At 33.3% G+C, this 47,474-nt stretch carries 31 protein-coding genes and 3 tRNA genes; 20 read left to right on the top strand and 14 right to left on the bottom strand.

The features are described 5' to 3' along the window. The first annotated feature begins 55 nt into the window (after positions 1 to 55). The gene (locus tag E5167_RS14855) at positions 56 to 5,344 is read left to right on the top strand and encodes a T9SS type A sorting domain-containing protein (RefSeq protein WP_211242160.1); all 5,289 of its coding nucleotides are present in this window, start codon (positions 56 to 58) and stop codon (positions 5,342 to 5,344) included. A 163-nt stretch (positions 5,345 to 5,507) separates the two neighbouring features. Here E5167_RS14855 and E5167_RS14850 read toward each other — a convergent pair whose 3' ends face one another. The 3 genes from E5167_RS14850 to E5167_RS14840 all read right to left on the bottom strand — a co-directional run bounded on the left by E5167_RS14850 (position 5,508) and on the right by E5167_RS14840 (position 8,833). Then, positions 5,508 to 5,840 (bottom strand): TraR/DksA family transcriptional regulator, encoded by a 333-nt coding sequence (locus E5167_RS14850; RefSeq protein ID WP_136844952.1) that lies wholly within the window; start codon positions 5,838 to 5,840, stop codon positions 5,508 to 5,510. Further along, a complete protein-coding gene (locus E5167_RS14845) occupies positions 5,833 to 6,204 on the bottom strand; it encodes a hypothetical protein (protein WP_136844951.1) in 372 nt (123 codons plus the stop codon). Before E5167_RS14845 ends, E5167_RS14850 begins: the two co-directional genes overlap by 8 nt. A gap of 79 nt (positions 6,205 to 6,283) precedes the next feature. Continuing rightward, positions 6,284 to 8,833 (bottom strand): ATP-dependent Clp protease ATP-binding subunit, encoded by a 2,550-nt coding sequence (locus E5167_RS14840; protein WP_136844954.1) that lies wholly within the window; start codon positions 8,831 to 8,833, stop codon positions 6,284 to 6,286. Between the two features lie 261 nt (positions 8,834 to 9,094). Here E5167_RS14840 and gyrA point away from each other — a divergent pair, with 261 nt between their 5' ends. Then, entirely contained in the window at positions 9,095 to 11,629 is a 2,535-nt protein-coding gene (gyrA, locus tag E5167_RS14835; RefSeq protein WP_136844950.1) for a DNA gyrase subunit A, read from the top strand. Positions 11,630 to 11,646: 17 nt separating this feature from the next. Further along, entirely contained in the window at positions 11,647 to 12,924 is a 1,278-nt protein-coding gene (locus E5167_RS14830; protein WP_136844949.1) for a tetratricopeptide repeat protein, read from the top strand. A 53-nt stretch (positions 12,925 to 12,977) separates the two neighbouring features. On the opposite strand, the gene E5167_RS14825 is transcribed toward E5167_RS14830, so the two are convergent. Together E5167_RS14825 and E5167_RS14820 are read right to left on the bottom strand one after the other, a co-directional pair. Continuing rightward, positions 12,978 to 13,727: a C40 family peptidase gene (locus tag E5167_RS14825; protein WP_136844948.1), complete on the bottom strand. Its 750-nt coding sequence runs from the start codon at positions 13,725 to 13,727 to the stop codon at positions 12,978 to 12,980. A 7-nt stretch (positions 13,728 to 13,734) separates the two neighbouring features. After that, on the bottom strand, positions 13,735 to 14,913 hold the full coding sequence (locus tag E5167_RS14820) for an acetyl-CoA C-acyltransferase (RefSeq protein ID WP_136844947.1): 1,179 nt from the start codon (positions 14,911 to 14,913) through the stop codon (positions 13,735 to 13,737). A 128-nt stretch (positions 14,914 to 15,041) separates the two neighbouring features. On the opposite strand from E5167_RS14820, the gene E5167_RS14815 reads away from it, so the two are divergent. The 4 genes from E5167_RS14815 to E5167_RS14800 all read left to right on the top strand — a co-directional run bounded on the left by E5167_RS14815 (position 15,042) and on the right by E5167_RS14800 (position 17,463). After that, positions 15,042 to 17,090 carry an HD family phosphohydrolase gene (locus tag E5167_RS14815; protein ID WP_136844946.1) on the top strand — a complete coding sequence of 683 codons (2,049 nt, stop codon included), beginning with the start codon at positions 15,042 to 15,044 and terminating at the stop codon, positions 17,088 to 17,090. A 106-nt stretch (positions 17,091 to 17,196) separates the two neighbouring features. Continuing rightward, positions 17,197 to 17,280: transfer RNA gene (locus tag E5167_RS14810), tRNA-Ser, on the top strand. A gap of 19 nt (positions 17,281 to 17,299) precedes the next feature. Further along, positions 17,300 to 17,374: transfer RNA gene (locus E5167_RS14805), tRNA-Pro, on the top strand. Between the two features lie 15 nt (positions 17,375 to 17,389). Then, positions 17,390 to 17,463: transfer RNA gene (locus E5167_RS14800), tRNA-Arg, on the top strand. 40 nt (positions 17,464 to 17,503) lie between these two features. Here E5167_RS14800 and E5167_RS14795 read toward each other — a convergent pair. From E5167_RS14795 to tsaD, 7 genes are all read right to left on the bottom strand, one after another. Next, complete coding sequence (locus E5167_RS14795; protein ID WP_136844945.1) at positions 17,504 to 18,160, bottom strand: HAD family hydrolase; 657 nt, start codon at positions 18,158 to 18,160, stop codon at positions 17,504 to 17,506. A 243-nt stretch (positions 18,161 to 18,403) separates the two neighbouring features. Beyond that, complete coding sequence (locus E5167_RS14790) at positions 18,404 to 19,585, bottom strand: THUMP-like domain-containing protein (RefSeq protein WP_136844944.1); 1,182 nt, start codon at positions 19,583 to 19,585, stop codon at positions 18,404 to 18,406. A gap of 7 nt (positions 19,586 to 19,592) precedes the next feature. Next, a complete protein-coding gene (locus E5167_RS14785; RefSeq protein ID WP_136844943.1) occupies positions 19,593 to 20,681 on the bottom strand; it encodes an AI-2E family transporter in 1,089 nt (362 codons plus the stop codon). Between the two features lie 21 nt (positions 20,682 to 20,702). After that, entirely contained in the window at positions 20,703 to 21,203 is a 501-nt protein-coding gene (locus tag E5167_RS14780; RefSeq protein ID WP_136844942.1) for a TrmH family RNA methyltransferase, read from the bottom strand. A 2-nt stretch (positions 21,204 to 21,205) separates the two neighbouring features. Next, complete coding sequence (locus tag E5167_RS14775) at positions 21,206 to 21,847, bottom strand: DUF4159 domain-containing protein (RefSeq protein ID WP_136844941.1); 642 nt, start codon at positions 21,845 to 21,847, stop codon at positions 21,206 to 21,208. A gap of 2 nt (positions 21,848 to 21,849) precedes the next feature. Further along, entirely contained in the window at positions 21,850 to 22,554 is a 705-nt protein-coding gene (locus E5167_RS14770; RefSeq protein ID WP_136844940.1) for a 16S rRNA (uracil(1498)-N(3))-methyltransferase, read from the bottom strand. Positions 22,555 to 22,819: 265 nt separating this feature from the next. After that, complete coding sequence (gene tsaD, locus E5167_RS14765; RefSeq protein ID WP_136844939.1) at positions 22,820 to 23,842, bottom strand: tRNA (adenosine(37)-N6)-threonylcarbamoyltransferase complex transferase subunit TsaD; 1,023 nt, start codon at positions 23,840 to 23,842, stop codon at positions 22,820 to 22,822. A gap of 240 nt (positions 23,843 to 24,082) precedes the next feature. Between tsaD and E5167_RS14760 the strand changes: the two genes are divergently transcribed. The 5 genes from E5167_RS14760 to E5167_RS14740 all read left to right on the top strand — a co-directional run bounded on the left by E5167_RS14760 (position 24,083) and on the right by E5167_RS14740 (position 33,799). Next, a complete protein-coding gene (locus E5167_RS14760; RefSeq protein ID WP_136844938.1) occupies positions 24,083 to 28,492 on the top strand; it encodes a translocation/assembly module TamB domain-containing protein in 4,410 nt (1,469 codons plus the stop codon). A gap of 99 nt (positions 28,493 to 28,591) precedes the next feature. Further along, the gene (gene pfkA / locus E5167_RS14755) at positions 28,592 to 29,578 is read left to right on the top strand and encodes a 6-phosphofructokinase (protein WP_136844937.1); all 987 of its coding nucleotides are present in this window, start codon (positions 28,592 to 28,594) and stop codon (positions 29,576 to 29,578) included. Between the two features lie 15 nt (positions 29,579 to 29,593). Continuing rightward, positions 29,594 to 30,595 (top strand): type I glyceraldehyde-3-phosphate dehydrogenase, encoded by a 1,002-nt coding sequence (gene gap, locus E5167_RS14750; RefSeq protein WP_136844936.1) that lies wholly within the window; start codon positions 29,594 to 29,596, stop codon positions 30,593 to 30,595. A 68-nt stretch (positions 30,596 to 30,663) separates the two neighbouring features. Next, entirely contained in the window at positions 30,664 to 31,530 is an 867-nt protein-coding gene (locus E5167_RS14745) for an N-acetylglucosamine kinase (protein WP_136844935.1), read from the top strand. Between the two features lie 151 nt (positions 31,531 to 31,681). Then, a complete protein-coding gene (locus E5167_RS14740) occupies positions 31,682 to 33,799 on the top strand; it encodes a M28 family peptidase (protein WP_136844934.1) in 2,118 nt (705 codons plus the stop codon). Positions 33,800 to 33,896: 97 nt separating this feature from the next. Here E5167_RS14740 and E5167_RS14735 read toward each other — a convergent pair whose 3' ends face one another. Beyond that, positions 33,897 to 34,277, bottom strand: a complete 381-nt coding sequence (locus tag E5167_RS14735; protein ID WP_136844933.1) for a RidA family protein — start codon at positions 34,275 to 34,277, stop codon at positions 33,897 to 33,899. Between the two features lie 31 nt (positions 34,278 to 34,308). After that, complete coding sequence (locus tag E5167_RS14730; RefSeq protein ID WP_136844932.1) at positions 34,309 to 37,059, bottom strand: putative LPS assembly protein LptD; 2,751 nt, start codon at positions 37,057 to 37,059, stop codon at positions 34,309 to 34,311. A gap of 88 nt (positions 37,060 to 37,147) precedes the next feature. On the opposite strand from E5167_RS14730, the gene E5167_RS14725 reads away from it, so the two are divergent. The 8 genes from E5167_RS14725 to bshA all read left to right on the top strand — a co-directional run bounded on the left by E5167_RS14725 (position 37,148) and on the right by bshA (position 47,311). Next, positions 37,148 to 38,239: an N-acetylmuramoyl-L-alanine amidase family protein gene (locus tag E5167_RS14725; protein WP_136844931.1), complete on the top strand. Its 1,092-nt coding sequence runs from the start codon at positions 37,148 to 37,150 to the stop codon at positions 38,237 to 38,239. Between the two features lie 51 nt (positions 38,240 to 38,290). Further along, entirely contained in the window at positions 38,291 to 39,223 is a 933-nt protein-coding gene (locus E5167_RS14720) for an MlaD family protein (protein ID WP_136844930.1), read from the top strand. Between the two features lie 26 nt (positions 39,224 to 39,249). Then, positions 39,250 to 40,557 (top strand): (Fe-S)-binding protein, encoded by a 1,308-nt coding sequence (locus tag E5167_RS14715; RefSeq protein WP_136844929.1) that lies wholly within the window; start codon positions 39,250 to 39,252, stop codon positions 40,555 to 40,557. Between the two features lie 41 nt (positions 40,558 to 40,598). Then, positions 40,599 to 41,378: a (Fe-S)-binding protein gene (locus tag E5167_RS14710; RefSeq protein WP_136844928.1), complete on the top strand. Its 780-nt coding sequence runs from the start codon at positions 40,599 to 40,601 to the stop codon at positions 41,376 to 41,378. A 6-nt stretch (positions 41,379 to 41,384) separates the two neighbouring features. Beyond that, positions 41,385 to 41,870 (top strand): ABC transporter ATPase, encoded by a 486-nt coding sequence (locus E5167_RS14705; RefSeq protein WP_136844927.1) that lies wholly within the window; start codon positions 41,385 to 41,387, stop codon positions 41,868 to 41,870. 28 nt (positions 41,871 to 41,898) lie between these two features. Next, positions 41,899 to 43,131: a phosphoserine phosphatase SerB gene (gene serB, locus E5167_RS14700; protein WP_136844926.1), complete on the top strand. Its 1,233-nt coding sequence runs from the start codon at positions 41,899 to 41,901 to the stop codon at positions 43,129 to 43,131. 126 nt (positions 43,132 to 43,257) lie between these two features. Continuing rightward, complete coding sequence (locus E5167_RS14695) at positions 43,258 to 46,170, top strand: glycoside hydrolase family 3 N-terminal domain-containing protein (protein WP_136844925.1); 2,913 nt, start codon at positions 43,258 to 43,260, stop codon at positions 46,168 to 46,170. Between the two features lie 4 nt (positions 46,171 to 46,174). Next, positions 46,175 to 47,311, top strand: coding sequence for an N-acetyl-alpha-D-glucosaminyl L-malate synthase BshA (gene bshA, locus E5167_RS14690; protein WP_136844924.1), 1,137 nt, complete (start codon positions 46,175 to 46,177; stop codon positions 47,309 to 47,311). The last annotated feature ends 163 nt before the right edge of the window (positions 47,312 to 47,474 follow it).

Raw genomic sequence — 47,474 nt, 5'->3', positions numbered from 1 at the left:
ATTTGTGGTAACATATACATTTACAGATAACTGTGGTCGTACCATCAACGAAAGTATGACAGTAACTATTTTTGATGATGAAAATCCAAAAATATTAACAGCAGCTAAATATAAAGAAGTAGAGTGTGATGGTGAAGGAAACTTAGAAGATTACATGAACTGGTTGGCTAACAATGGTGGTGCAAAAGCGTCTGATAGTTGTACAGCTACTGAAGATTTAGTGTGGACAAACGATGCAGAAAGTAAGCCAATGAGTGATGGTTGTGGAGAAACAGGAGAGAAGACTGTAGTATTTACAGTAACGGACGCTTGTGGAAATAATTCCAAAACATACGCTACATTTAGAATAGTAGATACTGTAGATCCAGAAACAACTCCAGCTTATAACAAAACTGTAGTATGTGATGGATCAGGAAACTTAGAGCAATTCCAAGATTGGTTAGCTGATAATGGAGGAGCAACTGCAAAGGACGAATGTTCAGGAGTAACTTGGAGCAATAGCTTCCCAGCAGATCCAAAAGCTAAAGATTTTGATATTTCACAATATTTAGAAGGTGGATGTAGTACTTATACAGGACACATCAATGTAGTATTCACAGTAACAGATGCTTGTGGAAACGATGTTGATTTACCAGCTACATTTACAATTGAAGATAGTATCGCACCAGAAATGACACCAGCATCAGATATGATTGTTGAGTGCGACGGCTCTATTGTAGATTACTGGAAAGAACTAGAAAATGATTCAGAAGATGCTAACGGTATTCCGCAAGGAACTAATGCTTATGATTTGCAAATGTGGTTAAACAATCATGGAGGAGCAACAGCAACTGATGGATGTTCAAATGTTAAATGGACTAAAGATATAAACGTGTATGGAGATTCATGTGATACTGAATATAGAGTAATTTTTACAGCAACAGATGAGTGCGGAAATAAAACCTCAACAACAGCATCATTCCATGTGCAAGATACGTTAAGCCCAATGATTGGTCAAGAAGCCATGGATTTGGAATTAGAATGTGGTTATAATGATACAACTTGTGATAGAGATATAAACCCTCATTCACCATTTGAGCATTGGTTACATACTAACGGTGGAGCTCAAGCAATGGACTTATGTGATAAGTCTTTAACTTGGACAAACGATTACGATGGAAAAGGATTAAGTGATGAGTGTGGAAACACAGGAAGAGTAACTGTAACATTTACAGTAACAGATAATTGTGGTTTAAGTTCTTCAACGTCTGCTGAGTTCAGAATCGTTGATACTACTGCACCAAATATGCGTATCCCTTCAGATTACTACACAACTTACGATGAGAAGTGCGAGTACGATATTTCTCCTTATGGAGATGCAGGTATGGCACAAGCTTGGGATGCATGTGGAGAAGTAGATGTCACATATACAGATGAAACAGATAAAGGATCTTGTGTAACTATAGTAACAAGAACTTGGAAAGCTACAGATGACTGTGGAAACGTAACTACAGATGTACAAAAAATTACAATTGAAGATACTATGGCTCCAGTTTATACAGGAAATGTGGGACAATTCAACTTAAGTAATGTAGATGCATGTGAGCCACCGGCTGCACCATCATTAGACGATATCGCAGCACAATTTAGTGATAACTGTGGATCGGCAATCGCTACATTAGTAGATACTATTACAATAAGTGATTCTACTTGTGACTGGGCAGTACAGTTCGTATATGAAATCAAAGATAAGTGTGATAACATTTACGATGGAACTGTGAAGGTAACGTATTGGGGATCTGATCAAACTATGCCAAACTTAATTGCAGGAGAAGAATTACCAAAAGGTGATAGCGGAATCAATGCTTGTTTAGCAGATGCTTTAGAAGCTAACCCAGCAATGGACGACGATTCAGTATTAAAGTTATTTGAAGATAACTGTTCAGATAAGTTAACAGCTAAGTCTGAATTACATATCACAGAAGATGGCTGTAAGTGGGCATTTCATTATACATACACAGTAACGGACGAGTGTGGAAACGATTACAGTTTCGATCAGCACTTTAGTGGAGAAGATAATACAGCGCCAGTATTAGTTGGAACAATTCCAAGTGACATGAGCAATTTAGATGCTTGTAAAGATACTTATGAGGGACCATCTGAGGCTGAGATTAAAGAATTATTCCATGATTCATGTGGTATTAATGTTGTTAAGAATATTCACAGATCTGGAACAGATTGTAATTGGTTAAATTCATTTGAGTACACAGTAACGGATGAGTGTGGAAACGCTTACCCAACATTTAAAGTAATATATACAGGTAGAGATCAATCGGCTCCTGAAGTAAATGAACCATATAAACTTTACACAGTTAATATGAGTGATTATCCAGGTGTTACTTGTCCTGATGATGTTGAGTTAGGTCTAACTGAAGGGCAAACACTTACTCAAGACGAAACATTTAACATTTTTGGTATTACAGATATTAATTTATCCTTAGCTGATGCAACAGATAATTGCACACCTGCTGGAGATATTAAGTTTAATATTACATCTGTAGTCAAAGGAGGAGATGCTTGTAGAGTTGTATTTACAATTGCATATACTGTTGAAGATAATTGTGGTAATACAACTCAAGAATATAATAAGTTCTTTAGATTAGTTGACGATGTTGCACCAGTAATTGATGAAGCTCCTGAAGATATTACAGTGCAATGTATTGAAGATGTACCAGCAATGATTAGCTTAAATTGGGTTGACAATTGCCAAGGTGGTGGAACGGTTGAGGGTGAAGACGGAAAATTAGTAGGTGATACATGCGGTGGTACTATTACTAGAACATGGAATATTAAAGATGCTTGTGGTAATGAAGCGGTTACTAGAACTCAAATAATTACTATTAAGGATACGACAAATCCTGTTATAGAAATAGCTGCTGCAGATAAGACTGTAGAATGTGTAACTGCTGAGGATGTTGAAGCTCAAGTATGGATCAATGAACTTCATTATGATAATACTGGAGGAGATGTAAATGAGTTTGTTGAAGTGGTTGCTAATTTTGATGCCTCTGGCTACGAGTTAGTACTTTATAATGGTAGTAATGGTACATCATATGCAACAAAGTCGTTGAGTTATCAAAGTACAAATTCTGGATTTAACTTCTATACTGCAGACCATTCAGGAATCCAAAATGGTGCTCCGGATGGAATTGCATTAGTAAATGGATCAGATGTTATTGAATTTATCAGTTATGAAGGTAGTTTTACAGCTCTAGATGGACCTGCTAACGGAATGAATTCTACTGATATAGGAGTTTCAGAAGGTAGCGGAACTTCAAGTGATGGTTCATTGCAGTTAATAGGTGCTGGTAATAAGAGAGCAGATTTTGCATGGGCAGACCCAATGACAAATACTAAGGGATCAGTTAATAATGAACAAACGCTTACACAAGCTGGAAGCAACCCTAATTTAGAAGCATTAAATGCCTGGTTAGCATCAAATGGAGGTGCAACAGCTAGTGATAATTGTACAGCAGCAAATGACTTAGTATGGACTAATAATTTTACGGGATTATCTGAAAGCTGTGGAAATTCAGGGTCTGCAGTAGTAACGTTTACAGCACAAGATGAGTGTGGAAACAAAATAACTACTACAGCAACATTTACAATCAAGGATACTACTAAACCAACAGCAAGTAATCCATCAGATATCAATGTAGAGTGTTCAGATGATGTACCAAATCCAGATGCAACAGTAGTTACGGATGAGGAAGATAACTGTAGTACACCAACCGTAACGTGGGTTAAGGACGAGAGTGATAATGGTAGTTGTCCAGAGATTATTACCAGAACTTATAAAGTAGAAGATGCTTGTGGAAATAGTATAGAGGTAACACAGAAGATTATTATTAAGGATGTTACTAATCCAGTATTAGCTTCTGCACCAAAAGATATTATAGTATCATGTTTAGCAGACGTACCAGCAATGACCAGTTTAGACTGGACAGATAACTGTGATGCAGGCGGAAGTGTACAAGGAGAAGACAGTGCTTTAGAAGGTGATGCATGTAATGGTACAATCACCAGAACATGGAATGTTACCGATGCTTGTGGTAATGCAGCAGAAACAAGAACACAGATTATTACGATTAAGGATGCTACTAAACCAACAGCAAGTAATCCATCAGATATCAATGTAGAGTGTTCAGATGATGTACCAAATCCAGATGCAACAGTAGTTACGGATGCCGATGATAACTGTAGTACACCAACCGTAACATGGGTGAAGGACGAGAGTGATAATGGTAGTTGTTCAGAGATTATTACCAGAATTTATAAGGTAGAAGATGCTTGTGGAAATAGTATAGAGGTAACACAGAAGATTATTATTAATGATGAGACAAAACCAGTGATAGTTAACTGTCCAGACGATGTTGATTTTGGCGAAGTAACCGAAACACCAATATTTGCTGTTGAGGCTGATATTACGGCGACTGATAATTGTGATCCTGATCCAGTAGTAACTTATGTGGATACTGACGATAGTACCTATGTACCAGGAGCACCTGGTAGTAATGATCCAGGATCAGTGTATAAATTCACATGTCAAAATGGACCTACTAGTTATCATTTTACAACGTTTGTGTGGGATGGTACAACTACTGTAGTTGGAAGCTCTGGGCCTCAAGCTAATTACACACCAGTAGTTACAGGGCAAGGTACTTATACATTAACTTTTGAGGAAGGTGTAGATAACCCTGATTCGAACCCTGTGGAGTCATTAAATGATTGGGTATTACGATTGAATGGACAATTAATTGCCTTTAAGAATTCTCAAAATAATAATGAATTCCCAGATTGTGATGCCAACTGGAATGAAACTAATTACATGCAAAATAATTTAAATTGTAAAATTCTAAGAGTAGATTGTATAGGTGATGTACCAGAACCAGGAGTTACTAATTATATGAAGATTAGAACGTTTACAGCTACAGACGATTGTGGCAACGAAAGTGACTTGTGTAGTGTAGTTTATACTTGGAGTATAGTAGATAGCTCCTCGGCGTCATCTGCAAACGATTACGATTCAGGGGTTGATACAACAGTAGACTTCAGAGCGTACCCAGTACCATTTAATGGAGAAGTAACCATTGCTTACAACTTCGATTTTGATACTAATGTAAAAGTAGAAGTGTATGATACAAAAGGTATGCTAGTATTAAGCAAAGATGATGCTTCATACATGAGAGGTACTGATGCTACAATGCCATTGAGCATTAACGGTTCAGACCAGATGTATTATATTAAAGTAATTACAAGTCAAGGAACAATGACCAAAAAGGTTGTTGCGACATCAGGAAATTAATGTCTTGAATAGATAAGTAATTATCATATAAACCAAAAAGGAGTCATTTTCATGACTCCTTTTTTTTATGCGTCATTACGAAGGAGATACGACTGAAGTAACCTGCTTAATCATTAGGTTGTATCATGAGATTGCTTCCTTATGTTCGCAATGACAGTTTATACTAACTTGCACAATGCACACAATAATGCGTATGTGGCATTAATAAAATTCTACCTAAAGGAATTGAGTTTTTGCATTTATAGCATAAACCAAAATCTACATCACTTATATTAGATAATGCAATCTGTAGATTTTTAAGTTTTTGTTCTGCTTTTTTTAAAGCAGCTTCATTAACACTTTTATTGTTTATGGCATCCATTCGAGATACTCTTCCTATAGCATTTTCGGGAGCTATGGGTTTTGTGAGTTCTTTGTAATGCAATATTGCAGCTTTAGTTTTTAATATTTCTGCTGCTATTTTTTCTTCAATATGTTTTAATTCCTCACTATTCATCAGCTGTTAAAGATTTTGCCCATTTTATCGCATCATCTAAACTTGAAAATATTTCAAAAGGTTTATCTAAAAATAGCTTTTCAATTTGTGCGTTACCTTTTGCTAGTGGAACTTCAGCAACCACAGCCATACCAATCAAGTTTTTTATTTTAGATGTTTGTAAGTAAATAGAAGGATCAACAGAGTAAGAGTGTTTTCTATGTGATATATAGGCAAAGGGATTATTACTGAAATAATCATTTGCTATTTCTTCTAAAACCTTGTTCTTGTCAGGCGTTAAGTGAAAGCCTTCATTTATTGAAGAAATAACAAAACTATTATAGACATTAATAGTGCAAAAGGAATATTTTAGTGATTTAAACATAACTAAAATTAATTAAAAATTAATATAATAAAAAACTCCGCTTGTTAGTGAGCGGAGTTTTTTGTTAAAAAAAAATGTTCTACGATTCAGTAGGTTTTTCTGAATGTTTAACCTTAACAGTTAATTCGGATGCATCTTTTTCGTAATCCATAGTGATAATATCACCTTCATGAATCTTAGATACAATGATTTCTTCAGCTAAAGCATCTTCAATGTATTTTTGAATGGCTCTTTTTAAAGGACGTGCTCCATATTGCTGGTCAAACCCTTTATCTGCAATGAAAGTTTTAGCTTTTTTGGTTAATTTTAGGGTATAACCAAGTTCTTTAATTCTAGCAAGTAGTTTTTCTAATTCGATATCAATAATCTTATTAATATCTTCTTTTTCAAGAACGTTAAATACGACAACATCATCAATTCTGTTTAAAAATTCTGGGGCAAAAGCTTTCTTTAAAGCATTTTCAATAACACCTTTTGCGTGAGAGCCTGCTTGTGCTTTTTGTGCAGCTGTACCAAAACCAACACCTGAACCAAAGTCCTTAAGCTTTCTTGCACCAATATTGGAGGTCATTATAATAATAGTATTGCTAAAATCAATTTTTCTACCTAAGCTATCGGTTAAGAATCCATCATCCAATACTTGTAATAGCATATTAAATACATCTGGATGTGCTTTTTCTATTTCATCTAATAATACAACAGCGTATGGTTTGCGCCTTACTTTTTCGGTTAATTGACCACCTTCTTCGTAACCGACATAACCAGGAGGCGCGCCGATTAAACGAGAGATTGCGAATTTTTCCATATACTCACTCATATCCACTCTAACCAAAGCATCTTCACTGTCAAATAATTCACGCGCTAACACCTTAGCTAACTGTGTTTTACCCACTCCTGTTTGACCTAAAAATATAAACGAACCAATGGGTTTGTTTGGATCTTTTAATCCAGCACGATTACGTTGTATGGCCTTTACTACTTTACTAACAGCTTCGTCTTGACCAATAACCTTACCTTTGATTAACTCAGGTAATTTGGCAAGTTTATTACTTTCGGTTTGCGCAATTCGGTTTACAGGAATTCCAGTCATCATAGAAACGACATCAGCAACATTATCTTCTGTAACTACTTCTCGATGCAATTTTGAGTCTTCTTCCCACTTTGCCTGCGCTTCAGCGAGGCTCTTTTCTATGCGTTTCTCATCGTCTCTAAGCTTTGCAGCCTCTTCATATTTTTGCTTCTTTACAACGGAGTTTTTAGTTTCTTTTACATCTTCTAGTTGTTTTTCTAACTCGAGTATTTGTTTGGGTACATCTATATTGGTGATATGAACTCTAGAACCAGCTTCATCTAAAGCATCAATAGCTTTGTCTGGTAAAAAACGTTCGGTCATATAGCGATTTGTTAGCTTTACACAAGCTTCAATAGCTTCTTGTGTATATTCAACATTATGGTGTTCTTCATATTTTCCTTTAATGTTGTTTAGAATCTCAATAGTCTCAACAACGGTTGTTGGCTCTACAATTACTTTTTGAAAACGACGCTCTAAAGCACCATCTTTTTCAATATATTGTCTATACTCATCTAGTGTTGTGGCACCCACACATTGAATTTCTCCTCTTGCAAGGGCTGGTTTAAACATGTTTGATGCATCTAAACTTCCCGTAGCACCACCTGCGCCAACAATAGTATGAATCTCGTCAATAAATAAAATGATATCATCATTTTTTTCAAGCTCGTTCATAACTGCTTTCATTCGCTCTTCAAATTGTCCTCTATACTTTGTACCTGCAACTAAACTTGCTAAATCTAAAGTTACTACGCGTTTATTGAATAATATTCTAGATACTTTTTTACTCACAATTCTATTAGCTAAACCTTCGGCAATGGCAGATTTACCAACTCCAGGTTCACCAATTAAAAGTGGGTTGTTCTTTTTACGTCTGCTCAATATTTGAGATACACGCTGAATTTCTTTTTCTCTTCCAACAACAGGATCGAGTTTGCCTTCTTCTGCTAAAGCAGTAAGATCTCTACCAAAATTATCTAAAACTGGTGTTTTTGACTTTTTGGCACCTTTTCCTGTTGGTTGATTAAACGGATTTTCTTTAGAACTTCCTTCAGGTGTGTCGCCTTCATCAGAAAAAGATTCTGCCTTTGGAGACTCTATATAGTCATCATCGTTTGCAATCATGTATTTAAATTGGTCTTTCACGTTATCGTAATCCACTTTAAGTTTGTTTAATAGTTTTGTAGTTGGGTCATTCTCATTTCTTAAGATACATAACAGTAAATGTGCTGTGTTAATGGAAGTACTTTGAAATAGTTTAGCTTCCAGAAACGTAGTTTTTAAAGCACGTTCTGCTTGTCTTGTTAAATGTAGGTTCTTCTTTTCGTTAGATGCTGTCGCAATATTTGGGTTAGCAGGACTTAGTATTTCTACTTTTCTTCTTAGATGATTTAAATCAATTTCTAAAGCACTTAAAATATCAATTGCTTTCCCATTTCCATCACGTAACAGACCAAGCATTAAATGTTCAGTGCCAATAAAATCATGACCTAAACGCAATGCTTCCTCCTTGCTATATGCAATTACATCTTTTACTCTTGGTGAAAAATTATCGTCCATAAATTTGGTTCCTTTCTGCATTAAAAATAATAAAAACTACTGTATAAAGGCAAAAACTATACCTTAATTATAGTTTGTTAGGTTAAAAGACAATAAAAAGTCTTATAAATCAAAACAAAACTTACTATAGTTATTAACCAAAACCACCCAAAATATTGTTGATAAAAAGTCTTAAAAAAGCCTTGTTTTCGTAGTTGTTGGACTAACAAAATTGTTATATTAGCTCGATTTGAAAACCTACAAAAACTAATAAATTTATTTATGGCAGAAGGAGAAAAACTCATTCCAATAAATATTGAAGATGAAATGAAATCGGCTTACATTGATTACTCAATGTCAGTCATTGTGTCACGTGCATTGCCAGACGTAAGAGATGGCTTAAAACCAGTGCACAGACGTGTGCTCTTTGGCATGCATGAATTAGGTGTAAAGTCTAACACAGCACACAAAAAATCCGCTAGAATAGTTGGTGAAGTACTTGGTAAGTATCATCCACATGGTGATACATCGGTGTATGATACTATGGTGCGTATGGCTCAAGAATGGAGTTTACGTTACATGTTAGTTGATGGACAAGGAAACTTTGGTTCAATAGATGGAGACAGTCCTGCAGCAATGCGTTATACAGAAGCACGTATGCGCAAAATTTCTGAGGACATGTTGGCAGACATTGACAAAGAAACTGTCGATCATAAATTAAACTTTGATGACACACTAAAAGAGCCAACAGTTCTTCCAACAAGAATTCCAGGACTATTAGTTAATGGTGCATCTGGTATTGCTGTTGGTATGGCAACTAATATGCCACCTCATAACTTATCTGAAGTTGTAGATGGTATCATTGCATATATCGATAACAACGACATTGAAATTGATGAACTTATAACACATATAAAAGCACCAGATTTTCCAACAGGTGGTATTATTTATGGTTATGATGGAGTAAGAGAGGCTTTTAAAACAGGTCGTGGTCGTGTAGTTATGCGAGGTAAAGCAATTATTGAAGAAGTTCAAGGTCGCGAATGCATAATCGTTACTGAAATTCCTTATCAAGTCAATAAAGCAGACATGATTAAAAAGACGGCCGATCTTGTTAACGATAAAAAACTTGAAGGCATTGCTACTATTCGTGATGAGTCAGATAGAAATGGTATGCGAATTGTGTATGTTTTAAAACGTGATGCTATACCAAACATTGTATTAAATAAGCTTTATAAATATACTGCATTACAATCATCGTTTAGTGTTAATAATATTGCACTAGTAAATGGTCGTCCACAAATGTTGAATCTAAAAGATATGATTCATTATTTTGTAGAACATCGTCATGAAGTTGTTGTAAGAAGAACCACGTACGAATTACGTAAAGCTGAAGAAAGAGCGCATATTCTTGAAGGATTAATTATTGCGTCTGATAATATTGATGAAGTAATAGCCTTAATACGTGCCTCTGCTAATGCAGATGAAGCCAGGCAAAAGTTAATAGATAGATTTGAGCTTACTGAAATTCAAGCCAAAGCTATTGTTGAAATGCGTTTACGCCAGCTTACAGGTTTGGAGCAAGACAAGCTAAGAGCAGAGTATGATGCATTAATGATTACCATTGAAGATCTAAAAGATATTCTAGAAAAGAAAGAGCGTCGAATGGATATCATTAAAGAAGAGCTTCATGAAGTTAAGCAAAAATATGGTGATGAGCGTCGTTCGGTTATTGAATATGCTGGTGGCGACTTAAGTATTGAAGATATGATACCAAACGAGAAAGTAGTTATTACTATATCTCATGCAGGTTATATTAAAAGAACATCCCTTACAGAATATAAAACTCAAAATAGAGGAGGTGTTGGACAAAAAGCATCAACCACAAGAAATGAAGATTTCTTAGAACATTTATTTGTTGGTACTAACCACCAATACATGTTGTTCTTCACTCAAAAAGGAAAATGTTTCTGGATGCGTGTTTATGAGATCCCAGAAGGTAGTAAAACTTCAAAAGGAAGAGCCATTCAAAACCTTATAAATATTGAGCAAAACGATAAAGTAAAAGCATTTATTTGTACTCAAGATTTAAAAGATGAAGATTACATTAATAATCATTATGTAATCATGGCAACTAAAAAAGGTCAGGTAAAGAAGACTTCATTAGAACAATATTCTAGACCAAGAACAAATGGTATTAATGCAATAACGATCAAGGAAGGCGATGAGCTTTTAGAAGCAAAACTTACAACTGGCGAAAGTCAAGTGATGTTGGCACTAAAATCAGGAAAAGCCATACGTTTTGAAGAGGCAAAAACACGTCCTATGGGAAGAAACGCCTCTGGTGTTCGTGGAATTAGGCTTCAAGATGAAAATACAGATGAAGTTATAGGCATGATTGCTGTTAATGATATGGATAGCGATATACTTGTCGTTTCAGAAAACGGTTATGGTAAACGTTCAAGCTTAGAAGATTATAGAGTTACCAATCGTGGAGGAAAAGGAGTTAAAACCATTTCAATTACAGAAAAAACAGGTAATTTAGTAGCTATCAAGAATGTAAGTGATGAAGATGACTTAATGATAATCAACAAATCTGGGATTGCTATTAGAATGGCAGTTGAAGATTTAAGAGTTATGGGGCGTGCTACACAAGGTGTTAAGCTTATTAATCTAAAAAACAACGATTCAATTGCAGCTGTTGCTAAAGTTATGCATGATGAAGATGATGTTGATGATTCTGAAACACCTAAAACAGACGCTTCAGCAAATGATGGCACAACTCTTGATAATATTGAAACAGAAAACAACAATTAATATTTAAACAATTAAAAATGAAAAAACAGGTTGTATTAGCATTAGCTTTAATGATTGGTACTTTTTCTTTCGCTCAGAAGAAAGAATTAAAAACCGCAGAAAAAGCTATAAAAAGTAGTAACTTCTCAGATGCTAAAGCTGCTATTAGTGCCGCAGAATCTTTAATGTCTGCTATGGACGATAAAACAAAAGCAAAATTTTACTTTTTAAAAGGTCAAGCATTTTATGCTAAAGGCGCAGGTAGTAATAGTGATATAGACACTGCTTTAGAAAGTTTTAAAATGTTATCTCAGGTTGAGGCAAATAGCGGAAAAAAAACTTATTCAGATGAAGCAAATCAATTAAAAATTGAAATGGGTAATGCTTTGGTTCAAAAAGGAACCACAGCTTATGGAAATCAAAATTATGCTTTGGCAAGTACAAGTTTTGAAAAAGCATATAGAGTATCACCAATGGATACCTTGTATTTGTATAATGCAGCAACATCATCAGTAAGTGGAAAAGATTATGATGCAGCATTAAGGATATATGCTGAATTAGCAGACATTGGTTACACAGGAATATCGACCCAATATGTTGCTACTGATGTAGCCACAGGTGAAGAACAAGCTTTTCCAAGTAGTGCAATGCGAGATGTATCTGTAAGGCAAAAAACACACTCTAACCCTAAAGATGTAAAAACGGAGTCTAAGGTTGGGGAAATAGCTAAGAATGTAGCTTTGATTTATGTTAATCAAGGAGAGAATGAAAAAGCTATTGCTGCAATAGATAATGCAAAAAAAACAAATCCAAATGATACTGGTTTGATTCTAGTAGAAGCAGAGTTATATAGAAAAATGGGAGACAATACTAAATATGCCCAAGCAGTAGCCAAAGCTTTAGAATTAGATCCTAACAATGTTGTATTAGTATTTAATTTAGGGGTTAATGCAGCAGATAACAATGATTTTGAAGCTGCAAAAAAGTACTACAATAGAGCTATAGAAATTGACCCAGAATATACAAATGCATATATGAATATGGCAGTACTTATTCTTGATCAAGAAAAAGGAATTGTTGACGAAATGAATGCTCTAGGTACTTCTGCTGCTGATAATAAAAAATATGACGAACTAAAGGAACATAGACAAAACCTTTATAAAGAAGCAGTGCCTTATCTATCTAAGGTGTTAGAATTTAACCCAAAAGATATAAATGCCGCTACAACTTTAATGAATATTTATAGTGCTCTTGGAGATGATGATAATTTTAAAGCGATGAAGGCTAAAGTAGAGACTATTAAAAACGAGAATTAGTCTAAGAAATAGATTTAATAATTAAAAAGCCGTTTATTTATAAACGGCTTTTTTTATATAATTTTTTTAATTACTCGTAATTTATGAGTATGGGTTTTTAAGTCATTATTGTAGATGCCAGTATGGTCAAGTCTATCAATTCTTACTTTTCCATGTGCATGAATAATATAGTTGTCTTTCATGATAATGCCTACATGAATAATATTACCATCGGCATTATCAAAAAAGGCAAGATCACCTGGCTCACTTTCTTCTATAAAACTTAATGCTTCACCTTGTGTAGCTTGTTGTGAAGCATCTCTTAATAATTTATAACCATTGAGTTTATAAACCATTTGAGTAAAACCAGAACAGTCAATTCCAAACGGAGTTTTACCTCCCCACAAATAAGGTGCATTCAAATAAAAGAAAGCAGTATTTAAAATGTTTTCTTTTTGTTGAACATATTTTACAGTATTTCCATCATGTTCATGATTTAATATTTGCAATCCATTTAGAGATGCTCCTAACGGAATTGGAAATAGTTCTTTTTTAGTGTTTTGGATAAATTCAACTAAATCTAATGCGTAAACAGGAATACTTGTTTGTAATTTTTTAAAATCAGATTCTGTTATTTCCTGGTATTGTTTATTATCAATCCAACCTTCGTAACCATCAAAATCTAATCGAATTTTACTCCATTTTTTTCGTTTTTCAAGAACTTTAAAAAAATCACCATAAATCACTTGCGAGACTAGTTCTGAAGCATCAGCTGCTTCAAAACGCAAAGGAACAATGCTTAAATTACAGATTCCGTATTGCATCTAATATTTAATTGCGTTCAATAATAATAGCAGATGCACCACCACCGCCATTACAAATAGCTGCGGCACCAATTTTTGCATTATTTTGTTCTAGCACATTAATTAAAGTAATGATAATTCTGGCTCCAGAGCATCCTAATGGATGTCCTAATGACACAGCACCACCATTTACATTTACGTTATCATCTTTTAAACCAAGAATCTTCATATTGGCTAATCCAACTACTGAAAATGCTTCATTGATTTCAAAATAGTCAACATCTCCAATACTGATATTCGCTTTTGCTAATGCTTTTGGCAAAGCTTTTGCTGGAGCAGTAGTAAACCATAATGGTTCTTGTGCAGCATCAGCATAACTTTTAATTGTCGCTATAGGTGTTAAGCCTAATTCATTTGCTTTTTCTTTGCTCATCAATACCATAGCAGCAGCACCATCATTAATAGTTGAGGCATTGGCAGCAGTTACGGTTCCTTCTTTTGTGAATGCAGGACGTAAAGCAGGAATTTTTTCCATTTTTACGTTAGTATATTCTTCATCTTTAGCCACTATTACTGGTTCTCCACGACGTTGTGGGACTTCAACAGGCACTACTTCGTTATCAAATTTATTGTTATCCCAAGCCTGAGCAGAGCGGTTATATGATTGCATGGCATAAGCATCTTGCTCCTCGCGTGAAAACTTATATTTCGTAGCACAAGCATCTCCACAAACACCCATGGCATGGTTATCGTAAACATCGACCAAACCATCTTTTTGCATACCATCAATTAATGTAGCTGGACCAAACTTTGTTGCAGAACGTGCATGGTAGTAATGAGGAATTAAACTCATATTCTCCATACCACCAGCAATAATGATGTCTGCATCACCAAGAGCAATAGATTGAGCAGCTTGTGTAACAGCTTTCATTCCTGAAGCACATACCTTATTAATTGTAGTGCAAGGAACAGTATTTGGAATTCCTGCAAAAATGGCAGCTTGTCTAGCTGGTGCTTGTCCAGTACCTGCTTGAACCACATTACCCATTAAAACTTCTTCTACCAATTCTGGATTAAGATTAATTTTATCTAATGCGCCTTTTATGGCAATGGCTCCTAATTTTGGAGCTGGTATAGTAGATAAGGCTCCTAAAAAACTTCCTATTGGTGTTCTGGCAGCCGATACGATTACAACCTCTTTATTCATTTTTCTTTATAATTTTATTTGTTGCGAAATTAATTAAAATTTAGAAGAAAATAGAAAGATTAAGTTAATATCATTATCTATGTTGCACCTTTATTTTTATTACTTTTGAAATAATCTTAAGATATTTCATGAAAGACTTAATTAATAAGTTATATAAGAATCATTCCTTAATTTATAAGGTATTGCTTTTTATGGCTACTACATTCTTAATTGTTTATTTGTTCCCAAAGAGCGGAAAGTTTAAATACAGTTTTGAAAAAGGAAAACCTTGGCAGTCTGAAACTCTGCAAGCTCCTTTTGATTTTGCAATTAAAAAAAGTGATGAAGAGATTGCTAATGAAAGAAAACTAATTGAACAAAATGCTTCAGTATATTTTGATTTGGATACCACAGTCGTATCTCAGGTAATTAAGAATTATGAAGAGCAATTCCCTTTATTATTTCCAGACTCTATACCACCTAGACAGAAAGTGTTAATTTATAATCAAGGACTTTCAGTTTTAAACCTAATGTATTCAAAAGGGATTTTAGATAAAGACTATAATTACACTGACAATAAAATTATAATTCTACTTGAAGATAGAAATCAAGTTAAAAACACCAATTACTCAAACTTTATAAAACCCAATTTTAGAGCGTTTTCTGAAAAGAACCTAGAAGCTTACAATCTTTCTGGCGAAAATTTTCAAAAGCTAATATCACTGTTTTTTGATATTGTAAAACCAAATATATCCTTAAATGAGAGTATTACAGAAAACTCATTACAAGAAGAGTTAAATAAAATTTCATTGGTAAGAGGTAGTATAGAAAAAGAAACGCTTATTATTTCTAAAGGAGAAGTAGTAGAAGGCGATAAATTGATGATTTTAAAATCACTAGAATCTGAATATGAATCGCAAATTTGGAGCGAAGCAAACTATAATTGGATTTTAGCAGCCTACACTTTGTTGGTCGCCTTAACACTATTGATGCTTTTACTGTTTTTGAGAAAATACAGACCAATGGTGTTTAAAAACAATACCAAAGTCACCTTTATTTTCTTCAATATTTTATTAATGGTGCTTTTAACAACTTTAATAATTAACTATAATTCATCATATTTATATATTGTTCCAATATGTGTATTGCCTTTAGTGCTTAAAGCTTTTTTCGATGCTCGTTTAGGTTTATTTACGCATGTTGTAACAGTCTTGCTTTTAGGTTTTGTGGTTCCTAATAATTATGAATATATGTTTTTGCAAATCATAGCTGGTATTGTAACAATTCTTACTGTATCAGAGCTATATAAAAGAGCAAATTTATTCATTTCGGTTGGGCAAATAACTTTAATATATATAGTTTCTTATTTTGCTTTTTTTGTTATACACGAAGGAGGAATTAATAATTTAAAATGGGAAACATTCATACTTTTTACATTATGTGGTTTAGCAACTTTGTTTGTACAACCTTTAATTTATGCATACGAAAAGCTATTCGGTTTAGTGTCTGATGTCTCTTTGTTAGAACTTTCAGATACAAATTCAAAATTATTAAAAGAATTATCCAATAAAGCACCTGGTACATTTCATCACTCTTTAAATGTTGCAAATTTAGCTGAAGCTGCAGCAAATGAAATTGAAGCTAACGCAATGTTAGTAAGAGTAGGAGCTTTATATCATGATATTGGTAAAATGAAGAACCCTACATATTTCACAGAGAATCAAGCTACAGGAATAAACCCACATGATGAATTGTCTCCTAAAGAAAGTGCTACAATTATTATTAACCACGTTATAGATGGTATTGAATTGGCAAAGAAATATAATTTACCAGATCGTGTTATTGATTTCATTAGAACTCATCACGGAACAAGTCTTGTTTATTATTTTTATACTAAAGAAAAGGGATTAGACGGAGGAATTAATATAGATGACTTTAGATATCCTGGCCCAACTCCCTTTAGCAAGGAAACAGCAATATTAATGATGTGTGATAGTGTGGAGGCAGCATCAAAAAGTTTAAAAGAACCAACAGCAGCAAAAATTGATGTTTTTGTTGAGAATATTATTAGTAAGCAGATTGAAAATGACCAATTTTTAAATGCTAATATTACATTTAAAGAAATACAATCTATTAAAAAAGTATTAAAACGTAAGTTGGCTAATATCTATCACTTACGCATAGAATATCCCGAATAAAAAAAATCCTTTAAAAAAGTAAAAAAATAGTTTGCGTTCTTTAAGATGAAAAGTTACATTTGCATCCGCATTTAAAAACAATGTGAAGTTCTTATAAAATAGAATAGGAGAGGTGCCAGAGTGGTAATGGAGCAGATTGCTAATCTGTCAACGCGTAAGTGTTGCCTGGGTTCGAATCCCAGTCTCTCCGCTTTTAAAGATAATCATTTCGGGGTGTAGCGTAGCCCGGTTATCGCGCCGCGTTTGGGACGCGGAGGTCGCAGGTTCGAATCCTGCCACCCCGACTTTTTAGAGTTACTGGTCGCGTAGCTCAGCTGGATAGAGCATCTGCCTTCTAAGCAGACGGTCATAGGTTCGAATCCTATCGCGATCACAAAAAGCCTTACTTAATACAAGTAAGGCTTTTTTGTTTCTTAAATAAGCGTGCTTAATTTGTTATATGAAATTTCATTAAAAGTTGTTATTACTTTATTAGCTGTAGTGAAATTTTGATTTTTTGAATGGTCACTTTTATAACCAATACAATAAATATTAGCGGCATTAGCAGCTTTTATTCCGTTAGTAGAATCTTCAATAACCACACATTCATTTTTATTATGACTAGATGATTTTGCTGCGTTGATAAATATTTCAGGATGTGGTTTTGATGCCTTTAAATCAGCACCACTATGTTTAGCCACAAAGTACTTATCTAAATCAAAACGTGTAAATACATTATTTATAGTTGGCATTGAAGCCGATGAAGCCAATACTAATGTTAGTCCATTTTTATAATAATCAATAATGGCATCATGTACTCCGTCTATGAGTGATAAATCATCATCACTTTCAAAAATATGTTTAAAAAATTTTCGCTTTAAACTTATTAAATCTAGTGGTTTATAATCTAAGTTATATGTTTTGCATAAGGTTTTACAGATGCTAAGTGTTGATTGCCCTGTAAACGATTCATATAACTCATTAGGCACTTTAATCCCTACAGTTTCAAACATTTTATAGTATGCCTTTTTATGAAGTGGTTCGGAGTTTACTATAACACCATCCATATCGAAAATAACTGCTTTTATCACACTAATTTATTTTTTGCGAATATAGTTTTTAAGAATTAAATATCATTAATTAATCGAAACTGTTAATTTGAACTTAAATATGACATGATTAACTTAAAAATAAAAATATTCTATTAATTTAACAGTCTATAAAAAATTTTAGTGATAATTATAGAAAAGATCCTTTTGCAAAAAGCAATAGTTTAAGGTTAGTGTTATTAGCAATAAAGGATTTTTGGGCTACCTTTTTTGGCAGCCCTTTTTTTATGCCTTTTCACAAATGGCAACAATTTTTTTGTTTTCTAGGGTTGTAGTAAAAAAGGCATATATATTGCTACCATCGTTAATTTTAAACTTCTTTTTAATTTGGCTCACAGGCTCAGGGAAATTTCTTATTGCAATATTTATTTTGGTGTTACTTAGGTGTTTTTTTACTAATGCTTTTTTATATGGAATTGTAGCAATTATTTTAAAACTCCTTCCAGGAAATTCTATTAATTTTTTTGAAGTATAAATATGCGAGTGAGTATGTAATTTACACACGTTTAGTTGTTCTGCTAAACTTTTAAAAGCTCCAGATTTAAGAATAGCAGCATTGGGTTCGTATAAATAAGTTAAAGGTTCTGAAAATTGAACTTTAGCATTAGTTTCAGCTTGGTAGTTAAAATTAAATACTTCATTTAGTGAGCTCTTAATGTTTATTGTTTTTATTTGAATATCGCTTTTACTTTCCTTATTCAAGATAAAAAGCAGTTCTTTTACATCATTGTTTATTGCAACTATGTGTATTTCTGTTGTGTATTTTAATTCAGATATTCCAATAGATATATCTAGCATAGGTGATGCTTTTAGCAACACGCTGTTAGTGTGTTTAAATAATAAATCTATATACTTTGGAATATTTGGTAAGCAATCCTTTAAATAAAAGACTTTTCCTTTGCTGTCATGTCTTCTGGAAGGATCTACATAAATCCAATCATAGTGCTTAAAAGTGTTTTTTAGGTAATCTATACCATTAACATTTAAGGTAATAATGTTATCAACTCCTAATTGATTGTAATTGTGAGAAACAATGTTTGATAGGGTTTTATTAATCTCACAATGCGTTACTTCTTTAAAAGACTTTGAAAAATAAAAGCTATCTACACCAAAACCACCAGTAAGGTCAATAATGCTGCTTCCTTTAATTAATTGAGATTTATATTTGGCTGCAATTTCAGAGGAGGTTTGCTCAATATTTAACTTGTTTGGATAGTATATATTAGAGGTGTTAAACCATGTAGGAAGCTTAATTTTGCATCGTTTTTTCGCTTCAATTTGCTCGACAACTTCTTTTATGTCAACATTATTAAAGACAAGTTTCTTTAGAAGCAGAGAAGTGATGTCTGCTTTAATATTGTTGTTTATAAAATCCTGTACTACAGTATTTAAAATATCTTTATTCAAACGAATACTATAAGTTTTTAGTAAGCTGTTTTACAATCTTATTATCCGCCAAGAACTCTTTTAAAATCACTTTAATAGCTGTATAAGTTGGTATAGCTACAATCATTCCAATAACACCAAATAAAATACCAGCAATAATAATAACTAGAAAGATTTCTAATGGATGTGCTTTTGTAGCTGCTGAAAATATTTTTGGTTGACTAAAGAAATTATCTACCAATTGTCCAATAATAAAACCAATCATTACATAGGTGGTTTTTGGTAAAATAACCTCACTAAAGCTTGAGCCCATAAAGCTCGACATAGTAAGCGTAAGCATTAACACACCACCAATCATTGGTCCTACATAAGGTATCAGGTTTAATAAGGCACACAAAAATGCAATAACAACCGCATTTTTAACGCCAAAAAACAGCAGTACTATTGTATAAATTACAAACAGTATAAGTATTTGAAAAATCAAACCCACGAAGTAGCGCGATAATAAGGTTTTAATCTTTTCAAACGATTTTTTTGAGCGAGTTTCCTTATTGTCTGGTACAAACACTAGAATACCTTGCTCAAGTAGTTTACTGTCTTTAAGCAAGAAAAAGGCAATAAAAATAACCGAGAATAAGCCAACACTAAAACTTCCAAAACCACTAACAACCGAGTTTAAGAAATTTGGAATAATTGAATAATCTAGTTTTGAAAGTAAATTAGACTCTTTTAAAGATTGCTCAACATCGTAACTATTAATCCCAAAATAATCGGTTAATTGAAAGTATAAGTCTTCAATATTACCTTGTAATTGATTAATATCTAGCAGAGCCAAATTATGTCCTTGTTCAACAACTAAAGGAATAAACATACGTACCAATCCAACTAACAAAGCAATTAACAATACCATTGTTGTTACGACTGCAAACGTGTTTTTAAATTTTAACTTAGATTTTAAAAACCTAACAATTGGTAAGCCTATTAGTGAAATAACCGAAGCTATGGCTATATACACAATTACCGATTGTATTTTATACAAAAAATAGATAAGTAGTGCTACACCAATAACAATGGCTAAAGCTCTTAAAATACCGTTTGCTATAATTTTTGAATTCATGTAGTAAATATATAAAAGAGTTTACATTAATTGCTTAGTCATCTCGTATAAAGCAATATTTGCCGCTTGTACTACATTCATGCTACTGTTTTGTCCAAACATATTGATATGAATCACCGCATCAGATAGTTTTAAAACCTCATCTGAGATCCCAAAATTCTCATCACCAACTACCAATGCTATGGGTTTGTTTTTTGGAAACGTGAACGAATAAATGGGTTGGCTATTATTAGTAATTTCTAGAGAAATTATATAGTAATCTTCTGATTTTAGTATTTTTATTACCTCGAAAGCTGAGGGCTCGATGCTGTAATCCATCACTTTTTCAGTTGCTCTGGAGGTTTTGGTCATTTTTCGACCTAACGGAATATGCGCACCACAAAAAATAAGTTTTTCAACTCCAAAGGCATCTGCAATTCTAAATAAGCTCCCAATATTTGGTGCATTGCTAATGTTGTCACAAATTAATGTGATTGGGAATTTCTTTTTTTTAAAGTTGGTATTGTAGTGGTTGAGCTGCATTCTTAATTCTCAAAAGCATATTTCATAATGTTTGCTCCCATTTTCAGTGCTTTTTCTCTAACATCTTCTGGATCGTTGTGTATTTCTGGGTCTTCCCAACCATCTCCTAAATCGCTTTCATAAGTAAATAATAGTACTAAGCGCGACTCATAAAAAATTCCTAAGGCTTGCGGACGTTTTCCATCATGCTCATGAATTTTAGGTAGCCCTTTCGGAAAGGCAAAAGCTATATTAAATATGTCGTGATTTGCTGGAATTTCTACTAACTCATTATTTGGAAACACTTTTTTTAATTCTTTTACAATATAAGGTTGCATACCATAATTATCGTCAATATGTAAAAATCCTCCTGAAATAAGGTAATTTCTTAAGTTTCGTGCATCGTCATCATTAAAAAACACATTACCATGACCTGTCATGTGTATAAACGGAAACTGAAAAATGTCAACGCTATTCACTTCTACCGTTTGAGGTTTGGGTTTTATTTTTGTGTTAATGTTTTCATTGCAATACTCTATTAAGTTTGGCAATGCTGTAGGATTGCTGTACCAATCGCCACCACCTCTATATTTTAAAATAGCGACTTCTTGTGATATTGAGACAAGAGAAAAAAGACAAAAGGCAATAAATAATAATAGTTTCATAATTACTCGTTAGTATAGGCAATCGAATGACAAGCGACAATAGCTGCAGTTTCGGTACGTAATCTAGTGTTACCCAAAGTTACAGGAATAAATTGACGCTCCAAAGCCATTGCAATTTCTTTAACACTAAAATCGCCTTCAGGACCTATTAAAATAGTGACGTTGGTATTTGGTTTAAGCTGATTTTTAAGCGATTGTTTTTTGGTGTCTTCGCAATGTGCAATAAACAATTGACCTTCATGTTGCTGTTTTACAAACTCAGAAAAAGGAATAGCTTTGTTTAATTTAGGCAAATAATAATGCAACGATTGTTTCATGGCAGATTGCAATATCTTCTCGAAACGCTCTGGTTTAATAACTTTACGTTCACTATGGTCGCAAATAATAGGAGTAATGCTATCAATGCCTATTTCGGTAGCTTTTTCCAAAAACCATTCGTAACGATCGTTCATTTTTGTAGGTGCTACAGCTAAATGGACTTTGTAAGGTTTAGGTTCTTGATAGCTTTTAGAAACTATAGATGCCATACAATTTTTTAAATCTGCCACTTCAATTTGAGCTTCAAATAGCCAACCCTTACCATTAGTAATATAAAGTGTGTCTCCAGTTTTTTTTCGTAACGCTTTAACAATATGTCTGCTTTCATCTTTTGAAAAAGCGAATTGCGATGTGTGTTCGTTGATATCTGAATTGTAGAATAGTTGCATGAATCAAATATAAAAACATTTGTGTCATTGCGAATATAATGAAGCAATCTTTTAATTTATGAGATTACCTCGTCAATTCATTCCTCGTAATAACATTATGATTTTTCTTTAAAATAAAAAACAATTTAGCTATATGTGAATTAGCAATAACATAATAGGTGTCGTGAATATTTATGTTAATTGCGTCTTTGGAATTTGACCAATAAAACCAAAGAATATACAAATTATCCAAAAATATTGATGTGGCTTTAGTTTAAATATAATTCTATATTTTCAACCTGGCCGAAGCCGTAATATCTTGCTGAGCAAAATCTTCTTCCTGATATTTTAAATAACCTACAATGGCTATCATGGCCGCATTATCTGTGGTGAATTCAAACTTTGGCACATAGGTTTTCCAATCAAATTTTTGTTCGCCATCTTTTAAGGCTTTTCTAATCCCAGAGTTGGCAGATACACCACCACCAATAGCAATTTGTTTAATTCCAGTTTGCTTAGTGGCTGCTTTTAGTTTGTCAATTAAAATACCAATAATAGTGTATTGTATGGAAGCACAGATGTCATTTAAATTTTCTTTGACAAAGTCTGGATTCTTTTTAGTTTCTCGTTGAATAAAATAAAGTATTGCAGTCTTTAGACCTGAAAAACTAAAATTTAATCCATCTACTTTTGGTTTGGTAAACTTAAATGCTTTTGGATTGCCTTGTTGTGCACGTTTATCCATTTCTGGGCCAGCAGGATAGCCTAATCCGAGTATTTTTCCACTTTTATCATAGGCTTCGCCAACAGCATCATCAATAGTTTCACCAATAACGTCCATATCAAAATAATGGTTCACTTTTACTATTTGTGTATGTCCTCCAGAAATAGTCATAGCCAAGAATGGAAAATTTGGTTTATCAAAGCCTTCTTCGTCAATAAAATGTGCTAAAATGTGCGCTTGCATGTGGTTTACATCTATTAACGGAATGTTTAAACCATAAGCAAACGACTTAGCAAACGAAGTACCTACTAATAGCGATCCCATTAAACCAGGACCTCTTGTAAACGCAACAGCACTAAGCTGTTCTTTGGCAACACCAGCTTTTTCTAGCGCTTGATGTACAACAGGCACTATATTTTGTTGATGCGCTCTTGAAGCTAATTCAGGTACCACACCACCATATGCTTCATGTATTTTTTGGTTAGCAATAACATTACTTAAAATCTTACCGTTGTGTATTACAGAAGCAGCAGTATCATCGCATGATGATTCAATTCCTAGTATGTAAATATTTTGTGAGGACATTAAGAAATTTTAGGCATAATAATTGCTTATTTTGTAAGAAAATAAACATCTGTATTTTTTTGTTTTAACGTATATACAAATAAATAAAAAATTATAGAGCTAATAGCTAAAAATAGCCTTAAAAATTGATAAGTTTATAGCTAGTTTTAAATTAGGGTTTAGAGTCAAAATTTGTAACTTTAGTACAACATTAAAAAAGCAATAAAAATAGCATTAAAAATTGTAGCAATCTTCTTGCTATTGTTCATCATTTTGGTGTTATTATTGTCTATTCCAGCCGTACAAACTCGCTTAGGAAAGTATGCTACTAACAAGATAAACGAAGATTTTGGAACTAACATCAATATCGAAAAAGTAGGATTACAGTTTAATGGCGATGTAGAACTCAAGAATATTTACATACAGGATTACAAAAAAGATACACTTATAAGCATTAATGAGTTAAATACATCAGTTTTAAGTGTTAGGAAATTAATTTATGATAATAAACTAACTTTTGGAGATGTAGATATTTACGGAATGGTTTTTAACCTTAAAACCTACAAAGGAGAAGTTGACACAAACCTTGATGTATTTGTGGCCAGATTTGATGAAGAAAACCCAAGTAAAGAGAAGAGTGATTTTTTATTATCATCTAGTGATATATCTATTTATGAAAGTGAATTTAGACTAACGGATGAAAATAAAGACGATATTGAAATACTAGCGTTTAATGATTTAAATATAAATGCAACAGATTTCTTAATCCTTGGTCCAGACGTTAGTGCCAGAATCAATAAGTTAAACTTTGTAGATAGTATAAGTGGACTTGAAGTTGCGAATATGACTACCAATTTTGCTTATACCTTAACCGGAATGACATTTGATTTTCTTCAGCTCAAAACACCAAATTCCACTTTAAATGGTGACTTAAAATTTAGCTACAACCGTGAGGATTTGCAACACTTTGTTGATAAAGTGCGTATAGATGCATCATTTGAAAATTCTGATATCACACTTAGCGATTTAAACCTGTTTTACAATGAATTTGCTAGTAATCAAAAAGCAAAATTTGAAACAGAATTGTTTGGCACTTTAAATAATCTTACAGCGACAAATATAGAGTTAAATACTTCTGGAAACTCGATTGTAGTTGGAGACATTGTATTGAAAAATGCTTTCGATAAAAAGGAAAATACCTTTATAATGGATGCTAATTTTGACAGGCTTACAACCAGTTATAATGATCTTACAAGAATTTTGCCTAATGTATTGGGTAATGCTTTGCCTCCTATAATAAAAAATTTAAACCGATTTACTTTAGAAGGAAAAACAATTATAACTCCAAAAAATTTGGATGCAGATGTTGATATTATTTCAGACTTAGGAATTATTATTGCAGATCTTGACATAAAGGATATCAATACTAATAACAAGTCCACATATCTAGGAAATTTAGTAATGGATAATTTTGATTTAGGATCGCTTATTAATGATTCTAATGTTGGAAGAATTTCATTTAATGTTGATGTAGCTGGAACAGGTTTTTCAGCCGAAAGTGTTAACTCGCAAGTAAAAGGAGATGTATTTAGTATTGGCTATAATAATTATGAGTACGAGCGTATAAAAGTAGTTGGAAATATACGAAACAAGATTTTTGATGGTAATTTAATTGCTAATGATCCTAATTTCGATTTAACGTTTAGTGGTTTAATAGATTTTTCTGAAAAAGTAAAGAAATACGATTTTACTGCAAATGTAGAGCATGCCAATTTAAAGGCGTTAAATTTTGCAAAGCAAGACAGTCTTGCAATATTTAAAAGCATTGTTAGTATGAATATGAATGGTAGCAGCTATGACGATGCTTATGGTAATATTAAATTTGTAAACACACTTTATAAAAATCAAAATGACGAATACTATTTTAAAGATTTTGCTATTTCATCCAGATTCGACGACAATGTTAGATATATAGAAATAAATTCACCAGATATAGTTGAAGGGAGTCTTAGTGGTAAATTCGTTTTTAGAGATATATATAAGCTTCTGGAAAATTCGCTTGGTAATATTTATACCAACTTTCAACCACACGATATAGCATCCAATCAGTTTATAAATTTTAGATTCAATATTTATAATAAAATCGCCGAAGTATTTTTACCAGAGCTAGAATTAGGTAGCAATACTTATTTTGAAGGACACGTAGAGAGTGATGCAAAAAAGTTTAATCTAGAATTTAGCTCTCCGCAAATTAAGTTGAAAGACTATTTTGTAAATAATATTCGTCTTGAGGTAGATAATAAAAATCCGTTATACAATACGTTTATAGAAATTGATAGCTTGTCATCAAAAATTTATGATGTATCTGAATTTAGTTTAATAAACGTTACAAAAAATGACACTTTATTTGTAAGATCCGATTTTAAAGGAGGAAAGGGAAATACAGATGATTTTAAAATGAACCTTTTCTATACTATTAACGAGCAAAATAAATCGGTATTAGGGTTTAAAAAATCAACTGTGGTTTTTAAGGATACAGATTGGTTTGTTAATGAAGAAAAAGATAGTGTAAATAAAATTGAATTCGATCGGGACTTTAGAAACTTTAATATTCGTAGCTTACGAATGAGTCACGAAAATGAAGTTATTAACCTTTATGGAGTTATAAGGGATTCTACAACTAAAAATATTAACTTAGACTTTAAAGATGTAGAGTTAGCCAAAATCACTCCTAGAATAGATAGTTTGTCGCTGGCAGGAAATGTAAACGGTAGGTTAAATATTCGACAAAGCCAAGGTGTTTATATCCCAGCATCTAATGTAACGATAGACAACTTTAAAGTAAACGACTTTAATCTTGGTTCATTTAATACGAAAATAGAAGGAAATAACTCGTTAACTAATTACACTGTTGATGTTAGTTTAAAAGAAGATAGCAACGAATCCTTAGCAGTAAAAGGGAACTTGGATTTCTTAGGAAGTAATTCAACGATTAATTTAGATGTTGATTTAAACAAGTTTATTTTAAATCCATTAAATCCTTTTGGCGAAGGCGTTATAACAAATATTAGAGGAGAAGTTACTGGTAATGCAAAAGTTTCAGGATTGCTTAAGCGACCTCAAATAAATGGCGAATTAAGTTTAGATGGTGGTGGACTTAGAATTCCGTATTTAAATATTGAATATTCTTTTGAAGATGAAACAAAAATAGCATTAGAGCAACAACGTTTTATATTTAATAACGCTCGTTTAACCGACTCAGAGTTTTTCTCAAGAGCAACGCTTAGTGGTAATATTAATCATGTTAATTTTTCAAATTGGGAGTTAAATTTAGGTATAGATTCTGATCGTTTATTAGTGTTAAACACAAGTGATTCTGATGAGGCGCTGTACTATGGGCGAGCCTTTGTAAATGGTAATATAAGTGTAGTTGGCCCTACAGATCAACTGGTAATTGGAGCCAACGTATCTTCTGAGGAAGGAACGGTTTTTAAAATCCCTCTAAGCGATACAGAATCGTTTGGAGACAACTCATACATCCACTTTGTAACCAAAGAAGAAAAAGCAGCGAGACTCAAAGGAGAAGAAGTCGCTGTAGAAACAATTAAAGGTGTGGAAATGGATTTCGATTTGGCTATAAATGAAAATGCTGAGATTGAAATTATTATGGATAAAAGTACGGGAAGCTCTATTAAAGGGCGTGGTAATGGACAGTTGTTAACTAGAATTACCACAAATGGTGTGTTCGATATGTATGGCGATTTTTTGGTAACCGAAGGAACTTATAACTTCAATTATCAAGGTGTTATAGAAAAAGAATTTAGAGTACTTCCTGGAGGAACTTTAGCTTGGGAGGGAGATCCTTTAAAAGCACAAATAAATATTGAGGCTGTGTACGATAAAATCCAAGCTAATCCATCAGTATTACTTGAAAATCCTATAAATAGGAGTATTCCAGTTGAAGTTAAAATTCATTTAACCGACCAATTAGAAAAACCAAATATTGATTACGATTTAAGATTCCCAAATGTTAACTCCACGCTTAATTCCGAGCTTCAATATCGCTTAAATGATAAGGATAGTAAGGAGTTGCAAGTAATTTCTTTATTAGTGACTGGTGCTTTTAGAAACGAGTTAAGTTTTGGCTCGCAAGATGCTTTTGGTTTAGTTTCCGATAGACTGCAATCTATGCTTAACGAAATATTATCATCTGAAGACGGTAAACTAAACTTAGGGGTCGATTTGCAGTTAGGACAAAACACACCAGATTTTGAAACCAGTAGTCGCGTAGGTGTAACACTATCTACTAAATTAAGTGATAACATTCTTATTAATGGTAAAGTAGGTGTGCCTATTGGTGGTGTAAGTGAAACAGTAATTGCTGGCGATTTTGAAGTAGAAATGCTTATTAACGAAGACAGAACCTTGTCATTAAAATTCTTTAATAGAGAAAATAGTATTCGTTATTTTGGTGAGCAAATTGGATATACACAAGGTGTCGGACTTTCTTATAATGTTGAGTTTGATAATTTAAATGAGCTAGTACAGAAAATATTTAGTAGTAAAAAGAAGGAAAACAAGAAAAAAGAGAGTACTACTCAAAAAGCATTTCCAGACTATATAAATTTTAAGAGCAAAGATTCTATAAATACAATTCAAACTAAGCAATGAATCACCAAAAAGGTTGAGTTCTAAATTTCATTAAAATATGATAATGCATAGCTTTTTTGTAGTTTAAGTTTAGTAATTTTACTTTTCAAATGCTTAAAAATGGCAAAAGAAATTAAAAAAATAGGAGTCATGACTTCTGGTGGTGATGCACCAGGTATGAATGCCGCAATTAGGTCGGTGGTGCGTACTTGTGCTTATCATAATATAGAATGCATAGGTATTTACCGAGGCTATGATGGCGTTATTGAGGGCGACTACAAACCTATGAATGCACGTAGTGTTAAAGGTATTATTAATAAAGGCGGAACTATTTTAAAATCAGCACGCTCAGACGTGTTTAGAACTGTTGAAGGTCGCAAAAAAGCGTATAATAATTTATCAAAAGCTGGAATTGATGCCTTAGTCACTATTGGAGGAGATGGTACGTTCACAGGAGCACTTATTTTTAGTAAAGAATTTAACTTTCCAGTAATTGGTATTCCCGGAACTATAGATAATGATATTTATGGAACCTCACACACTCTGGGTTTTGATACCGCACTTAACACAGTTGTTGAAGCAATCGATAAAATTAGAGACACTGCAAGTTCTCATAATAGATTGTTTTTTATTGAAGTTATGGGTAGAGATGCTGGCCATATAGCACTAAATACTGGAGTTGGAGCTGGTGCAGAAGAGATTTTAATACCAGAGGAAGATTTAGGTTTAGATAGATTGCTTGAATCTTTAAAAAGGAGTAAACAGTCAGGAAAAACATCAAGTATTGTTGTAGTTGCCGAAGGCGATAAAATTGGGAAAAATGTATTTGAATTAAGAGACTATGTAGAAGAGCACATGTCGTATTACGATGTGCGAGTATCTGTGTTGGGTCACATACAAAGAGGTGGTAGTCCTTCTTGTTTTGACCGAGTGCTGGCTAGTAGAATGGGAGTAAAAGCCGTAGAAAGTTTGCTTAAAGGAAAGTCTAATTACATGGTAGGTCTTCTTAATAATAAAATGGAATTAACACCTTTAAAGCAAGCTATAAAAGGCAAATCAACAATAAATTTAGAATTATTACGCGTATCAGATATTATGACCACATAAATTATAAAAAAACGTATGTCAAAAGTAAAAATAGGAATTAATGGATTTGGTAGAATTGGGCGACTTGTCTTTAGAGAAGCATTTAAAAGACCAGACGTTGATGTAGTAGCAATAAACGATTTGTTGGATGTAGATCATTTAGCTTACTTGTTAGAATACGATTCTGTACATGGTCGTTTTGATGGAAGTGTAGAAGTTAAAGATGGTCATTTAGTGCTAAACGGTAAAACAATTAGAATTACTGCCGAGAGAGATCCTCGCAATTTAAAATGGAATGAGGTTGGAGTAGATGTTGTAGCAGAATGCACAGGAATCTTTAAAAGCTTAGAGACTGCCAATTATCATATTGAAGCTGGTGCAAAAAAAGTCGCCATTTCGGCACCATCCAAAGATGCGCCAATGTTTGTAATGGGAGTAAACCATAAAAACATTAAAAAATCTGATGCTATTGTATCAAATGCCTCTTGTACTACCAACTGTTTAGCACCAATAGCTAAAGTGTTGCATGATAATTTTGGTATAGATGAAGCATTAATGACTACGATTCATGCAGTAACAGCAAGTCAATTAACTGTCGATGGTCCATCAAAGAAAAACTATCGTTTAGGACGTTCAGCGCTTAATAATATTATACCATCTACAACAGGAGCAGCTAAAGCAGTTGGTAAAGTTATTCCTGAACTAAATGGAAAATTAACAGGAATGGCATTTCGTGTGCCAACTGTTAATGTTTCGGTAGTCGATTTAACTGTTAGATTAGAAAAAGACACTTCCTATAAAGCCATAAAAGAAGCTTTTAAGGATGCTGCCAATGGAGAACTTAAAGGGATTTTAAAATATGTTGATGAACCAGTTGTGTCTCAAGATTTTGTTGGAGAAACGCATACAAGTAATTTTGATGCTGATGCTGGAATGGAGCTAAATTCTAAATTCTTTAAAATTGTATCTTGGTATGATAATGAGTACGCATACTCTGCAAAATTGGTAGATTTAATGCAATATATCCACGACTTATAAATTTATAAAGTTATAAACTGCTAATCATTATATTTGGTTAGCAGTTTTTTTAACATAAAGGTAACAACATGATTTTTATAGTTGATAGTGGTTCTACTAAATGCGATTGGTTAGCAATTGATAACAAAGGAAATCAATTGCTTGAAAAGCAACGCACAAAAGGTATGAATCCTGCTATTTTAAGTAAGAAGAAACTTTACAAGACTATAAAAAAGAATGATGTTTTATATCAAGTAAAAGACACAGTAACACACATTTTTTTTTATGGAGCTGGTTGTGGTACCGAAAAACCAAGACAATTGCTTAAAGATGTGCTTCATAGTTTTTTTTCAAATGCAAAAGCTCAAGTCAAGGAGGATACATATGCGGCTGTTTACGCTACTGTTGGGAGTTCTTTAAAACCAGCTGTAGTTTGCATTTTAGGAACTGGTTCTAATTGTAGCTATTTTAATGGAATCAATATAGAGCAACGTGTAAAATCGCTTGGATATTCTATTATGGATGATGCAGCTGGCAACTATTTTGGAAGGCAACTTATTCGAGATTATTACTTTAATCATATGCCACAGCAACTAAAAGTATCGCTTGCTGAAAAGTACAATATGGATTCCGATTTTATCAAGTACAATCTTTATAAACAACCAAATCCTAATGCTTATTTAGCATCGTTTGCTGAATTTATGTTTTTAAATAAAGATTCAGAGTATATCGTAGATTTAATTAAAGATGGAATTCGATTATTTGCAAAAAATATGATTCTTCAATACAAAGATGTATTACAAACTACTCCAGTACATTTTGCAGGTTCTATAGCATATTTTTCTCAAGATGAAATTAAAACCGTTGCAAAAGAAATGGGCTTTATAGTTGGTAATTTTGAACGTCGTCCAATAGAAGGGTTAGTAAGTTATCACACCAATCAGTTATCTAAATAGCGATTTTAAATATAGAGCACATCTTTATTATTCTAATTAATTAGTTATTAACAACTTTTGATAGTTAACACAAAATAAAATACCTTGTGGAATAGAGTTTAATAGACAAACAATACAACCAAACAATTATACAATTCTTTACTTCTTAATTATGAAAAAAATAATTCAATCTATCTTATTGTCCTTTATCGTTATTCCAACATTTGCACAGGAAACGCCTTTTTTAAATGATGATGAAATTAGAATGCTCATAAACGAATTATCTGGTGACAGATCATTCGAACATGTACGAGTATTAACTCAATGGCATCGTAATTCAGGAATGGAAGGGTATTTTAAAGCAGCCGATTATGTGGTTGAAGAAGCCAAAAAGGCAGGGTTAGTTGATGTTAAATTTATTGAACAACCATTAGGTGGACCAAATTACACAGCAAAATCTGCAGAACTTTGGATGACAGAACCTGTTGAAATTAAATTAGCTGATATTGGCGATCATGCATTAATGCTGTCTGATGGTAGTCATGATGCAGATGTTACAGCTGAGCTTGTTTGGGCTGGAACAGGAAGTAAAGCCGATTTAGAAGGATTGGATGTTGCTGGAAAAATAGTATTAGTAAATGCCTCACCAGGCGCAGCTGTAAACAATGCTGTATATGCCAAAGGAGCATTGGGAGTTGTGTGTTACACATCTTCTGAAAGTAAAAACCAGATGGACTTTCCAGATCAATTAGCATGGACAAGAATATCGATGAATGTTCCTGATGGAAAAGAAGGCACATTTGCATTTAATTTATCTCCACGAAAAGGTGAGCAGCTAAGAAAAGTGCTAGAAACCAATGGTATGCAAGATATTTTTGCTACTGGAAAGAAAACGAAGGGCGGAAAAATTGTCTTAAAGGCAAAAGTTGATACAGAAATTGGCGAAGCTCCTGGTAGAACAGGCTTTGTTGAAGGTTGGATTAGAGGATCAAAATATCATGACCAACAAATTATGATTACAGCCCATTTACAGGAAGAACAAGGGTCTGCAAATGATGATGGTAGTGGTTGTGGAAACTTACTGGAAATTGCAAGAACATTAAATAAATTAATTGAAGAAGGAAAAATTGAACGCCCTTTAAGAGATATTCGTTTTTGGTGGACAGACGAGATTTATTCAGAATATAGGTATTTTAGAGATTATCCTGAAGAACCTTCTAAAATGCTTGCAAACTTACATCAGGATATGGTAGGTGCAAAACAGTCTATAGGTAGTCGTACACAGCACTTAATTTACTCACCTCATTCTATAACTACTTATCTAGATGCGTTATTTGAAAGTGTTGGACAGTTTGTTATTGAAACTAATAACCCATTTATAACAGCTGGAAGAATGGGAGGTTTACCTCGTCCTCATTCACGACCAATATATGCTACTAGAGGTACACGTGAAGGTTTTGGTGCACGATTTGTTCCGTTTTTTAACGCTTCTGATAATCTAAATTTTATTGAAGGAGCTATTGGTGTCCCTGCAGTTGGACTGATTAACTGGGACGATTATTATATTCACTCATCTGATGATGATCTATGGCAAATAGATGCTACTCAGTTACAGCGAAATGCATTTATTATTACTTCTATGGCATATTATTTAGGAAAAGCTGAAGAAGATCAAACCAATCTTTTAATTTCAGAAACCTATGCTCAGGGTAATAAACGTTTAGCAAACGATTTGCAAGCTGCATTTCATCAAATTGAGTCGCAACAAGACCAAGCACTTGCCTATAAAAATGCATCCATAATTATAGAACAAGGCCTGTTAAGAGAAAGTAGAGCCTTAATATCTGTTACTGATGTAGTAGGAAATTCGGATAATGTTTTAAAAAAGGTAGCAATTGTAAATGAGCGCTTAAGAACAAAAAAAGCAATACTTCAAAATGATATAGATGATTATTATAAATTTAAGAATAATACAAAAAGAACTCCAAAGATTGCACTTAGTAAAGCAGAGGAGTTAGCATCTAAAAAAGTTGTAAAAAACAACCCAGTGCTAGATGAGTATTTTGGAAAGCGAAGAGGAGGTGTTTCTGGTGTACAAATACATTCTACGATGCGAATGGAGGTGTTTAATTTTGTGGATGGTAAACGTAGCTATTACGATATTTACAAAGCTGTTTTAGCAGAATCTTTAGCTGCTGGAACATGGTATTATGGCACAGTAACTCTAGATGCAGTAGTGAAGCTTTTAGATGCCAATGTAGCTTCTGGTGCTTTAATGCTGATGAACTAATTCTGAAAATTTGTTTTGATTAGAAGAAAAAATAATAATCTCAATTAAGAACTATTATTTTTTCTTCACACTTCATTAAAGCTAAGTGTATAAAACGCTATTTTATAGCAATCATACTAATTTCCACATTCACATTTTTTGGCAAACATGCAACTTGTACTGTTTCGCGAGCTGGTGCTGTGGCTTCGTTAAAGTAAGAACCATATACTTCGTTAATAGCACCAAAATCATTCATGTCGCTTATAAAAATTGAGGTCTTTACCACATTTTCAAAAGTCATTCCACCAGCAGCTAAAACGGCTTTCATATTCTCCATAACCTGCTTGGTTTCGTCTGTGATATTGTCTAAAACCAGTTCATTGGTATCTGGATTAAATGCTATTTGTCCAGAAGTATAAAGCGTATTACCACTTAATACGGCTTGGTTGTATGGTCCTATTGGTGCTGGAGCTTTGGTAGTTGTAATGATTTGTTTCATCTTATTTATTTTTTGGCTGATTATTTAATTATTATAAATCTCTATCACGCTGTCGGCGTTTTTCATATTTAATATCTTGGAGTATGCTCGATTTTATACCTATAAAGAAATTCCATTGTTTATTAGCACTAAAGGGTATCCATGAAAAATTCATTCGCCAACTTTTTAAATCACGATCAAAGCGTAATTGTGTGTAAGTAATCCCTTGATTTTTTAAATCGTATCCAGATGAGACACCAACTTTCCAACGTGGCGATAACTCAATATCTCCAGAAAACATTAATGAGTGAGACGATATTTCGTTTTGTCTTCTGGTGTTTGAATAATTAACAGCATAGGCTAAACGTAAATTCCAAGGTATTTTATATCTGTAAAGGGTGCTGGTTTCTTCAGCGTTATCTTCATTGTCATTAAACGATTTATCAGCAAAATCTTGAGATTTACCAAATAAATCGTCATCACGTCCACCACTTCTACGCGATTCTTCTTGGGCTCTTGAGTTTGTTCTATCGTCGTCGTTTTTAGATTTACTATTAGAAAACGAATAGCTTGTAGTTAAATTGGCACTGGTTAACCTAAATAAACTACCTCCATTGTCAATATTAAAGGTGTTTATTTTATTGTTATTACTATCTAAAGCATAAGGATCTAAAGTAGCACCAAAATTAACATTCATTTGTTTGAATAACTTTGTGCCACCAGAGACTCTTACAGGACTCCAGTTTAGAGAATCGCCAGCAAGATTATATGATGTAGAAAAATTTAAATTATTTAATAACGTAATTTTTTTAGGCTCAGTAGCAGTACTGTCTCTATCTCGTACTTTGGCTTCAAAATTGTTACTTACTGAAATGCCAATAGAACTCGCATAATTATTAGTTGGACTTCCAAAAATAGATTGCTCAAAACGAGTATATTCTTGTTCAGTAGTGGTTAAATTATCTGCACTTATAACTTCGTAGGTGTCGTAATACTGATTAAAAGCAGGAGAGATGTTATAGCTTATCGATGGTCTCATAACATGCCTGATTGCTTGAATTTTTTTATCCTCACCAAACGGGAACATACCATACAGCGTTGTTCCTAAACTCGCACTAAAATTATAGGTTCTAAAAGAATCAAAACCATTTTTTTCGGTAATAACAGTTTCTTGTGTAGCTTGGTCAAACGATTTTTCAATGGTATTGAGTGTCCAGGTTTCTTGAAAATTAGCACCAGCACTTACACTTAAGTAATCAAACAATTTGAAGTTAGTACTAAGAGGAATACTATGTTGCATGCCTACTTTTGCATCTTCAAACATTTCTTTTTTAAAGAATAACGAATCGGTAGTTTGTATTCTGTTTTCAGCTCGCGTATTGTATTGTAAATTAATGTTTTGAATTATTCCTTTTTTGGTGCCACCCTTTGGTGCAAAAGGAAAAATTCTACCAACACTACCTTGAAATGTTGGCAAGGTCATATTAATTGTTTGTGTATTGGTGTTTTGTGAGTGCGTTGCAGTAAGGCTTATATTTACTTGTGGTTCGCCTTGAAACGTTTTTGAATATGATACAGAGGACGATAGTGTATTATTTAAGTAATTACTAGCATTTAACTGATTAATGGACTGCTGATAATAACGACTACTACCAAGGTTAACAGATGCCGAAAAACGCGAATTCGGGTTCGCTTTAGCATCTTGACTGTGCGACCAACGAATGTTATAAATAGAGCTTCTTGAATAATCCGGAAAACCACGTTCACTATTAATAAGGTTTTCGAATCTAAAACTTAAATTCCCTCTAAATCTATAGCGCTTGGCATAATTACTTTCTACACGCATACCATAACTACCATTAGTATAGTAATCACCAAGCAATGCCAAATCAAAATAATCACTTACCGCAAAGTAATAACCACCATTTTGCAAAAAATACCCACGATTGTTTTGTTCACCAAACGATGGAAAAATAACACCAGAGGTTCGCTTTTGAGTTAACGGAAAATATGCAAAAGGTAATCCAATAGGTGTTGGTACATTGGCAATAAACATATTGGTTAAACCGGTAACTACTTTTTTACCAGGAACAATCTTTGCTTTTCGCATTAAAAAATAATACTCAGGATCTTCAAGATCTTTTGAAGTTGTAAACTTTCCGCGATCAATAAAATATACTGAATCGTTTTCTTTTTTGGTGGTTTCTGCTATTATATAACCACCACTTTGCTCAGTTCTAGAATTAAAAATTAATGCCTTTTGCGTATCAGTGTTAAACCGTATAGAATCTGGTTCTACCACATCACTACCTTGAGTAAACACTGGCTTTTGCGTATAATTATTTAAGGAATCGACAATGCCTTTAGCGTAAACCTCATTTTTTTCATAATCTATAATAATAACACCAGCAGTAATTTCCATATCCTCATAGTTAATCTTGGCATTATCGTATAAGGTAATTTTTTGATCTCTTCTAGTCACAGAGGTATAACCAGAAGCGCTGTACTTTACTATATCTTTTAAAAGCTTTGGTTTTTTGTTGAGGCTGTCAATTTTTATAGTATCTGTTTCAATTTTAGCGGTAATAGTGTTTCTGGTTTTTAAACTATCAACCTTAGCAGAAACGCTATCTTTTGTTGCAAGTGGCTTAATTCCTTTCTTTTTGGGAGGAATATCTTGGGCGAAGCCAAAAGTGTTTATAAACACTGTAAAACTTAAAGCAAAAAGTATTTGAAAGATGTTTGTTTGCAACGCTTTTAGATGTATTTTTGTAAAAGTATGGCTCGGTTTTTGAATTGCCAAATGTACATATATTTTTTTGTGAATATTTTAATAACTTAAAAAATATCTAATTTAAAATAAACCCAGTTTTAATACCGTTTTAGTCTTTATGCAAACGAATTTAAAATACCTTTTAGTATCTTTTTTCTTACTAATATCCCTGAATATATTTTCTCAAAAATCTACCGATAAATTTGTGGTGGTCCTTGATGCTGGTCACGGAGGTAAGGATCCTGGGAGGCCTACAAAATATGATTTAGAAAAAAATGTAGCACTTAAAGTTGTTTTGCAGCTTGGTAAAGAATTAGAAAAACATAAGGACATTGAGGTTATTTATACTCGAAAAACGGATGTATTTGTTGAGCTGCATGAGCGTGCTGCCATAGCTAATAAAGCAGATGCCGATTTATTTATATCTATTCACTGTAATGCGCATAACACACAGGCTTATGGAACTGAAACTTACATTTTAAGTGTAGAGAATACTGACAGAAATTTTGAAGTGGCTAAAGCCGAGAACGAAGTTGTCTTGTTAGAAGATAATTACGAAATTCATTATGAAGGCTATGATCCAAACTCACCCGAATCTGTTATAGGTTTAACGCTATTGCAAGAGGATTATACAGAGCAAAGCATTTTATTAGCTAGAATGATAGAGGATGATTTTGCAGGGAAACTTAAACGTAAAAGTAGAGGTGTTAAACAACAAAGTCTATTAGTAATTAGAGGTACTTACATGCCAAGTGTATTAGTCGAAATAGGGTTTTTAACAAACAAGCATGAAGGTAAATATTTGAGTTCAAAAAGAGGGCAACAAGAAATGTCTAAATCTATTTACAATTCTGTTTTAGGGTATATAGATGCCGTAAGTGAAAATTATGATTTAGAAATTTTAACAGATAATGCTAAAGATAAATCCAAAAATAAAGTTAATACCGATTATGTTTTTAAAGTACAAATCGCTGCAGGCGCTAAAAAACTAGAAACAAAGTCTTATAATTTTAAAGGCTTAAGAGGTGTAACATCCGAAAGTGTTGGCAATGGTTATAAGTATTTTTATGGTGTAACTTCAAACTATAACGAAGTAAAAAAGTACAGAGAAGAAGCTCTAGAGAAAGGATATACTACTGCTTTTATTGTAGCCTATAAAAACGGAGAGCGTATTAATATTAATGATGCTTTAAAAACTATTTCAAATTAAGGCTTTATTTAAATTAATTGCTAATTTTGTGTTTAACCAAAAATAATCGCATTGAAGATTACTAGAGAAGTAAAAGCTGCAGTTTTAGTTATAAGTGGACTGCTACTCATTGTTTATTTATTTAATTATCTAAAGGGTCAAAATCTATTAGATGCTTCACGAACATTTTACGCTGTTTACGATAATGTTGAAGGTTTAGCACCATCATCACCAGTAACTATTAATGGTCATGTCGTTGGAAAAGTTCAGGAAATAGGATTTACCGAGGATGGTTCAGCAAAGCTTCAGGTAAAATTATTAGTAGATAGTGATTTCCAGTTTTCTAAAAATAGTAAAGCCGAACTTTACGAAGCTGGTCTTATTGGAGGTAAAGCAATAGCCATTGTTCCTACCTTTGATAGTAGCGAAAATGCTAATGATGGCGATATACTTGAAGGGACAGTAAAAGCAGGATTAACCGAATTGGTAAACCAAAAACTGACACCATTGCAAGGTAAAATTGAAAGTGTCATGGTGAGTGCCGATTCGCTTTTAGGGAATATTAATGATGTTTTTGATAAGCAAACTAAAGCTAATTTAAGAAATAGTATTGCACAGCTAAATCAAACGATAAGCTCGTTTAAGAACACTTCAAATTCAATTAATACATTACTTGAAAGTAATAAAGAAAAACTCGATAGCACCATAACAAGCTTTAAAAGTGCTTCTGCTAATTTAGCTTCTATCACTGATGAAATGGCTCAAGCAAACCTTGGGGAGACCATAACAGAGTTACAAGAAACCATTGCTAGTTTTAAAAATATACTTTCTAGCATTGATAAAGGTGAGGGCTCGATGGGAAAACTAATGAAAGATGAAGGTTTGTATAATAATTTAGAAGGTGCAACTAAAGAACTAGAAGAATTATTACGAGATATAAAATTGCACCCAAAACGCTATTTTAGAATTTTGTCTAAAAAAGAAATTCCATACAGTAAAGATTAATCACTTTTTATAACCCAACTTTTAATATGAATTATTTACCAAACATCCTTTTTGCAATAGCATTGGTAATAGGTATTGGTTACTTTGTAAAAAATGTACGCAAGTTAATTAGAAATATAAAGTTAGGAAAAGATGTTGATGTTAGTAATAACAAGTCACAACGCCTAAAAAACATGATAAACATTGCTTTAGGGCAGAGTAAAATGGTACGTCGTCCAGTTGCTGGTTTTTTACATGTTATTGTCTATGTTGGTTTCATTATTATTAACATTGAGGTTCTAGAGATAATTATTGATGGTCTATTTGGTACACATCGTATTTTTTCTGGCATAGGTAATTTATATGGTGTGCTAATTGGTAGTTTTGAAATTTTGGCTGTATTGGTTTTAATTTCAGTTATCGTTTTTTGGATTAGAAGAAATGTTATAAAACTAAAACGCTTCTGGAATAGCGAAATGACCAGTTGGCCAAAAAATGATGCCAATTACATTTTGTATTTCGAAATGGTATTGATGTCTTTGTTTTTAATTATGAATGCAACTGATGTCTCTTTTCAAGCAATGGGTTCTGGTAATATTATTAGTCAGCATATAGCACCTTTGTTTAGTAAAATACCTGAACACACCTTGCATTTAATAGAGCGTTCTGCTTGGTGGTTGCATATTCTAGGGATTTTAGTGTTCTTAAATTATTTGTATTTTTCTAAGCATCTACACATATTATTGGCATTTCCAAACACCTATTACGCTAGCGTAAAACCAAAAGGACAGCTAGACAATTTAGAATCTGTGACTAAAGAAGTCATGCTTATGATGGATCCGAATGCCGACCCATTTGCAGCTCCAGAAGAAGCTGAAACAAATGAAGATCCAGAAAAATTCGGAGCTAGTGATGTCACCGATTTAAATTGGGTGCAATTGCTAAGTGCTTATACATGCACCGAATGCGGACGTTGTACATCATCCTGTCCAGCTAATTTAACAGGCAAAAAATTATCGCCTCGTAAAATTATGATGGATACTAGAGACCGATTAGAGGAAGTTGGTAAAAACATTGACGCCAATAAGGGTGAATTTAAAGACGACGGAAAACAATTATTAGGCGATTATATAACAAAAGAAGAGCTTTGGGCATGTACCACTTGTAACGCCTGTGTTGAGGAGTGCCCTGTGAGCATTAGTCCATTATCTATTATTATGGATATGAGACGTTACTTGGTAATGGAAGAGTCTGCAGCACCAATGGAATTAAACAATATGATGACCAATATTGAAAACAATGGTGCGCCTTGGCCTTATAATCAAATGGATAGGCTTAATTGGAAAGATGAATAACAGCAAAAAGAAAAGTGATAACTAGTTAAACACTTAAAGAGATGACTGTAAAAACAATGGCAGAATTTATGGCAGAAGGCAAACAACCCGAAATATTATTTTGGGTAGGTTCTGCTGGCAGCTATGACGATCGTGCCAAAAAAATAACAAGGGCTTTTGTGAAGCTATTAAATAGTGCAAATATAGAGTTTGCTGTACTAGGAGCCGAAGAAAGTTGTACTGGTGACGCAGCAAAACGAGCGGGAAATGAGTTTTTGTTTCAAATGCAAGCAGTAACAAATATTGAAATACTTAATGCCTACGAAATAAAAAAAATAGTTACAGCTTGTCCTCATTCTTTTAATACATTAAAAAACGAATACCCTTCACTTGGTGGTAATTATGAGGTGTTACACCATACACAATATTTACAGCAATTAATTAAAGAAGGACGTTTAAAAGTCACCAACAATTCGTTTAAAGGAAAGCGAATTACCTTTCATGATCCTTGTTATTTAGGTCGAGCTAATGAAGTTTACGAAGCACCAAGAGAGCTTTTAAAAGAGCTTGGTGTTAATTTAGTAGAAATGAAGCGTCATAGGCGCACAGCATTATGCTGTGGAGCAGGAGGAGCACAAATGTTTAAAGAATCTGAAAAAGGAGATAAAGATGTAAATGTGTTGCGTACCGAAGATGCTTTACAAACCAATCCAGATGTTATAGCAACAGGTTGTCCTTACTGCAATACCATGATGACAGATGGTGTGAAATTTAAAGAAAAAGAAGCCGATATAAAAGTATTGGATATAGCTGAGTTGTTGGCTAATAATCAAGAATTATAAAATTTAATGTTAGTAGATTTTAACACATTACCCGAAACAGCTAGAGTTTGGATATACCAAGCCAATCGTTCTTTTACCGAACAAGAAATAGAAGAAATCAGTGCTAAGCTGGACACCTTCATAGAAAACTGGACCGCTCATGGCAGCGATCTTCAGGCAGGTTATGAAGTTAAGTATAAGCGATTTATAGTGATTGCTTTAAACCAAAACATAAATATGGCAACAGGTTGCTCTATAGATGCTTCTGTGCATTTTATTCAACAATTAGAAAAAGATTATAATGTTGATTTGATGGATAAAATGAACGTGTCATACAAACAAGGGGAATTTATTGCATATAAGCCATTGACAGACTTTAGGAAAATGGCAAAAGATAAAGCAGTATCAAAAAATACCATTGTGTTTAATAATTTAGTGGCCAACAAAGCTGAGTATCTTGATAACTGGGAAGTACCTGCCAGTGAAAGCTGGCATAGTAGATTTCTGAATTAGAAAATCCTATCTAAAAGACTTTGGTATTATGGCAAACGAGATTATATTATTAAATATTTCAGGGCAAGATAAACCAGGGTTAACTTCTGAGCTAACATCAATTTTAGCAGCCTATGATGCTAGAATTTTAGATATTGGTCAGGCAAACATACATAACACATTATCCTTAGGAATTTTATTTGAAGTTCAATCTGGAAAAAAATCAGGAGCAGTATTAAAAGAACTACTATTTAAGTCATACGAACTTGATATTCAGGCTAAATTTACACCAATTGCACTCGATAATTATGAAAACTGGGTGAGTCTTCAAGGTAAAGACAGGTATATTGTGACTATTCTTGGTGAAAAATTTGGAGCGAAGCAAATATCCGAAGTCACTAAAGTGATTTCAGATAAGAAATTAAATATCGATTCTATAAAAAGACTTACAGGACGCTTGTCACTTGTAAAAAATGACGACTATCCAAGAGCTTGTATTCAACTATCCATAAGAGGTGAGTTAGATAAGAAAGCTGATATCACCGAAAAGTTCATGAAAATATCTCAAGTACTGGATGTGGATATAGCATTTCAGGAGGATAATATTTATCGTCGAAACCGACGATTGGTGTGTTTTGATATGGATTCTACGCTTATTCAGGCAGAAGTTATAGATGAATTAGCAGAACTGGCTGGTGTTGGAGATAAGGTAAAAGCGATTACCGAATTGGCAATGAATGGCGACATAGATTTTAAAGAAAGCTTTGAAAGACGAATGAAACTTCTGGAAGGTTTAAGTGAAGAAGTACTGCATAATGTAGCTATTAATTTGCCTATAACCAAAGGCGCAAGAAGACTTATTGATACGCTAAAAAAGTATGGTTATAAAACAGCTATTTTATCTGGAGGATTTACATACTTTGGAGACTATCTAAAAAAAGAGTTGGGAATAGATTATATGTATGCTAATCAGCTTGAAATCAAAAATGGTATACTAACTGGTGGTTATCTTGGTGACATTGTCGATGGAACTAAAAAGGCAGAATACCTTAAGGAAATTGCAGCAAAGGAGGGTATAGATATTGGTCAGACCATAGCTATTGGCGATGGTGCTAATGATCTGGCTATGCTTGATATTGCTGGTTTAGGTATTGCCTTTCATGCAAAACCCAAAGTGAAAGATAATGCCCAAAACTCTATATCAAGTATAGGACTAGATGGAGTACTATATTTATTAGGTTATCATGATAGGTATATAGATTTAATGGAGAATAATAAATAATAACCATTGTTAATTATCTTGGTTATAAATCTATCTTAAAGTTTTTTATTCTAAGCTATAAAATGCTAATTTGGCATAGTTTTTCGTTTTCCATGTGACAATGGAATATTTAATTAATCCCAAACTATGCGAAATATAACTTTACTATTGCTATTTTCATGTGTATTTGTTTCTGCACAAAGCAATCACCCTTTAGCTGCTAAAGACTATGAAGCCCAACAAAAATGGGTAGATAGCGTTTATAACTCATTGTCTATTAAAGAAAAAATAGGACAATTATTTATGCCAATGGTGTTTTCTAGTCAAACCAAAAAAGAACACCAAGAAATCATCAGGCAAATAAAAGAACACAAAATAGGTGGTGTTATTTTCTCTAAAGGTGGTCCTATACGCCAAGCAAAACTAACTAACGAGTACCAAGCTATTTCTAAAACACCATTACTTGTAGGGATAGATGCCGAATGGGGACTTGGAATGCGACTTGATTCTACTGTAAGTTTTCCATGGAACATGACGCTAGGTGCTGTTAAGGACAATAAACTTGTTAAACAAACAGGCTATAATATAGGTGAGCATTGCAAACGTCTTGGTATTCATTTTAATTTTGCACCAGTTGTAGATATTAATACCAATCCTAAAAATCCTATTATAGGGAATAGATCTTTTGGTGAAGATCGAGATAATGTTACTGAAAAAGCATTAGCCTTTATGGAAGGAATGCAAGCAGCTGGAGTATTGGCTACAGCTAAACATTTTCCTGGACATGGCGATACCGAAACAGATTCGCATAAAACATTACCAACCATTAGTTTTAATGAACAGCGAATAGATTCAGTCGAATTACATCCTTATAAAGAGCTTATCAAAAACAACTTAGCTAGTGTAATGGTAGCTCACTTAAATATTCCTAGTTTAGAATCTAGAGATGGATTTCCATCTACATTATCAGAAAATATCGTTACAAATATCCTTAAAAGAAAGCTAGGATTTAAAGGTTTAATATTTACCGATGCTTTGAATATGAAAGGAGCGTCAAACTTCAGTGAATCAGAAGATGTGGATCTTGCTGCGTTTAAAGCTGGTAATGATATGCTTTTAATTTCAGGAAATATTGGCAAAGGAATAGATAAACTTGCAGAGGCTTATTCTGCAGGCGAAATAACCGAGGAAAGATTAGCACATTCGGTTAAAAAAATATTAATGGCTAAATATAAAGTTGGCTTAAACAATTACAAGCCTATTGGTATTGCTAATTTAGTTGAAGATTTAAATCGTTTAAAAGATGATTTGCTTAACGAGTCATTAACAGAAGCATCCTTAACAGTTGTAAAAAATAAAGGAAGTTTAATGCCTTTACGAAAACTTGAAAACAAGTCTATCGCTTATGTGAAACTAGGAGATGACGACGGTTCAGAGTTTTTAAAAGAACTCAAAAAATACACTAAAGTACACGAAATTTCTGCTCCTAATTTAGATGATCTAATTTCGAAACTTAATAATTATAATACAGTAATTGTAGGCTTTCATAAATCGAATAAAAGTCCTTGGGAATCACATAAATTCAAAAATCAAGAGTTAGTATGGTTGTACGAAATAGCTAGGACTAACACTACTATTTTAAGTGTATTTACTAAGCCTTATGCATTGTTGGACGTGAAAACACATGAAAATATTGAAAGTATTTTAGTGTCTTATCAAAACAGTAATGTTGCCCAACAAAAAGCTGCACAACTTATATTTGGAGCCATTCCAGCCAAAGGCGAATTACCAGTTACATCTGGTGAAACTTTTAAAGCTGGTGATGGTATTAAATTTACTTCTTTAAGTAGATTAGGTTATGCACTTCCAGAAAGTGTAGGTTTAAACTCTAAAAGATTAGCAAGAATAGATTCTCTTGCTCAATATGCAGTAGATTCTGTTATGACCCCAGGATTACAACTATTGGTGGCTAGAAAAGGCAAAATAGTGTATAATAAAAACTTTGGTAAGCATACATATAAAGGTGCTCAAAAAGTAAGATGGACAGATATTTATGATATAGCTTCTTTAACAAAAATTGTAGCTACGCTGCCATTAATAATGGAGTTAGAAGAAAAAGGCATCATCTCTTTAGATAGTAAATTATCAGATATCTTACCTGAATTCAAAGGCACTAACAAAGAGCATGTAACCATTAAAAAAATGTTATCGCATTACGCACAGTTAAAACCTTGGATTCCTTTTTACACAGCAACTTTGGATTCTGTAACAAAAAAACCAGATGCAAAATATTATAGAAGAAAATTAACTAAAGGATTTGATGTTGAAGTAGCTAATAAATTATTTTTAAGATCTGATTATCAAGATTCTATACAAGGAATTATAAAGGAAAGCGATATGCTTTCGCGTTTAAGATATCGTTATAGCGATTTACCTTATTATATTTTAAAGAAATTTATTGAGAAACATTACGACCAATCATTAGACGAATTGGTGCAACAGCATTTTTATAAATCCTTAGGGGCAAATTATACAACCTATAAGCCAAGAGAAAGATTTAGTAAAACACAAATTGTACCAAGTGAAATAGATGATTATTTCAGGTATCAAGAAGTACATGGCTACGTGCATGACATGGGAGCAGCAATGCAAAATGGCGTAGGAGGTCATGCAGGAGTGTTTAGTAATGCCAATGATATAGCTAAAATTATGCAAATGTATTTGCAAAAAGGATTTTATGGAGGGCATCGTTATTTTAGAAGCGAAACCTTAGATAAGTTTAATGAATGTTACTATTGCGAGAGCGATAACAGAAGAGGAGTCGGTTTTGATAAACCGCAATTAGATGAAGATGGCCCAACTTGTGGCTGCGTGTCTATGACAAGCTTTGGACATTCAGGATTTACCGGAACTTATGCTTGGGCTGACCCCGAAGAAGAACTAGTATATGTATTTATGGCCAATAGAACGTATCCAACCTCCATGAATGGAAATAAATTATTAAAAGAAAATATCAGAACCGAAATACAACGATTGATTTACGAAGCCATTGAAGAATAAAAAAATGAATATAGGTATAGTTTGTTATCCAACTTTTGGAGGAAGTGGTGTTGTAGCTACTGAATTAGGATTGGAACTATCTAAAAGAGGACACGAAGTACATTTTATAACCTACAGCCAACCTGTAAGGTTAGACTTATTAAGTCACAATGTACATTTTCATGAAGTAAATGTGCCAGAATATCCGTTATTTCACTATCAACCTTATGAGTTAGCATTATCTAGCAAATTGGTAGATACAGTAAAGCTTTATAATATAGATGTATTACACGTACACTATGCTATTCCGCATGCATATGCAGCTTATATGGCAAAAAAAATGCTACATGAAGAAGGTATAGAGTTACCAATAGTGACTACACTTCATGGTACAGATATTACGCTTGTTGGAAGCCATCCTTTTTATAAAACTGCTGTAGAATTCAGTATTAATAAATCGGATGCAGTAACCTCAGTTTCTGAAAGCTTAAAAGCAGATACCTTAAGATTGTTTAATATTAAAAATAACATTCAAGTAGTTCCTAATTTTATTGATTTAGAAAAACATGTAAATCATTTTACAGATTGCCAACGTGCTATGTTGGCAAACGATAATGAAAAAGTGCTGACGCATATTAGTAATTTTAGAAAAGTAAAGCGCATTGACGATGTTATAAGTGTTTTTAATAATGTGCAGAAAGAAATACCTGCAACATTGATTATGGTTGGTGAAGGCCCAGAAAAAGAACCTGCAGAACGACTTTGTGAAAAGTTAGGAATAGAAGATAAAGTTAAGTTTTTAGGAAATAGCAGTGAAATTGATAAAATACTTTGTTTTAGCGATTTGTTTTTATTGCCATCTAAGACCGAGAGTTTTGGTTTAGCAGCTTTAGAGGCTATGGCTTCAGGTGTTCCAGTAATATCAAGTAATACTGGTGGAATTCCTGAGGTGAATAAACATGGTGTGTCAGGTTATTTAAGTAATGTAGGCGATATAGAGGATATGACTAAAAATGCCTTAAAAATACTTAAAGACGATGCCATTTTAGCGCAATTTAAAGAAAACGCTAAAAAAGAAGCATTACAATTCGACTTGCATGCCATTGTACCACACTACGAAGAAATTTACAGGCAAGCACTAACTAGATGTGTATCTATATAAAAAAAGCACCTTTATAAAGGTGCTTTTTTATTCTTAATTATGTCCCGTCCTGAAATAAGTTGACACAAAAACGACTTATTATGAAAGACAAAGAGCAATCAAGAGTTAAGCGTACTCAGCGCGATTATAATTTGGGCTTTAAATTAGCAGTAGTATCGCAAGT

The organism is Pontimicrobium aquaticum, from assembly GCF_005047595.1.
GTDB lineage: Bacteria > Bacteroidota > Bacteroidia > Flavobacteriales > Flavobacteriaceae > Pontimicrobium > Pontimicrobium aquaticum.
Note: the sequence above shows the minus strand (reverse complement) of the source record. Positions and strands in the feature narration are given on the sequence as shown.

What these genes read in the sequence shown, in the direction of transcription:
- serB (WP_136844926.1), top strand. Translation starts at nt 41,899, where the DNA reads ATGGCAAACGAGATTATATTATTAAATATTTCAGGGCAAGATAAACCA.
- tsaD (WP_136844939.1), bottom strand. Translation starts at nt 23,842, where the DNA reads ATGTCCTCACAAAATATTTACATACTAGGAATTGAATCATCATGCGAT.
- E5167_RS14710 (WP_136844928.1), top strand. Translation starts at nt 40,599, where the DNA reads ATGACTGTAAAAACAATGGCAGAATTTATGGCAGAAGGCAAACAACCC.
- E5167_RS14825 (WP_136844948.1), bottom strand. Translation starts at nt 13,727, where the DNA reads ATGCAATACGGAATCTGTAATTTAAGCATTGTTCCTTTGCGTTTTGAA.
- E5167_RS14785 (WP_136844943.1), bottom strand. Translation starts at nt 20,681, where the DNA reads ATGAATTCAAAAATTATAGCAAACGGTATTTTAAGAGCTTTAGCCATT.
- E5167_RS14695 (WP_136844925.1), top strand. Translation starts at nt 43,258, where the DNA reads ATGCGAAATATAACTTTACTATTGCTATTTTCATGTGTATTTGTTTCT.
- E5167_RS14745 (WP_136844935.1), top strand. Translation starts at nt 30,664, where the DNA reads ATGATTTTTATAGTTGATAGTGGTTCTACTAAATGCGATTGGTTAGCA.
- E5167_RS14715 (WP_136844929.1), top strand. Translation starts at nt 39,250, where the DNA reads ATGAATTATTTACCAAACATCCTTTTTGCAATAGCATTGGTAATAGGT.
- E5167_RS14855 (WP_211242160.1), top strand. Translation starts at nt 56, where the DNA reads ATGACAGTAACTATTTTTGATGATGAAAATCCAAAAATATTAACAGCA.
- pfkA (WP_136844937.1), top strand. Translation starts at nt 28,592, where the DNA reads ATGGCAAAAGAAATTAAAAAAATAGGAGTCATGACTTCTGGTGGTGAT.
- E5167_RS14845 (WP_136844951.1), bottom strand. Translation starts at nt 6,204, where the DNA reads ATGTTTAAATCACTAAAATATTCCTTTTGCACTATTAATGTCTATAAT.
- E5167_RS14705 (WP_136844927.1), top strand. Translation starts at nt 41,385, where the DNA reads ATGTTAGTAGATTTTAACACATTACCCGAAACAGCTAGAGTTTGGATA.
- E5167_RS14725 (WP_136844931.1), top strand. Translation starts at nt 37,148, where the DNA reads ATGCAAACGAATTTAAAATACCTTTTAGTATCTTTTTTCTTACTAATA.
- gap (WP_136844936.1), top strand. Translation starts at nt 29,594, where the DNA reads ATGTCAAAAGTAAAAATAGGAATTAATGGATTTGGTAGAATTGGGCGA.
- E5167_RS14840 (WP_136844954.1), bottom strand. Translation starts at nt 8,833, where the DNA reads ATGGACGATAATTTTTCACCAAGAGTAAAAGATGTAATTGCATATAGC.
- E5167_RS14820 (WP_136844947.1), bottom strand. Translation starts at nt 14,913, where the DNA reads ATGAATAAAGAGGTTGTAATCGTATCGGCTGCCAGAACACCAATAGGA.
- E5167_RS14770 (WP_136844940.1), bottom strand. Translation starts at nt 22,554, where the DNA reads ATGCAACTATTCTACAATTCAGATATCAACGAACACACATCGCAATTC.
- gyrA (WP_136844950.1), top strand. Translation starts at nt 9,095, where the DNA reads ATGGCAGAAGGAGAAAAACTCATTCCAATAAATATTGAAGATGAAATG.
- E5167_RS14735 (WP_136844933.1), bottom strand. Translation starts at nt 34,277, where the DNA reads ATGAAACAAATCATTACAACTACCAAAGCTCCAGCACCAATAGGACCA.
- E5167_RS14850 (WP_136844952.1), bottom strand. Translation starts at nt 5,840, where the DNA reads ATGAATAGTGAGGAATTAAAACATATTGAAGAAAAAATAGCAGCAGAA.
- E5167_RS14775 (WP_136844941.1), bottom strand. Translation starts at nt 21,847, where the DNA reads ATGAAACTATTATTATTTATTGCCTTTTGTCTTTTTTCTCTTGTCTCA.
- E5167_RS14740 (WP_136844934.1), top strand. Translation starts at nt 31,682, where the DNA reads ATGAAAAAAATAATTCAATCTATCTTATTGTCCTTTATCGTTATTCCA.
- E5167_RS14780 (WP_136844942.1), bottom strand. Translation starts at nt 21,203, where the DNA reads ATGCAGCTCAACCACTACAATACCAACTTTAAAAAAAAGAAATTCCCA.
- E5167_RS14830 (WP_136844949.1), top strand. Translation starts at nt 11,647, where the DNA reads ATGAAAAAACAGGTTGTATTAGCATTAGCTTTAATGATTGGTACTTTT.
- E5167_RS14815 (WP_136844946.1), top strand. Translation starts at nt 15,042, where the DNA reads ATGAAAGACTTAATTAATAAGTTATATAAGAATCATTCCTTAATTTAT.
- bshA (WP_136844924.1), top strand. Translation starts at nt 46,175, where the DNA reads ATGAATATAGGTATAGTTTGTTATCCAACTTTTGGAGGAAGTGGTGTT.